The organism is Nostoc sp. (genome assembly GCF_036916575.1).
GTDB lineage: Bacteria > Cyanobacteriota > Cyanobacteriia > Cyanobacteriales > Nostocaceae > Nostoc.
Genome location: NZ_JBALGC010000036.1, coordinates 1 through 57,671, shown reverse-complemented (window position 1 = coordinate 57,671; position 57,671 = coordinate 1). Strand labels below are relative to the sequence as shown.

The following is a 57,671-nucleotide window of genomic DNA, read 5'->3' as shown; positions in this document are numbered from 1 at the left end:
CAAATCTCTTAACCTGCAATGCCAATGCATCGACTGACAATGCCAATGTATCAACTGGCAATGCCAATGTATCGACTGACAATGCCAATGCATCAACTGACAATGCTTTGCATGAGAATAAGGAAAGCCCTATCAAGCTAAATTTTTAGGACTTGTGTGTACACCGTAGCCGAATTGCAGAGGGACAGACTTGAACTTTAGTTCAAGGCAGAGAGAGGTTTATCGAACTCACGTTTGTTTAAGCCCCGAAGGAAATCAGTGATGCCTACAGCCAGCTACGCTAACGCGCCACAGTGATTTTGATTAAGATTTTGATAGACAGTATGCATTTCTCCTCGCTATGTTACGACTAACAGAAATAAAGCTCGCGCTTGATCATCCTGAAGATCAGATCAAGTCTGCCATCCTCAAAAAGCTGCAAATCACGGCTGAAGAATTGATCAGCTATTCCATCTTCAAGCGTAGCTACGATGCCCGTAAGAAAGGAGAGATCACCCTTGTTTATATTCTGGATGTAGAAACGACTCACCAGACTCATCTACTCAAGCGCCTGAAAAAAGATCCCCATGTGATGGTCACGCCAGACATGAGTTATCGCCCAGTGGCACAAGCTACCAGCAATTTGGCGATTCGCCCCATTATCATTGGTACAGGGCCTTGTGGCTTGTTTGCGGGTTTGATGCTCGCGCAAATGGGGTTTCGTCCAATTATTTTAGAACGTGGCAAACAAGTTCGCGATCGCACCGTTGATACCTTTAACTTTTGGAAGAAAAAATCAGACTTCAACCCAGAATCCAATGTTCAGTTTGGCGAAGGTGGAGCGGGTACATTTTCCGATGGTAAACTCTATAGTCAAGTCAAAGATCCTCAGCATTATGGGCGCAAGGTACTAACCGAACTTGTCAATGCAGGAGCCTCACCGGAAATTCTCTATATCAACAAACCGCATATCGGCACCTTCAAACTGGTGGGAATCGTCCAAAGTATGCGTGCTAAAATCGAATCCCTCGGCGGTGAAATTCGCTTTCAAAGTCGGGTGGAAGATATCAACATCGAAAATGGACAAGTGCGGGGAGTCACCCTCGCCAGTGGGGAATATATCGCCAGCGATTATGTGGTTCTGGCGGTGGGTCACAGCGCCCGCGATACTTTCCAAATGCTATTTGATCGCGGGGTTTACATTGAGCCTAAACCTTTTTCCATCGGCTTTCGCGTCGAACATCCCCAGTCTTTGATCGACCAATGTCGTTTCGGCGCTCAAGCGGGTCATAAAATTTTAGGTGCTGCTGATTATAAACTGGTTCACCACTGTGAAAATGGTCGTTCCGTTTATAGTTTCTGTATGTGTCCGGGGGGCTTGGTGGTTGCTGCCGCATCGGAACCGGGGCGAGTCGTCACCAATGGCATGAGCCAATACTCTCGCAATGAGCGCAATGCCAATAGTGCGATCGTTGTGGGCATCACCCCCACAGATTATCCGGGAAATGCCTTGGCGGGAATTGACTTGCAACGGCGGTTGGAAGAACAGGCTTTTGAATTGGGCGGTGGCACTTATGAAGCTCCAGGGCAGTTGGTGGGAGACTTTCTTAACCATCGCCCTTCTACAGCATTGGGCACAGTTAAACCGTCTTATACACCTGGAGTACATTTGGGAGATTTGAGTCAGAGTTTACCAAATTATGCGATCGCCGCCATCCGTGAAGCACTTCCTGCTTTTGACAAACAAATTAAAGGATTTGCGATGGACGATGCCGTGTTGACTGGGGTGGAAACCCGCACATCATCACCGATTCGGATTAAACGCAAAGAAGATTATCAGAGCGTGAATACAGTCGGTCTTTATCCGGGTGGTGAAGGAGCAGGATACGCAGGGGGAATTCTCTCGGCTGGTATCGATGGTATCAAGGTTGCAGAGGCGGTGGCTTTAAGTATTTTAAAAAATTGTGAGCGCAAAATCTGAAATAGTGAATGCGATACCTACGGTAAGCTGCCAAGAGTGCTCATGATGTTTTTTTCTGTTTTGTAAGTGAAACTTGACTTCTATATATTTATTGGTGTGAGAAATCAATATTATGCAGTTAGTGAGAAAAAATTTATTTTTGCCAAGCTGTACTAGCAGTCCTACTGCATAAACTTTTTGCAATTTCTATAGCAATCCTAAATCATTCGTGAGAGACAAAATTGCTGAAATGCCTATAAATACGTACTTTTAATTTCCGTATTTTCTCACGTTTCAATTCGGATTGCTATACTTTATCTATATTTTTCACGACTCATTTAGGATTGCTATATCACAACAATTAAAAACTTAATTTCAGTCGAACTGTATACAGCAAATACACATATATCAGCTTCTATAACTAATTACCTCCCTGAGTGTAGATATTCCTGATTTTGCACAGAAATGACTTCTATATTGGACAAGCGCTAATGCCTTTTTTAGTTACTACATTAAGTACATTTATAATAGCTTGATTTTACTCTTGATAAGTTTTAACAACTTGCGAATGTAATACAAATTATTTAGTCTTTGATGTTTTTATTCTTATTTGTATCCCCTGAACGTTTACAATTAATTTAATGGCAACTTAACTAGTGTGTCACACACTTACAGGTGTAATCTTACATATACAGCAGATTGCAAGTTTGTGAGGTACAAAAATACCCCAGCCGCGCTGTCGCGCATCCTCCCCGATGCTTTGGGAAGGTGTACTTAATTTACTTGCAAAGAACTGTAAACTCCCCACTTGTTGGGAAAATTAATTTAATGGCAACAGAATTACAGTAATGATGAACAAATTCAAGTATTTTTCCATCTTATTTTTATATATCCTTTTGATGGACGGAGCGACTATAAATATTTCTGCCCAGGCTGCTGGAAGTAAAGTTTTAGTAACGGCTCAAAACGAATCTCTCAACAAATCGGATATTGATAAAGTTATCGCTTTTTACGAATGGGCATTTTCAGCAAAATTCACTAGCGAACAGCGCAATGAATATCAGTCAATAAAATTAAATGAGTTTCGCCAAAATCCAGATGAAACTAGAAAAAGCATTGACAATATAATTTCCAATTATACCCAAGCTCGTGCTAATAATGAAGAGGAACAAAGCCGGATTCGGCAAGCATTTAACGGAGAATTTGTAGGGCAATTGCGAAATTTACCGAATGATGCGGAAGCTAAACTTTTGCTGTCTGTTTACGATAGCGCACACGCAGGCGAAACCGCTTCAAATAATGCTGATGATTCATCTGGCAGCGTTGGAGAGATTTCGTCTCTAGTTGGAAAATGGGTTTGGGCGCATACCGGAAACAGTGCTGTAAGTACGAATGGTACATATATCGGCTCGAACGGTTCGCGTTTCACTTATCAATTTCTGCCGAACGCAACGGTTGAATTTACAGGAATAATGAACGTAATGAACGGCAGTTGCAACCAGCAAATTTTCCAATCTCGAAAAGGAAAAGTCAGTCTGAGCGGCAGTACGATGACAATTAACTGGTCTCCAGCATCTTTCACTCGTGACTTTTCGTGCGACAGAGCAAATAACTACACGAAAACTTTGCCTGCGGAAAATGAAACTTATCAGGTGAAATTTAAAACCGATCTGGGTCAGAAACAGCTTTGTCTGATAAGTAAGGATGAAACCTGTTTCAGCCCGACAAAGTAGGGCAAATGACAAAGCAAGCTTTATTCATTTACTCAAGTAGCTAGATTGTCAATTTCTTTAAGGCGATCGCGATATCTACTGTAAGCTGCCAAGAGTCCGAAGTCCAAGTAGTTGAGAGCGATCGCTTTAAATATACTACAAACCGGAAATCGCAAAATCTGATCGATTATGTATCAATTTTAATATCAAGCCCCACCTAGATGCTTTCGAGGTAGGGCTTTTGTTTTTATGTCTGGAGTCGATATGCAATCATGTATCAAGCGCGAGTGGGGAATTTATCCGATTGTTAAAGCTGGTTCTTTACAGAAGTTAAATAGAGCTGACTCACTTTCTGATTCATCTTCAAATACAGCAGAGATGTACCATTCACAGGGCGAACCATTCGTATATTCAGCCCAAGCAATTGTTGCTGTTTGACCTGATGGAATCCCTGACTCACCCAAGCTAAATGAAGCCCACTCTTGATCATCGACGGATACCCATAACTCTGTAATTGTTAGTTCGGTTTTATTGGTAACGGTAAAGGTGAATAGGTCTGACATAAATAGCCTTTTAACAATAAATAAATTGCAGATTGTCAGTAATAGATCATACTGGCACTTTTTTAAAGTATTTATGATCTTAACTCTCAAAATCTATGCTCAGAGAAGAATTGAAGTTTTTTTAGCTCAAGTTAAATTTCTTAAAGAGGATTAAAAATCTTAGCGACTCATATGAGTCTATTGAGATAGCCAATGCTACACAAGAGCGAATTTAGGTTGCGGTTTTCACTAAACCTCGACAATACAGCACATCCCCAGTCTCACTAAATTTCGAGGCAATGTATTTTTTAGTGATCAGAAGTAGTTAAGAGCGCTCGCCTTAAACATACTACAAACCGGAAATCGCAAAATCTGGTCGATTCTGTCTTAGTACAGTTTTGCATAAAAGCGTAGCGTTTTAATGCATCTTGACGCATTAACATTGTATTGGGATGCATTGGCATTGCATCTTGACGCATTAAGATTGTATCGGGATGCATTGGCATTGCATCTTAACGCATTAAGATTGTATCGGGATGCATTGGTATTGTATTGGGATGCATTGGCATTGCAAGGTATTGCCTTTCATTAATTCGCTACGAATTAATCAAATGCTGTATTCAGTACAGTTCATATTTCATTAACTGACAGGGCAGCGTTCCGTTGTACACTGCAATCCGTTGAGATGATTTTAGTCCAATCGATTGAGACAGTTCCTTGTTGCCACTCAGCACAAATGCAGTCCAGCCTTTAAAGCGTTGTTTGAGGACATTACCCAAAAGTTTGTAAAATGCTCCCAAATCGCTATCTCGCCCCAGGCGTTCGCCATAGGGTGGGTTGCAGAATAAAACCCCACTGTCTGCGGGGGCGACAACATCAGCAAGCTCCATTTGAGAAAACCATACATGGTTATCAACACCGCAGTTTTGAGCATTGTTAATCGCCTGTTTAATCACGTTTTCATCGCGATCGCTTCCCCAAATAGGCGCAGTCAGGGTATCCAGTTGGCTGTCCTTAGCTTCTTCGAGCAGCTTTTCTAAAAGGGACAGATCAAAATCGAGCCAAGTTTCAAATCCAAAGCGACCTGCTTTAGCAGCGCTTGCGCGAACGCCAAACAGCCCTGGTGCTATGTTCAGTGCCTTTAAACTAGCTTCCAGGGGTAAGGTGCCAGACCCACACAGAGGATCGTAGAACATCTGGTCTGGCTGCCAACCCGAAAGTTGAATCAGGGCAGCAGCCAGAGATTCCTTGAGAGGGGCTGATCCAACCGCAGGGCGGTAACCTCGGCGATGCAGACTATTTCCAGAACTGTCGAGTTTGACGGTACAAAAGTCGCGTTCAATATGAACATTGATCCGCACATCTGGTGCTTGCAGCTCTACATTTGAACGCTCACCCAGATTTGACTGCTGCTGGTCAATGATCGCATTTTTGACCTGGAGGGCCGTAAAGTGGGTATGGTTGAGGCGATCGTTTTTGCCTGTGGTATTCACCGCCAGCGTCATGTCTGGCGTCAAATAGTTTAGCCAATCGATGCTCTGGATGCCGCGATAGAGATCCTTGGCATCAAGGCATGTAAACTCATGGATCTTCACCAAGATTCGGAACGGCAGCCTTGCCCAGAGGTTGACGCGATAGAGCAGGGTGCGATCGCCCTCAAAGGCTACACCGCAAAACCCTGGCTCCACGGAATGGGCACCCAATTGCTCTAACTCCTGAGCCGCAAGGGTTTCTAATCCGCGAGCAACCGTTGCAAAATACTGATTCATCCTCTAATCCAAAGCATTATCTTCACTGCTGACCCATTGACGCACTTTATTAACTCATATCTTGTGACCAAATAATTACTAATTCGTAATTCGTAATTAACAAGATACAGAGCAACCACCAAAATCTCCGATTTGGTGGTCAACAAGATAGTGGAGGTTACAAAGTAAGCACTGATTACAATTAAATTACGTTAGCGAGTCCGCGTCCCTTGCGCGTCTCGTAAAGAGCATCATTATCAATTACGAATTACTTTGACATTTTCTCTCGTTAAGTCTGCGACTATAACGTTAGTAAGGTACAATCAATTAACTAACTCCGCTTGACAAGCCCCAGACAAACAAAATCAAGGCTGAGTAAGGACACTGCAAATATTTGTTGAAAAAGATTATATTTTTTCAATTTAAGTACTATCTAAAATCAATTAACCCTGCTAGTATCAAGCTGAAATAGTGTTTATGCACTTTGCAATGCAACCCATTAATTAAAATAGTCAGAGGAATAAACTATGACTCTAGTATCTGATATTGTTCTGCTACAAGACTTAACAGCGTCAGATGAGCAACAATTGGTCGAGCTAAAAGCCGTACTTCCGGCGACGGTAAATCGGTTAACAAACCCGATTTTAGCAAGTATCTTTGGTAATGACCTAAAATTTGGTATTGCCTCTTTCAAGGATAAGCCAATTCCGCCTCTTGGGGGTTACGCTGACTATATATATCAAGCAGAAGTCCCTTTAACAAATAATGTAACAACAGTTAAAGACAAAATCTTTGGCTTTGAAGCTTTTGGTGGCAATGATCGGCGCGAATCACAATTAGACGCACTCTTGTACGCAGCTTTAGATAGCGGTGGCAGTCTCGGTTACAGAGTCGGTTCATTTCGCATTGTTTTCCTAGCCACCGATGGTGTTTACCACGTTGCCGGCGATCGTGCAGCAGTTAGTCCAAGTGATACTATTGCCAATAATGGAGATGGTGTAATTGATCCTTATGAAGATTATCCAAAGATTAGACAAGTAAAAACTGCGCTAGAAGCAAATAACATTATTCCCATTTTTCTAACTACGAGTGATGTTGTAGCCGATTACCAGGGACTAGTTACCAAGCTTGGTCGAGGTAGTGTACTGACTCTTGGTTCTAAAAATGAGAATGTTGGTGATGCCATAAAAGAGGCAATTGCTCGATCCAGAAATGTGATCAGTACTGATGTTGCTACCACAAATGGAGACGATACCTTTAATAAAGGGGATTTTTCGCCTGGCAATCAGGTTATTTTTGCTGGGGGCGGTGATGACAATATTTCACTTTCTGGTGTTGCTGGTAACCATTATATCGATGGAGGGGCCGGTTCTGACATCCTTTTGGGTGGATCTGGTGCAGACAAAATAGATGGAGGTAGTGATGACGACAACCTCCTGGGGGGCAATGGTGATGATACTCTGTTTGGCAGTAGTGGAAAAGATATTCTGATCGGTGACAACGGCAACGATTACCTACAGGGAGATAGTGGGGACGACATCTTAGCAGGAGGCGCAGGTTCAGATAAGTTTGCATTTGCAACTGGATCAAAATTTGATATTAGGGAACTCGGAGTTGATACTATTAATGACTTCACTCCTGATCAAGACAAGATCCAACTATCGAAAAATACCTTTACCGCTCTCAGTAACTCAGTCTTCCCAACTGCATTAGATTCTGCAGACTTTGCCACAGTGACGAGCGATAGTTTAGCAGCAGTTAGTAGTGCGAAAATTGTTTACAATAGCGTTAATGGTAGTCTCTTTTATAACCCCAATGGTTCAGCGGATGGTTTTGCTGATATTAATTCGGGGGGTAAATTTGCACAATTGAGTGCTACCTCTTTTCCGGCTCTAACTACTGCTAGTTTTGAGGTAGTTTTGTGATTGATTTAGTTTAATTTTCAACTTCACACAAGAGACTTCCAAAGAATAAACTACTCAGTCCTTGGTAATAATAATTGGAAAGTGTGGGGACTCAGTGCTGCACCACACGCCCCACACACCCCTGCTATAAGCCAATACGCTTCGGTTAAGGCTATGCAGTGCTACCGAGATTAATCTATAATTTTCTAAAATCAATCATTGTCTGACGATAAGCATCTGGCAATCCTGTATCAAAACACTTGCCTTTAACAACATATCCTGTCATTCCCTCTTCTTGACGCAATCTTTCCAGACAGGATGTTAACTGAAATTCACCTCGTTCCCGGAAATTTTGGTTGATGTGTTCTGCGAGAAAGTCAAAAATTTTCGGCGTTAGTAAATATAAGCCAAATATACATAAAAACTCATTTTCTGACATTCCCTCTACACGCAAGTGCTGTTGTGCATAATCAATAGTAGGCTTTTCATAGAGTTGTGTAACTGATAAAATCGAGTTTAAATCTTGCCAAACTCCTGTTACACACCCAGCTTTATGAATAATCTCTGCTGGCATTATAGTTAAACCAACAACGCTTTGATTAACTTGTTTGTCAACATCTAAAATTTGACTAGCACAAGATTTTTCAATGTCAGATGCATAAATGTGGTCGCCCAACATGAGCATAAATGGCTCATTTTGTACCCAATTTTTGGCACAAAATACTGCATGACCGTAGCCTAATTGCTCCTCTTGCAATAAAATGGTAATTTTGCTACCTAATTCTTCAAGATATCGGCTATATTCTTGATTTAGCGGTGAAAGTTTATCTAAAAGTTCTTTTTTGGGTGGATTTTTCAATAAATTTTCAAATATTTCTTGATCATCCGGCTGCACCACGATCGCCACTTCTGCAATTCCAGCACTAATTGCCTCTTCAATAATTGCAATAATGACAGGTTTTGCCCTACCATCTTGATCAATAATCGGGAAAAGTTCTTTTTTCACAACTTTAGTAGCTGGAAACAAACGAGTACCAAAACCAGCTATTGGAATCACAGCTTTTCTAACCTGATTTTTTAGCATAACCAGTTCATCACCCCAACTTCTCAAACAACTTTGCCAACACCACATTAGAAAACAAAAACCCTTGAGGATCACTCAAACGCAACCTTCCCCCTCCAACTTCTACCCAACCTTTATCAGAATAGGATCGCAAACACCTGCAAATCTCCTCTACCTTTTCTTCCCCAAACGCTTTTGCCAACGCCACCAAACTTACACCCTCTGCCAAACGCAACCCTAACATTAACGTTTCTAACAATACTTCTTCTGGGGGAGTCAGATTACAATCAATCACACCGCCAGCTTGTACCCACTGGTAATACTCCCTAGTTTTACGTGGACGAGTGAAGCGTTTCCCCTCAACATAACTCGCCGCACCCATGCCAAAGCCATAGTAAGGGCGGTTTTGCCAATAAACCCGATTATGCCGACACTGATGACCCGGTTGGGCATAATTGGAAATTTCATAATGCTCATAACCTGCATCAGTCAAAACTTGCTGCCCCATTTGGTACATTTTGACTGTGGCTTCATCCGTCGGCAAAGGAGTATCACCAGATTTGTAGTAACGACCAAAGGCTGTACCTGGTTCAATGGTAAGATCATAGATGGAAATGTGAGTGGGTACAAGCTTGATCGCTTTTGTTAGAGAATCCTGCCATTGATCTAAAGACTGATGCGGCAACCCGGAAATTAAGTCTAAGCTAAATTCGGGAATCTCAACTTGGTGGATTAGTTCCACAGCGGCAAAAATATCTTCGACCGAATGCGATCGCCCCGCCCTTTGCAATAGTTCTTCTTGAAAGGCTTGTACACCTAAACTTACCCGGTTTACGCCGACATTGCGATAGCCTGCTATATGGGCTAAATCAAAGGTAGCTGGGTCAATTTCCATAGAAATCTCTGCCCCAGACGCAATACCAAAATGCTTCTCTAGCTCTTTAAGTATACGTTGTAGCTGCTCCGTTGATAGCAGCGAAGGAGTACCACCACCAAAGAAAATTGTCTTCAGGGGTTGACCAAATGCTGGTGTAATGGCAATTTCTTGACATAGCACCTCAACATATTGGGAGATAGTACCAGATGTTTCGCCCCGCAAGCGATCGCCTACAACAGACACCGGGAAATCACAATAAAAACACCGCCGTCTGCAAAAGGGAATATGCACATAAGCAGAACTCGCGATTCCAGAAATACTAAATTTTTGACTCATTTTGAGAAAAGTTTTAAGTTAATCAAACTACGAATTAGAGACAATGAAAATGAGTAGTTTATTTACAAGTTTTTGTCGTTTTACAACGAAACAATGAAAAATATTAAGATAAAAGCCTTTCGTTATAATAATTGCAGATATTGCCCTACTAAACCCTTAGTGTAAGTCAATATTGATTAGTTTATCTTACCGATGAAATAAAAAATACTTAATATCGGTTACCACAGTTGTAGGAAAACAAGACAACCATGCTTGACGCCATTATCGTTTTCTCATTTATCCTAGCAGCGTCGGGAATAGGGTTCTACAGCATTGAACTACTACCCAATGGCACGCTAGATCAGGTAACAAATCTTGAAGCTTTACGCTTAGTTGTTGCCGTGTTTGCCGCTATTATTGGTGGTGCGATCGGGCTGAGTTTCCAGACGACATATCGTCGTCTAGAATCACAAGTCAAAGAAATGCCTCTGGAAGTGATCTTAACTCGTGCCATTGGTTTAGTAATTGGGCTATTACTAGCTAACCTCATGCTAGCACCGTTATTTTTGCTACCTATCCCGGCGGATTTTGGATTTATTAAGCCACTGGTGGCAGTTGTCGGTAGTATCATCCTCTCCGTCACTGGCATGAATTTGGCAGATACTCACGGGCGAGGTTTATTGCGGTTCATTAATCCCAACACCGTTGAATCGATGGTTGTGGAAGGAACGCTAAAACCTGCCAATACCAAAGTTTTAGACACCAGTTGCATTATCGATGGTCGCATTGAAGCACTATTAGAAACAGGGTTTTTAGAAGGGCAAATTATCGTGCCGCAGTTTGTCTTGCAAGAACTCCAACAAGTAGCCGATGCTAGCAAAGATCAAAAGCGGGTGCGGGGAAGGCGAGGACTAGAAATTCTCAACCGCATTAAGGAAGAATATCCCGATCGCATCCTGATTAATGCAGTTGACTACGAAGATATTCCCACAGTTGATGCCAAGTTAGTACGCTTCGCCCAAGAAATCAGCGGTACACTGCTAACCAACGACTACAACTTGTCTAAAGTTGCAAGTGTTCAGAAAGTACCTGTTTTAAATGTGAATGATTTGGTGAACGCCGTTCGTCCCACTTATTTACCTGGTGACAACCTTGATTTGAAAATTCTCAAGGAAGGCAAAGAACCTAGTCAAGGCATTGGCTACCTAGATGACGGCACAATGGTAGTCGTAGAAGAAGGTAGTAGTTATGTGGGTGGTGAACTGCGAGTGGTAGTCACCAGTGCTTTGCAAACGACAGCAGGAAGAATGATTTTTGCCAAACTCCAAGCTTCAGCATTAGCGTGAAACAATGGGATGTTTAATTCGAGTCACACTTACTAATCGGTGCAGTCAACCTGCACCGATTATTTATTGATTAGACTCACCAAACTCACTTACCTGCAAATACTGTAACTGTTCAATTGATAACCCTGTAACTCTACCGATCTGTTCTAATGGCATACCAGTATTAAATAGATTTCTTGCTACCTCAAGTAAAGCTTCAGCTTTGCCTTCAGCTTTACCTTCAGCTTTGCCTTCTTGTAAAATGTCTTGATAGATCACTGACTCACGCATAATATCTGACCTCAAAACTCGTCTGATAACCTCTTTATCTAATACTAAACCAGCTAAAATCGCTGTGGAAGCAGCAATATTACTTTGAGTTCTTGATTTTGTAATATCGCTAATTTCCCGTGCCACTTCGTTAAGTATGACTTCTGGATCAACTGTACTGCTCAACACCGCCAAAGGTAAAAGTCCAGGGGTTTTCAGAAATACTTCAGTTGGTTGTTCCCAAAGTCTGATAACTGAAAATTCATGGCGTGTCCCGGTAATTGTAAATGTATTTTGTTGTACTAAATCTGAATTTGTCTGCTTGAGGTAAATTACAACTTGATGCATTGCTTTGCGTGGAAAGCGGCGATACACTCGTAACCGATAGTCAATCATCCGAAAAGGAATTTCCGCATCGACTTGGGTTTGAAATTCTAAATGTAAGATGTTTTGCTCCGACTGTAGCAGAATTAGGGCATCAGCGCGAATCGGTTCCAGAGATAATTCTTTTGGACTTAGTTCGGTTAAAGTAATAGGTTCGCCTAATAACCAGGTGGCGAAATCACTAGAAAAATTTTCAGCTAAGAATTTACAGATATTGTCAAACATTTGAAAATTTTACTAAATAGCTTGTTTATTTGCTATTTATCTGAAATTCTTTAATCCAAACATCTAGATATTCTAATTTTCATAAATCTCTAACGGCAAATTATCTGGATCTTTAAAAAAAGTAAATTTTTTACCTGTAATTTCGTCAATTCTGATATTTTCTGTTTCTACACCTTGTGAGTTTAAGTAAAAAACAGTTTCCTCGATATCATCAACTTGAAAAGCAAGATGTCTTAAACCACAAGCTTCTGGACTACTAAATCGTTGCGGAGGATTTGGGAAAGAGAATAGTTCTATTTGACCATTTTCTCCAACTCGTAAATCTAATTTATAAGAATTTCTCTCAGCACGGAATGTCTCTTGAATAATTGAAAAACCTAAAGTTTTGACATAAAAACTTTTGGAGCGATCGTAGTCAGAACAAATAATAGCTACATGATGAATGCCAGTGGTTTTCATGTGTACTTCTCAAGCTACCAATCATTTACCTACCTTTAGCACTTTTAATAGAATTTTACTAGTACACTGTAGCGGAAGTTTACCCACCTTTAAAGCAAAAAGCAAAGTTTAACTTGAAAAATGATATTATTAGGACTTACGCACAAGTAACGGAAAACGAACCACAGAGAAGCCAGTGCGCCCTTGCGGTTCCCCGACTTGTTCGCGCAGCGTCTCCCCTTGGGAGAAGCAACTGGCGCGACGCAGAGGTCACGGAGGAATGAGAGTTTGAGAGGGTTTTTGCGTAAGTCCTAATTATTATAATATGCATAGTGTATCGGTTATTTGTAGTTAGTTATTTCTTTTTGTATATTACCCATGCAGAAACCGCTATAATTCCTAAATAAATGTTAATCAGGAATTTGCTTATAAAATTGGGCGCAAGTAAGAAACTAAAATAAGCAATGGCATGAAGCAATATACGACCATAATTTTTGCAAAGAGCTAGAGTTACTTCCATGAAATTAGATCGTATCACCAGCAATCCTAATTGCATGAATGGACAGCCCTCTATTCGTAATCTTCGCCTTATTGTTCGTCAGGTGATTGAGTTATTAGCTACCTACCCTAATCGAGAAGAACTACGGCAGGAGTTTCCCGAATTAAAAGATGAAGATATTCAGCAAGCCTTAATTTTTGTATCGTCCAAGTAGGACGATCGCATCATTGAACTACCTAACCGCTATGAAACTGTTGCTTGATCGGGGATTACCACTCTCTGCGGCAGCAAGGAGCAGCCGTTACGGTTGAGCCAAGCCGTATTTGTATCCGTCCTTTATCATTGTTGTCTGATGTCTAACCTTTCGCATATTTAACTAAAATTCATATTTAATCAGCAAAAAGGCATATTGCTTTCTCAAAAATTCATATTCAATCAGCAAAAAGACATATTGCTTTCTCAAAATGCTTGATTGTTTACTCAAAATGCCTAATTGCTTTCTCATTTCGGTAGATTTAGCAAGTAAAAAGAGATATTGCTTTCTCAAACTCCAGTTTGCTTTCTCATTTCGGTAGATTCAGCAAGCAAAAAGAGATATTGCTTTCTCATTTCGGTAGATTTAGCAAGTAAAAAGACACATTGCTTTCTCAAACCCCAGTTTGCTTTCTCATTTCGGTAGATTTAGCAAGCAAAAAGAGATATTGCTTTCTCAAACCCTCTTATACTAATTCACAATTCGCAATTCACAATGACGCTCTCTACGAGGGAGCATCCCAAATGTGTAAAAACATATTTTGTCATTGCGAGCGTAATGAAATGGAGCGAAGTAATCGCAAAGTCTAGATGTTGCGATTGCTACCCTGCGGGAACGCCAAGGGCGAACATTCCGCTACCCTTCTCCTAACAGAGACGCTGCGCGAACGGGAACGCCAAGGGCGAACGCTTCATTCGCAATGACAATCTATTATCTTGGTAAATTTGCAAAATTGGGATGCTCCCCTCTACGAGACGCTGCGCTAACGCAATTAAAAAACTTAGATGTAGCAAAGCTTTCAGGGTTTACATCTGTATCAGATTTTTCGTGAAATAGTATTACCTCCTGCCTCATCCAACGATAAATATTTACGCCGACCTACTTACCGTTAAGCAAACGCTTAAACTCCGCATTGACGACTTGGTAACACTCGCAGGTGATATTTTCTAGACCTAAGCGGTCAAGGATAGTTATTTGCCCGCGACTATAGTTAATTAGCCCTGCCTTCTGAAGAATAGAGGCATTGAGGCTAACAGTGGAGCGATTCACACCTAGCATTATGCTGAGAAATTCTTGAGTCAGTGAAAAAGTGTCTGTCTCTACTCGATCAGCAGTCATCAGCAGCCAACGGCACATTCGCTGTTCTATTGAGTGCAGGCGGTTACACGCAGTTGATTGAGCAATTTGATTAAACAGCGTTTGCGTGTATCGTTGTAGTAGATTGTACAACTGACTATTTGGGGTGACATGAGTTTTAAATGCATCTACTCTCATCCTTAAGGCAGAGCCAGCAACTTGTATAAAACACTCGCCCGGAATCATATCGGCTCCCAGGAATACTGGAAGACCCACCATTCCTTCATTGCCCACCGTAGCCACTTCGATTGCCGAACCGTCCATCATCACTGTGAGCAAAGAGGCTACGCCATAGTTAAGAAAATAGACGTATTCAATTGGTTGGTTAGGTAAATAAAGTTCTTGCCTGAACTCTAGATAGACAACGTCCATATAAGGAGCAAGACGAGAGTATTCCTCAGGGAGTAGGACAGCTAAAAGTTGGTTTTCCACAAGTGCTGTCTTCGTCTCTGAAAGAGAAGAGAAGGCTTTACGCTGCGCTAACGCAATTCAATAACTTAGATGCAGCAAGGCTTTGAGGGTTTACATTTGTTTCATTATTTTAGTGAATTGGTATAAGAGATTTTACTACGCAAAATCGTCCCTCTCCGACGGGCGAGAGGGAGAGGTTTGTCGAACTCATGTTAAATTAGGAATATGCAATTACTTTGTTGCTCAATTGAGGAATAAAATATTTTTTCTCGCTTTGCGCCTTGACGCGAAACTTTTATGCCGTTAATCAGCAAGGCTGAATTTTTACTATTCCTGCAAAACGGTCTTTGATACAATCCTAGTTTTCTTCAGGTCTGCTTGAGAAAGTTCTTCCCCAGCTTGCAAGCGAGTGGCAGAAGTTTGCAATACTGTCGCCGCCCCTTTATCTCCTATTTGTAAAGCGGTTTTGGCTGCTGTTTGCAGCATCGTGGCTGCACCAGTGCGATCGCCTTGTTGCAATTTCGCCTCAGCTAACTGGGTTTGACGATACTTTGCTAATGCTAAAATAGACTGTTGTACCTGAGGATTGGATGCCGGTTGATATGCCCGCACTATATCTGCATATACAGGCACGAGGGGCGAAAGTAAGCCTTGTTCGTTAACCAACGGGTCATCGTAACGGATTTGCAGATGAGCGATCGCTTGTTTACCTTCTGGCAATTGTCCCAGATAAATGTTCGCCAAAACTACTCGTTCTACATCCTGCATTAAATCTCCCAAACGCACAGCAAAGCTACCATCAGCTTCGGCTTCCACTGGTAACTCGATTGTGTCTGGGGCAACTTGAGCAATGGGTTTCAATTCTGCTAGTCGAACATTGGGCACTAGAGATAACAGCAAGTAGGCATTAGTTAGCCCAATCGACTGAATCCGCCCAAACAAGCGGCTAAATTGATCCACAGCTTGTTCAGGACGTTCAATATGAGCTAGAGTCCCACCACCGACATCGGCAATTTTTTCCAACAAATCCTGATTCCAGTTATTGCCAAATCCAAAAGTGTTGATAGTTAGGTTCAGCTTGGCAGCCTTTTTTGCGAGTTGAAGACAGCGCTTATTGTCATCTCGCCCAATATCCCACTTCCAAATCCGCAAACCGCTTTCACCATGCCCATCTGTAAGCAGAAACGCCTGGGAAACAGCGCCTCTTGTGCCCTTCATCAGTTCTGTAATTCCCAGTTCCAAACCGTCAGCGATTACAGTACCGCCGCTAGCACTGAGTTTGCTTTTTATTTGAGATTTGATGCTTTCGGGGTCTTGGATGACTTGGTTGGGGAGAATGACTTCCGCAGAACCAGAAAAAGCCACAACTGAGATGCGATCGCCTACTTTCAACCGATCTATTAATCTTTCCACCGCCTGGATCACCGTTTTAATTGGTTGTCCATGCATGGAACCACTTCTATCCAAAATCAAGCAGAGGTTAAGGGGCAGATTTTGGTCAAACTCACCAGCAAGCGCAAAAATCGTCATTGCCAGTTGACGTTGGCTACTGGTTTGAGCCACATCAACATTATTGTCATTTAATGCCGATAGCAATTTAACTTTCATTCCACAGGGGTATCTTGCAAAACTGTTTTGGAGACCATCCTGGTTTTCTTGCGATCGCTTTCAGATAAATCTTGTCCAGATTGTAGCTGGGTGGCAGAAGTTTGCAACACCGTCGCTGCACCAGTATCTCCCATTTGCAGGGCAGTTTTAGCAGCCGTTTGTAGCATCGTCGCTGCACCAGTGCGATCGCCCTGCTGTAATTTTGTCTCGGCTAGCTGGGTTTGGCGATACTTAGCTAATGCCAAAATAGACTGTTGCACCTGCGGATTCGGGTCTGCTTGGTAATTTTTGACTACATGGGCATAAACTGGAATATTGGGTGTAAATAAACCTACCTGGTTGGCGGCTGGGTCATCGTAGCGGACTTGCACATTAGCGATCGCTTGTTCACCTGTTGGCAATTGTCCCAAATAAATATTAGCTAAAATCACCCGTTCCGCATCTTTCATTAAATCTCCCAATCGCACAGCGAAACGTCCATCAGCTTCTTGTTGCAATGGTAATTCAATTGTGTCTGGGGAAACTTGGGCAACAGGTTTGAGTTCCGCTAGCCGGACATTGGGCATCAGGGAGAATAGTAGATAAGCATTAGTCAATCCCACTGTTTGAACGCGGCTGAACAGGCGATTAAACTCATCCACTGCCTGTTCGGGTTTTTGAATATAAGATAAAGTACCTAAGCCAGCATCAGCAATTTTTTCTAAAACATCTTGGTTCCAATTATCACCAAATCCCAAAGTGTTCAAAGTCAAATTATAACTAGCAGCCAATTGGGCGAATTTCAAACAGCGGTTGTTATCACCGTGTTCATTTTCCCCATCAGTTAATAGGAAGGCTTGGGAAACAGTATCTTTTTTTCCCTTTGCCAACTCCTCAATCCCCAAGCGCAGTCCTTCATCAATCGCAGTCCCACCATCGGCAGATAAGCGGTTAATTTGCTGTTTGATTTTTTCTGGATTTTCGACACTTTGACTGGGTACTAAGACTTTGGCACGGTGATCAAAAACTACAACACTGAGATGATCGCCACTCTTGAGTCTATCTACCAGACGATTCGCTGCTTTTTTGACCGTTTCTAGCGATTGCCCGTTCATAGAACCACTATGATCGAGAATTAAGCATAAATTCAGTGGCACATTGCGGTCTTGAGTCTGTGCGATCGCCGAAATCGAAATTCCCAACTGACGTTGACTATTCAGTTGATTCGCGTCCAAATTACCATCATTCAAGGCAGGCTGCAAACTAACCTTCATAACTCAAAGTTCCTATTCCGGATATACTTATTAATAAACAACTTCAAAGCACTACTTTAGCTCTACGGAAAACCTATCCAACATAAATACATTAATATAATCAGAATATCTTAGAAGCCAAGCATTAGCAGATGCGAAGCCGCCTTAAGCATTAGGGAGAAATCCGCACCTTGAGGACAGCTAGCATCGCGCTAGGATGTATTACAGTTAACGGCATAGTTTCAGGCGATCAGTTGCTATGGACATTTCCCCAATCAAGGCTGTTCAAGCCCCATATTACGGCGATAACTTCTACCGGACACCGCCGCCAGATTTACCTTCCCTCTTATTGAAGGAGCGAATTGTCTATCTTGGGATGCCACTGGTGCCTGCTGTCACCGAATTGATCGTGGCCGAGTTGCTGTTTTTGCAGTCCGACGACCCCGAAAAGCCGATTAAAATCTATATCAACTCCACAGGCACTTCTGGTTACAGTGGCGATCCCATTGGCTTTGAAACCGAAGCCTTCGCCATCTATGACACAATAAAATATATCAAGCCTCCTATCCACACCATCTGCGTTGGTTCCGCGATGGGTATGGCAGCGATGCTACTCAGTGCTGGTACAAAAGGTTGCCGCGCTAGTTTGCCTCACTCCTCGATTATCCTGCATCAGCCCAAGAGCTACGCCCAAGGTCAAGCAACGGATATTCAAATTCGCGCCAGGGAAGTTTTGGTAAATAAAGGGGCGTTAGTTGATATCTTGCATCGCACCACTGGACAGCCTCCAGAAAAAATTACTAAAGATATGGATCGGCTGTTATATCTGACACCCTACCAAGCGAAGGAATACGGGCTAATTGACCGAGTTTTTGAGAAAGAAGAACTCGCAAATCCCCCACTCCCTGCCAGTGTCCTTTAATTTGTCTTTTATCATTCGTCTTTTGTCCTTTGTTAATAACCAAAAATTATTAATGACCAATGACCAATGACTAATGACCAATGACCAATGACTAATTAAAAACGGAGTAAATTATGCCTATAGGCGTTCCTAAAGTTCCTTACCGGATGCCCGGTGGACAATATACAGATTGGATTAGCATCTATGATCGCCTTTACCGGGAACGGATTATTTTCTTGGGGCGAGATATTGATGATGAAATTGCCAATCAAATTATCGCTGTAATGCTGTATCTGGATTCAGATGATCCAGGTAAAGATATTTATTTATACATCAATTCCCCTGGTGGGATGGTTACCTCTGGCATGGCTATTTTTGACACCATGCAACATATCAAATCCGATGTGGTGACTATTTGTGTGGGTTTAGCTGCTTCAATGGGGTCTTTCCTGCTGGCATCTGGCACCAAAGGGAAACGCATAGCATTGCCTCACTCACGGATTATGATTCACCAGCCTTCTGGTGGCACCCGTGGACAAGCCACTGATATCGAAATTGAAGCTAGAGAGATTCTGCGAATTCGTCACCAGCTCAATGGGATTTATGCCGATAAAACAGGTCAGACCATAGAAAAGATTGAAAAAGATATGGATCGTGACTTTTTCATGTCTGCCGAAGAGGCAAAAGAATACGGTTTAATTGACCGTGTAATTGAAGAACGAACCTTAGTAGTAGGTTAGTAGGGAGTAGGGAATGGAGATGAGGGAGAAATAACTCCTAACCGGAGCTTCGGAGTCTCCGGCTTTGCTCCCCACTCCCTTCCCTAAACAAACTGTCAACATTGAACTTTAAAATAATAAATTAGCCCTTATTATTAATAGTCAGGCTTGAAGCAGATAGCTGATAGCGCCAAGCTGGATATTCGATAGCTCATAGCTCAAGATGGATCTTGGAGATTGCTACCGTTTATTGGGTTTAAGGTCGGGAGCCTCTTTTGCTGACATCAAAGCGTCTTATCGACGACTGGTGCAGCAATATCATCCCGATATCAACCCAGATGACAACAAAGCTAAAGATAAGTTTATTGCCTTGACAGAGGCTTATAAACTCCTGCTGACGGTAGTACTGCCAGAGGAAACACCTGTACATTCAAGTCAGATATCAACTGGGCATAATGATACCAAAGCAACAGATTGGCAGAAAACACCAGTAACAACGGTGACAACCCAACAAACACCGAAACCAAAGCCGCCTAATCTGTTGGAAATAGAAGAGCGGCTGAAGTGGAAGACTTATGAGCAATTGCAGCGATTTTTGCAAGAAAGACGATTTCCTCAAGCAATCGCCTTGGCGGAAGCTTTAGCAATTCGTTTGTCAACAGATGCAGAAGTCCGTCAATGGCTAGCGATTGTCTATCAAATTTGGGGACGGGCGCTAATTTCCGAAAACCAGTTGCTCAAAGCCAGAATTTATCTCAAAAAAGCTTTGAAGACAGATCCTCATAATAAAAGTCTTTGGTATCAAGTGCAGCAAGATTTCCAGCGCTTAGAACAAATTTTTTAAAGGTTACAAAATTTAAAATCTGCTTAAACATCGTTTCCAGGTCTAAGAAGGAAATGCTATTCGTTGCAGCTCTGCCACTGAGACAAAAGGCAGGAGCTACCCTGAAGGCATTCCTAGTCGGAGACTGGAAACGAGGTACGAATTACGTAGCTTGCTTCTCGCCTTCTCTACGAGACGCTACGCGAATAGCGAGTATTACGAATTACGAATTACCTGGTCATTGCCGCCATTCGTGCAACACTGCTCCTAAGGTAGCAATTCCCTCAACTATCTTTTGTGTTGGTTGAAAGCTAAAAGCTAATCTGATGGCATCATCCCCCTCTCCATTGGCGTAGCAGCGAGTCCCTGGCAGAAAACTGACGCCGTGTTCACTAGCAGCGGTTAGAAGTGCTTTGGCGCTGATGTCTGGCGGCAATTTACACCAAACGAAAAAGCCACCGTCTGGTCGTAAGGCAACTATATCACTGGGAAACTCGTGAGCGATCGCCTCTAACAATAAATTACACTTATGCTTATAGCAGGCGATTAGCTGCTGAACATGATTATCTAGTTTGCCTGTGGCACAGTAGCGAGCGACCACATGGCTGACGAATGGTCCCACAGGCCCTTCACTTTTGAACATTGCCAGCCGTTCAATAATCGCTGGATTGCCACAAGCCCAGCCCAGGCGGATACCAGGCGCAATAATTTTTGAGAAAGTACTCACATATAATACCCACCCCTCTTGGTCGAGGGTTGCCAGGGAGGGGACAGTTTCTCCTTGGAAGCGCAAATCGCTGTAAGCATCGTCTTCCACCACTAGGACGCCATACTCAGCCGCTAATGCTACCAGTTTTTGGCGGCGAAATAACGGCATAGTAGCGCCTGTAGGATTGTGAAAGGTCGGGATGGTGTAAATAAACCGGGGTCGAATGCCCTGTTTCTTCAAGTCGCTCAATGTTACTTCTAACGCATCTACATCCATTCCCAACTCATCCACAGGAATAGTAATCAGGCGTGCGCCAGCGTGGACAAATCTAGTAACTACTCCCAGGAAAGTTGGCCCTTCCACAATTACCACATCACCAGGTTCGACAAACACATCTGGTAGCAAGCCCAGAATCTGACCAGAACCGTAACCAATGATTACGCGATCGCGATCGGCAGAAATTCCTTGAGCCTGCAAGCGGAGGATAATTTGCTCATACAGTTGAGCTGAAGGTGGGCCGTAATTGAGGGCGATCGGAGCCTCTTGTGCGAGCACAGCTGCACTTGCAGCAGCCAAGTCAGCGTGGGGAAATAGAATTGGGTCAGCTAGACCGTAGGCAAAGCTAACAGTGATAATTTTGGTTAATTCTGTGCCGTAAGTTGGTGGTGCGAGATTTCTAGCTCTTTCGGCGAACAAATCAGCAATTTGGTAAGCAGAAGTAGTAGGAGCCATAAAGTGTGAGTTGTCTTCTAATTTTATGAGTAGATCAGCATTTTAGGGAAGAAATACTGATACTCAGATTTATTCTCAATCCGAACAATGCTATCATGATTTCCTAAGTGAAGTTTGGTTAACTTATCATCAATAGTTTAATGATTAAAAATTTAAATCCATTTTTGAATCAAGCGTTTATAAATCTCTGGTATTTTCAAAATTTTGATTTATCCAAAATTAAATATTTTTATATCTTTTGATTTCAAACTATAAGTATTTTTTGAGAATACTTCAGTATAAAAATCATCTTGAATAATTAAAATATTAATAATTACAAAAATTTGCTCAACCCAACTATCTAAAATAAATCCAGCTTTTCAGATTGTCTTTCGCTCTACGTCTGAAACTACAGGCGCTTCGAGAAAAAATATTTATATAACAAATCCATTCATTTGAAAATCACTCTAAGTTGAATTGGTGCATAGGTGTAGCCCGTCGTAGACATTGCTTTTAGGAAAAGTTCAATCACATCATATTTGCGAAACCGCCTCACCACACAAATAAACGTCACGAATTTGCGGGTTATTCAATAATTCGCCAGATGACCCAGCTAGCAAAATTCGACCATTTTGAAGTACATAACCATAATCAGCAATTTGCAGTGCTAAATGGGCATTCTGTTCAACTATAAAAACAGTCACAGCCTGCTGATTAATCGTCTCAATTAATTATAAAAGACGCTCGACATCCAAAGCTGAAAGACCCATCGTTGGCTCATCCATGCAGATTAAGCGAGGTTCAAGTAGTACATTATGTATATAGCGATCCCTGCAAACTTGACACAAGTGACTATTAATCAACCCCTCCGGGAATTAAAATCCCAAATTTATACAGAGCAATCTGGTAGATCAAAAAATATATATTTAACAGGTATGGCAAAAGTAAAATTCAAAAACTCTTATTTTTTAGTCTTTTGAGATTTTTTTAATGGTTTGTTGTAATGTACTAGCTTTATCCTGGGGTTTAGAAGATGTTTTAAAAGTGTCGTCTAGCACATCAACTTGTAACATTTACCCCCCAACCCCCCTTGTAAAGGGCAGGGTGGTTTCATACGAAAAAAGAAAAATACATAAGTCTTGATTTCTCGTTTTGTGTCTAAGCTTTTTCCCTCTCTCCAAACCTCTCCCCCACACGGGGAGAGGCTTTGAAACCCAGTTTTAGTTTTTCTCTGCTTGTATGAAACCACCCTGGCTTGTAAAGGGGGGCTTAATAGGCTATCTGCCCCCCCTTTATAAGGGCAGGGCTGTTTCATTCCCTAAAGAGCCTTACAAATCAAGTGTTCTAGCGATTAAAAATTGATTATTTTGTTACCAACGTGCTGACAAAATAATCAATATTACTGTTGTTTAAGTGCTTAAAAATTCATCTCTTCGTCACCCTCACTGACAATTTTTCTCGCGAACCATGTTGACAAATCTTGTTTAAGATGGAATGAAACAGCCCTGCTTTATAAGGGGGGGTATTAGATACTTTTGGTAACAAATATAGTTTTTCAAACATCCTCTTATCTCTACTTTATCCATTTTTTTCGCAACGCGATTGCTTAACGTGAAACCTTTGTGGGACGGCAGTTTTACTTTTTTAACTTCATCGATAACCTATAATGTGGAAAAAGTATTTGCCAAAAAGCCAGGGTTTTGCTGGATAAAGAAAACCGAGTTCTTAATTTTGGATAAAGTCGAGCTTATAAGCTGGAAATCTACCTAAAGTCATTTAAAATACTTTCAATTTATCTATTTTCCGTAGTATCCCTGAGTAAGAACATCTCACACCTAGCTATAAAAATCAAGAGACCCACTTGGATAACTGTGAATCCTACGAGTTAAAATAATGCGAATTCGACCCAATACCTTGAGCTTCACGCTTCTTTTGGGGGCACTCTCTGCCCTACCGCCCTTATCAATTGACATGGGGCTACCAGCTTTTCCCACAATCAGCGCAGCATTGAGGGCATCTTCTGGATCTGTTGGACTAATCCTAAGCTTATTTATGCTTGGGTTTGCTGTTGCCCAGCTGATTTTCGGCCCGCTTTCGGATCGCTATGGACGCAGACCAATCTTGCTTATCGGCTGCGGACTTTTTACCCTAGCAGGTGCAAGCTGTGCTGCTGCGCCATCCATCAATACTTTGATTGCTTGGCGTTTAGTTCAAGGTGCCGGCGCTGGTGCAGGTATGGTGATGACACTGGCGATTGTCCGCGATCTATTTGATGGTTCGGCAGCACGCGCCCAACTCTCCTATGTCAATCTTGTGATGGGCGTAGCACCGATGATTGCACCCACAATCGGTAGTTGGGTGCTGGCAATCGCTGGTTGGCGGACTATCTATGGGACGCTGGCTGTAGGAGGGTTCTTACTCTTGCTATTTGTTGCCCTTGGACTAAGTGAGTCGCTAGCTAGCCATGATCTAGATGCGATTAAACCACGTCGGCTGATAAAAAATTATGGGCGCATTCTCAACAATCGAATTTGTCTTGGCTACGCCCTCGTCAATGCACTAAGCTTTGGGTGCATGTTTACCTATGTTGCGGGATCGCCACTGGTGCTGCTTAATGTATTTAAAGTCCCAACTACAACCTACGGCTGGCTTTTTGCATCGACCGCTTTTGGCATCATGGTAGGCTCATTTCTGAATGGGCATCTGAGTATGCGTGGCGTATCTCCGTCAAGGTTGCTCACCTTTGGGCTGGTGAGTGCCGTTGGCTCATCTGTTGCCCTTGCGATCCTGTCAGTGAGTGGTGCTGCACAAGTTACTACGCTAATGCCTCTTCTAGTACTTAACACCTTCTGCCTGGGGATAATCTCTCCCAATGCAATCCAGGGTGCCATTCAGCCTTTGCCAGAGATAGCTGGAGTTGCAGCCGCCACGGTGGGATTTATGCAAATGTTATGTGGGGCGTTGGCGAGTGGGCTAGTTGCTTTCTTCTATGATGGGCGCACAGCGATCGCCATGTCTAGTTTAATGGCAGTGTTTGCGATCGCCTCCTTCGTCGCTTATCTTGGACTCGCACGCCCTGCCGAGCGTCGCTTTACTCGGACTCAAGTACTACACGAAACGAGAAATTAGGTATTTGGCTAATGACTAATGACTAGAGGGAATTTGATTAACTTTAAATGTTGGCAGTTAGTTCTGAGCTTAGGCTGTTTACTACTGCTCATTGCCTGTAACAATTCTTATCCAACTATAAATCCAGGTGCTCAACCTCTCAAGGTGGCGACAGACCCTACCTTTATCCCCTTTGAAATCCAAACGGCTAGCAGTCACTTGGAAGGTTTTGATATTGATTTGATGAATGCGATCGCTAAAGTAGCAGGTTTTGCAGTCCAGTTTGAAAGTCTACCCTTTGATGGCATGATCTCAACTTTGCAAGCTAAAAGAGTTGATGCAGCAATTAGCGGGATTACGATTACCGCTGAACGCTTGAAAACCATTGCTTTTTCCAGACCTTATTTTAAAGCCGGACTAGCGATCGCTGTCCGCGAAGACAACCAAAATATTAAAGACTTCAATAGTCTCAAAGGTAAAAAAATCGCTGTACAAATTGGTTCCACTGGGGCAGATTTTGCCAAAACCATCCCCAATGCCAAAATTAGTACTTTTAATTCTGGGCCAGAATTTTTTCAAGATTTGCTCAATAGCAATGTTGATGCTGTGGTTAGCGATGCTTTCGCAACTTTGTATGCGATTAAAAATGGCAAACTCAAAGGCATCAGAATTGTTGCCGATCTGCTCACTCAAGAATACTATGGGATTGCTACACCTAAAGACTCCCTCCATCTAGATGCAATTAACAAAGGTATAGCCACTTTGTTATCCAATGGCACTTACAAGCAAATTTATCAAAAATGGTTTAATGCTGAACCTCCGCAATTGCCAGACTTTTGGCATAGGGCATAGGGCATAGGGCATTAAACTTATCTGTAAATTAGGTTTTAACCCTTGAGTTATAAGGCTTTAAGATTAATTCGCGGATATGTCTATTGGGAATTGGTAATTGTTCTTTCTTTTTATTACCCATGCCCCATGCTCCATGTCCCATTTATAAGGAATTGCCTGCCAATATATTAAATATTGATCTAATATACGTCACAATTAATACTGCCACCAAAATTCATTGATAAACTACAATCTCTTGTATGTCTACTGTAGTCAAGGACAGCCAATTGTGGCACCTTGGATCTTAGTGGCTAGAAGCACCTTGGAACGGGAATTAAGGAACTTCCACTATGCTGATTTGCCCTCAGTGTAAATTTGAAAACCCCAATAGCAACAAATTCTGTCAAAACTGTGGCATGTCCCTGACCCACAAGGTCTGTCCTGAATGCAGTACCGATGATGTACCTGTGAATGCGCTACGTTGTCATAACTGTGGCACGGAATGTGGAACAGTGTTTTGGGCAATTATTGCTAAAGAAACGACTGGGGAAGCTTTGGGAGTAGAGAAAGATGAGGTAGATAAGGGAGATGTGGGAGTAGAGGTAGATGAGGGAGCAATATCTTCCTCATCTCCTCTATCCTCTAGTTCTCAAATTGCATTAGGCTCCTATTTAGACTTCCAAGAGCGCTATCAATTGTTAGATCCGCTACCTGCCCAAATTGAAACTGCCACCATTACTGATGTAGGTGTCAGAGTTATAGACTGCCAGCCGTATCAAATATCACCAATTCAGGCAATACTAGCAAGTCAGCAATTAGATTTAGCAACGCCATCAGTGGAAGCAAGTGGAATTCCTGGCGTTGCTAAACTTTATATTGCCTTACAATCCCAAGGTCAACGGGAGATACCGCCGATTCACGATGCATGGCAGCAGGGGGATATGCAGGTAGTAATAATCGAAGACCGCTCGGATTGGCAGTATTTACTCGACCTGTGGCAAGAAGAAACAACGAGTTCGTTAAAAATTTTACACTGGTGTTATCAAATGACCCAACTTTGGGCAGTATTGGAACCAGTAAATTGTCGTCAAAGCCTTTTAGATTTGTCAAATTTGCGATTGGATGAAGACCAAACGCTGGCGCTACAAAGGTTGTATGTGGAATCATCAAGTTCTCAGCCTGCTACCGAGTCCCCAGAAGATGCCCAAGCCCAAACATTTGTTTTTCCAGAGGAGCCGTTAACTATCCAAGCTTTGGGGCGAGTTTGGCAAGCGCTATTTAGGCAGTCTCAACGTACTCAATTTGGCTCTGTAGTCCAGATGTTGGGGGATTTAGAGGTAGGTAAGATTCAAACGATCGCACAATTGCGATCGCGTTTGGAAGAAATCTCTGTTGAACTGGAAACACTAGGAACCGTAACTTTGCCCCCAATAAAGGAGAAAAATACTACTGTGCCCACTATCCCGCAATCAGATCAGCCAGAAGATATCATTAGCAAAACTGATGATATGGCAACTGTTGTGCTGGCGATGCAGTTAAGTAGCTTAGAAGATGCAGGATGCACAGATGTGGGGCATCAACGTCATCATAACGAAGACTACTTTGGCATTGAAACCAAAATTCACAAGCTGGAGTTGTCCAAAAGTCGAGTCCTACAAGGGTATGGTTTGTATATTCTTTGTGATGGTATGGGTGGACACGCTGGCGGCGAGATAGCCAGTCAGTTAGCAGTCAACACCCTACGGCAATACTTTCAAGAACATTGGATTGCCAACCAACTGCCAACAGAAGATAGCATTCGTGAGGCAGTGTATTTAGCTAATGAGGCGATTTACAAGCTCAATCAACAAGATGCCCGTTCTGGAGTTGGGCGCATGGGTACAACTTTAGTAATGCTGTTAATTCAAGATACTCAAGCAGCAGTTGCTCATGTGGGAGATAGCCGTCTCTATCGCCTGACGCGCAAGCGGGGACTAGAACAAGTCACAGTAGATCACGAAGTTGGGCAACGGGAAATTACCCGAGGAGTAGAAGCAAGCATAGCTTACGCCCGCCCGGATGCTTACCAACTCACGCAAGCTTTGGGGCCTCGTGATCAAAACTCGATTAATCCCGATGTCGGCTTTTTCGAGATCAATGAAGATACTCTTCTGCTGTTGGCATCGGACGGTCTATCAGATAATGATTTACTAGAAACCCATTGGCAGACTCACTTAGAACCCTTACTTAGTTCTAGCATTAACTTAGAACGGGGTGTTACAGACTTAATTGATTTGGCGAACCAACACAATGGTCACGACAACATTACTGGTATACTTATTCGGGCAAAAGTACGCCCAAATCTGGAAAGTTAATCATAAATTGGGACTGGGGCATAGGGCATGGGGCATGGGTAAAAGACTTCTAAATAAAAAAATAATCAATCGCTGAGGGTAGCAGAGGAAGTAAATATCTGAATAGTCGTCTTGGATGGAGGAATTGGTAATTTAATTTTTGGAGTTCCCTAATAGGAAGAAAGAACAATCACTAATTCCTAATAAACATATCCGCGAATTAACCTCAAAGCCTTATTAATCAGGGGTTAAAACCTAATTTACTGATAAGTTTAATGCCCAATGCCCAATGCCCAATGCCCAATCCCTGATCCATTTAGCTTATAGGTTGTATTGTGGTTAGTCTGACCCTGTTAGAACCGCAACAGAAAACGCCCCTCCAGCAGTGGTGCTTTGAAAACTCTTCCATAATTCGGATTGGTCGAGCGGCAGATAATCACGTTGTTTTAACTGATAGTTTGGTTTCCCGACATCATCTAGAACTTAGACAAGTCGGTTCCGCTAGCAATGGCGATGCTTGGCAGCTGATTAGTCAGGGTACAAATGGGACTTTCCTTAACGGTGTCCTTGTGATTCAAAGTCCCTTACCAGATAATTCCCTTTTGCAACTGGCACAGGGAGGCCCAATACTGCAATTCCAAATTCAGGAGGTAACAGCACTAGAAACTGGTTTGCGATCGCCAGATATGCAAGGCACAGAAGAAAATGCCGCTGCAACAATCTACTCAGCCCAAGGTGGAGCAAATTCATCTTCCACTTGCACGCACGAAGGCAACTCTTTGAACAATTTGTTTTGCATCCACTGTGGTCAACCTCTCTCAGTACAACAGAGGATTCGCCATTATCAGGTGTTGCGAACTCTCGGACAAGGAGGTATGGGTACTACTTATCTCGCTAGGGATGCGACTGGTCAGATTGCGGGTATCCCACAACTACTGGTGTTGAAGCAAATGAATGCTGATATGGCGAAAATTGCCAAAGCTCAAGAATTATTTGAGCGGGAGGCGTACACTCTCAAATCCCTTAACCATCCTGGAATTCCCAAGTATTACGATTTCTTTGTAGAAGACGGAAAAAAATACTTGGCAATGGAACTAATCCACGGACAAGATTTAGAGAAACGTGTCTATACCACTGGACCAGTCACACCAAGCCAGGCGATCGCTTGGATGATCCAAACCTGCGATATCTTAGACTATCTTCATAGCCAAGAGCCTCCCCTAATTCACCGCGATATTAAACCCGCCAACTTAATGGTGCGAAGTTCAGTAAATCGCATAGTGGTGCTAGATTTTGGCGCAGTTAAGGAAATTGGCACAGCGCCCGGTACTCGAATTGGTGCAGAAGGTTACTGCGCTCCTGAGCAAGAACGAGGACAACCTTTGACTCAATCTGATTTGTATGCAATTGGGCCAACGCTGATTTTTCTGCTCACAGGGGAAAACCCGTTCAAGTATTACCACCAAAGGGGGCGAAACTTTAGGTTTGATGTGGCAAAGGTTCCTACCATTAGTTCCCAATTAAGAGGTGTGATTGATCGCGTTACAGAACCATTGCCACGCGATCGCTACAAAACTGCAAAGGAATTAGCTGCGGCTTTAGCTGCTTGCAAAGTTTAAGGAGTAATCAGTGGTGGAGTAGTGAGTTTCAAAAAACCCTATTCCCTACTCCTTACTCCTCATCCCAAGTTTCTACAGCTAGCAATTCACTAACTGGGTCTTGCATACTAAAGCCAAAGTCGAGCAGTTCCTGTTTCCAGTGCTGCCATTCATTGCCATAGAGCAAAGCGATTTTCCAGATGCTATCGCTTGGCTTGATAATATTCGATTCTATGAGTGATTGCACGTTGCGCTGCAATTTCACCATTGGGTGAATCACTTGCTGAGTCATAACCTCGATTGAATTCAAATTTGGTTGGTAAATGCTTAATTAAAACTGCTTCCCATTCTGCTATTGTTGCCGACCCGTAGAGTGGTGTAATTTGGTAAAGCTAGTCTTAACTTTTTAACTATACCATAACAAACTCTATTAAGTTACTGGCAAATTCGCTTTTGTACGGTAATTACCACCACAAAACTCTAATTCCACCAAGTAGTCCTTAAACTTTTTGCAGAAGCCAAGCAAAACTTCAGGGAGAAGGGTTAAGGGATGAAGGGGTAAGGGATGCTTATGTTTCCCCTTTTCCCTTTAACCTTTCCCCGTCTTCTTTTTCCTCTTAACCTTTACCCTTTCTACACAAGAGTGCAACACTACCTTTTGTAAGATATCTATTGTGGACGCCGAGCAAAATAATTAGTCCTTTGGAAAGTTGCACTCTTGTGTGTGACTGAGAACGACTGGAAAAATTCTATTTGTTTTAATCACGAAAAATATGTGTGGTTGTTGAAGAACCCGTAGGAGACGGGCTAGTTTGAAAGTTTTTGACTGACAGGAAAATTTGCAATTGAGTAGAAATATCTACTGTTTCTGTTTATTTAAACGTTATTTAGAATATCGCAAACATCTGGGATTAGGCAAATTAATTGCAAATCTTTATATAACTTTAATGTTTTGCCTAGAAAATAAGACCTGGAGGGTTGGCTCTGTTTAGGTGCAGCAGCGGGTTTTGCTTTGAAGCAGGCGATCGCATGGCAAAATTCTCAGTGCAACCTTGGCTTACCATAAAACTCCCTTATATTCAGAGTCCGCTTTTGAATTTTGTGTAAAAAATTTCCAGTCAAGATGTTAGTTTCTGTTGGGCAGATGGGTAACCTTATAACGGGAGGTTTGCTGATATCTAAGTATTTACCACAGCAAGTATGTGAGACATGGCTGGTTCGGGGGAAGAATACGTAATTTCCCGCCAAAAGCAGATTGAGCGGCGACAAAAGATTGTGACGATAGTGTCGATAGTGTCGTTTGTTGGTTCTACGGTATTTGCAGCAATTCCAGCCATACAACAGGCTACCCAACCTAAGCCAGCAACTGCGTCTCATTCAGCTGAGTCAGAATTACAGCAACAGGCGCGGGGCTACGAGCTGGTTTTACAACGGGAACCAGAAAACCAACTTGCTTTAGAGAAACTGTCTATAGTGCGGTTGCAATTGAAGGATGTTAAAGGTGCAATGCAACCTTTGGAGAAGCTGGTGAAGTTGCACCCTGAAAGGCAAGATTACAAAGTTGTTTTAGAGCAGATTAAGAAACAAGAAGGAAAGAGTAATCAGTAGACCGAATATGAAAAAGCAATAGAGTTTGAACCTAATGTCAAGGCTAATTATTGGCACTTAGGATTATTACTATTGCTTCAAGATCAGGAAGTAGAAGCACATACAGCTTGGTTTCTTGGATTTGCAGAGGGTAAACCTGAAGAAATTGATATATGGATAGCAGAACTCGTGGAAGTTTTACAAGCAGAAGCAGAGAGGAGAGAAATTATAGGAGATAAGGCATTAGCATTGACAATTCATGAAAATATCAACACTATTACTTCCCAATATAATGAATAGAGTAAGAGCGATCATTAGACAAATAGCCCAAAAAAAACTTAATTGGTATGTCTAATTAGACGATCTAGCCAAAATTATCTTTACTAAATTAAATTGTTAACATTCATAGGAGCGAAGTTAGTAAAAATGACATTTATTTCATATGCCCAAAATTTTGAAGATGTTTTACTCAAGAGAGTATTTAAAGATAAAATAAAAGGTTTTTATATTGATGTAGGAGCCTTACATCCAACTGTTGATTCAGTAACTAAAGCTTTTTATGATATTGGATGGTCAGGAATAAATATAGAACCAATAAAAGAATGCTATAACTTATTTGAGCAAGAGCGTTCGAGAGATATTAATTTGAATATTGCTCTAAGTAATTCAGAAGGAAACTTAGAATTTTTTCAAGTAATAGGACAACCTGGAAACTCTACTTTAAATAAAGAAATAGCTGAAAATATTGCCCAAGAGAAAGGTTTAAAAATTTCTCGATATACAGTTTCTGTCAAGACTTTAGCAGAAGTCTGTAAAGAATATGTCGCTCAAAAAATTGATTTTCTTAAAATTGATGTTGAAGGAGTAGAAGAGGAAGTTATTTTAAGTGGTAATTGGGAAATATTTAGACCAACAATATTAGTAATAGAAACTACTTTACCAGGCACGAACGTTCGCTGTGAAAATAATATTCCTGTTTTTTTAATGGCAAAAGGTTATCAACAAGTTTTCTTTGATGGAATTAATGATTATTATATATCTGAAGAGTCAGGCGATTTAACCAAATATTTCTCTTTTCCTATTAATATTTTAGATAATTATATAAATTACAAGTTGATCGAAAAACAGATATCAGAGCGGATAATACAAGTAAGTAGTCAAGATAATATAGATACACAAAGTGGAAGATTAATTACGCCTAATCCTGGAAAAATAACAACAATATATGAATCTTTAAATCAACAAGATTATTTATCAATTAAAAATAACGCCGGGAAAATAGAAATAGCTTTAGATATTGCTGTACTAGGTTTAGGAACTATATTTGAAACTGCCAAAACAGGAGTTTTTAGAGTAACAGAGTATTTGTTAAAAGGACTAATAAAATCTTCTCAGTGTCATATTTATTTATGTACGAGTATTCCTGATTTATTTGATGCTTGTCAAATTTATATAAATCAAAATTTTGAATATAAAAATCTTCTTTTATTTCACTTGTCAGAACTAAAATATCAAAATATAGATATTTATCACTCTACTTATTATCCTTTGCCCAACAATATTTACTTTACTACAAGAATTGTCACAATTTGTGATATTATTCCTATTCTTTTTCCAGAGTATTTTAATCATAATTCAGAGCATATGATTAAAAATACTATAGATCAAATAAATAAGAATGATTTTGTGTGTTGTATTTCCGAATCAACAAAACAAGATATTTGTAAATATCAACAAAATCTTAATGAAAAGCAAGTATTTGTTACACATTTAGCTGCTGATAAAGAAACATTTTATCCTTGCGATAATCAGGAATTAATTATCAAAACGAAACAAAAATATAAAATACCGGAGCAGCCTTATATCTTAACTTTATCAACCCTACAGCCAAGAAAAAATATAGCTCATGTTATCCGTTCTTTTTTGAAATTAATTAAAAACCAGCATATTGATGATCTTAATCTAGTATTGATAGGTACAAAAGGATGGCAATATGAAGAAATTTTTGCGGAAATAGATAAAGCTCCAGAATTAGAAAACAGAATTATTATTACTGGTTATCTTCGTGATGAAGATTTAGCTCCTCTGTATTCAGGTGCATTAACATTCATGTATGTATCTTTATATGAAGGTTTTGGCTTACCACCATTAGAAGCTATGCAATGTGGAACTCCAGTAATAACGTCTAACACTTCTTCTTTGCCTGAAGTGGTTGAACATGCCGGAATTATGCTTGAGCCTCATGATGAAATAGGGCTTTGTAATGCCATATTCAAGTTGTATTCTGAACCGGAATATCGAGAAAATTTAGCAAAAAAATCTGTTCGACAGGCTCAAAAGTTTAGTTGGGATAAATATGTTCAAGAAACTATCAAAATTTATGAGTTAGCTAAAGAAAAAGCAAAAACTTTACCCCATCGTAGTATTTTAATTGATGGTGTCTTTTTCCAACTTTATAAAACAGGAATTGCTAGAGTTTGGCGAAGTCTGCTAGAACAATGGTCAAATAGTGATTTTGCTAATCATATCCTAGTCTTAGATAGAGCCAATACTGCGCCCAAAATAAATGGTATTCGTTATCTCACAATTCCCGCCTACGACTATAACAATACAGAAGCTGATAAACAGATGCTTCAACAAATCTGTGATGATGAAGAAGCAGAATTATTTATATCTTCCTACTACACCACTCCTATTGATACCCCTTCTGTATTTATGGCTTATGACATGATTCCTGAAGTATTAGGAGGAAATTTAAATGAACCTATGTGGTGTGAAAAACACAATGGTATCAAACACGCCTCCGCTTTTATTACAATTTCTGAAAATACAGCTAAAGACTTAAGTAAATGTTTCCCTGAAATACCGTTAGAATCAATTAGGGTGGCTCACTGTGGAGTGGATTCGATTTTCTCTCCTGCTTCTAAAGGCGAAATTAATGCTTTTAAATATAAATATGGCATTAATAAACCATATTTATTATTAGTTGGTACGGGTACTGGTTACAAAAACGGTATTTTATTCTTTCAAGGCTTCTCACAACTAACTAACAGTTACGGATTTGATATTATTTGTACTGGTATTGGCGGAATGTTAGCGCCAGAGTTAAGAACATATACATTAGGTAGTACTATACATCTTCTCCAACTTAGTGATGAAGAATTAGCCTTAGCTTATTCTGGTGCTGTGGCGTTAGTTTATCCCTCTAAGTATGAAGGTTTTGGAATGCCTGTATTAGAAGCAATGGCTTGTGGTTGTCCGGTTATCACTTGTCCTAATGCCTCCATTCCAGAAGTGGCAGGAGAGGCAGCAATATATGTGGATGATAGTAATGTAGATGAACTTGCAAATGCACTTTGTGAAGTGCAAAAGCCTGGTATTCGTAACTCATTAATTACTACTGGTTTAGCACAAGCGAAAAAGTTCTCATGGTCAAACATGGCGCAAACCGTAAGTTCTGCCTTGATTGATGCTACTCTCTTGTCTTTAAATCTTAATGATATTAATTTAATTATTTTCCCAGATTGGTTGCAACCAGAAGAGTTAATCGGTTTAGAATTACAACGAGTGATGAGGATGGTATCAACTCATCTTAATACTGAAAAAACTACCCTACTTATCGTTATTGGTAATAGTACTGCTGAAGATGCAGAACTGTTTTTATCTAGTGTGGTTATGAATCTTTTAGTGGAAGAAGATTTAGATGTTACTGAAGGGTTAGAAATTTCTTTAGTTGGAAATTTGGCTGATATTCAATGGAAAGCTTTGCTACCTCGCGTCTATGCGAGAATTGTTTTAGAATACGAAGATAAAAACGTGCTGATCCAAGCAAAAGCAGAAACTCTGACATCTTACGAAATAGAAAGCTTTAGCCAAGCAGAAGCTAAACAGTTTTTTTTTGCTTGAGCAATAAATTGTTCAGTGAGGGAAGATGGCAAGAAGCGATCGCACAATATCAGAAACTCCTACAAATCCAATTAGGTGATGCTGATATTTATTGTCACTTAAGCTATTGCTATAGACAGTTAAACCTACTAAATGAATATTTTAGTATTCTCCAGCAAGGAATTAAACTTTTTCCCACAGATGGAAGATTACATTTTTCATTAATTATCGAGTTGCGGCGGAATGGACGTATTCAAGAAGCAATCTCAAGTGCAGATAATGCTGTTAAATGCTTACCTGATGATTATACTTTTCAAATACTCAAATATTTAACAGTTCCATCAATATATGAAAATCAAGAGGAAATTAACTTTTATCGCCAGCGCTTCACTCAAGGACTGCAAAATTTAATTCAGCATACGTCTCTTAAAACTACAGAAGAGCAACATAGTGCTTTAGCAGGCATAGGTCGCCTCACAAACTTTTATCTATCATATCAAGCACAAAATGATATAGATTTGCAACGCCAATATGGAAACTTAGTGCATGAGATTATGGCAGCTAACTATCCACAATGGGTTGTTCCTTTATCTATGCCTAAGCTTCAGCCTAATAACAAAATTCGGATTGGTTACGTTTCCCATTACCTGCATTCTTATAGTGGAACACTTTGGTTAACTGGGTGGTTACGTTACTGCGATCGCTCAAGCTTTGAAATCTATTGTTATTACATAGGAAATGAGCCAGATCCAATTACCGAACAGTTTCAACAGTACAGTGATGTTTTCCACCATATTCCTGATAATTTATCAGCGGTCTGTGAACAGATAATTGCTGATAAACTGCACATTTTAGTTTTTCCTGAAATTGGTATGAATCCCCAAACTATGCAAATGGCAGGTCTGCGGCTTGCGCCTGTGCAATGTACCGCTTGGGGACATCCAGTAACAACTGGCTTACCTACAATTGATTACTTTTTATCCAGCGAGTTAATGGAACCTGAAAATGCCCAAGAGCATTATTCAGAAAAATTAATTCGCTTGCCTAATATTGGCGTTTCTTATCCTAAACCATATATTCCGCCAGTCATCAAAACCCGTTTAGATTTTCAGCTACCAGATGATGCAGTCATTTATTTATGCTGCCAAGCTCCTTTCAAGTATCTACCGCAATATGATTTTATTTTTGCAGAAATTGCTCATCGCGTTCCGCAAGCTAAATTTGTGTTTTTGCGTGGTACTTTACTTCAGCCACGTCTCAAGCTTGCTTTTGCTGCTATCGGTTTGAACAGCGAGGATTATTGTGTATTTCTCAGTATTCCAGAGCGACTGGACTATCTAATGATTAACTTACTTTCAGACGTTTATTTAGATACATTCACCTGGTCTGGTGGTAATACTACCTTAGAAGCGATCACTTGTAATCTCCCCATTGTTACCTGTCCCGGAGAATTTATGCGCGGTCGTCACTCTGACAGTTTTTTGAAAATGCTAGGAGTGACAGACACCATAGCTAAAAACGAAGCAGAATATATCAAGATTGCTGTTAAATTAGGACTAGACCCAGCTTGGCGACGCAGCATTGCAGAGCGAATGAGCCAAAATCATGACCGTCTCTTTGACGATAAAGCCTGTGTTGCAGGTTTAGAAGCCTTTTATAAACAAGTTGTGCAAACAAGTTCGTGAGATTGCCATGACTGCAATTACGATTAACTTTAACAATATTGTCAAATTAAGTGACGACCAATTTTATCAATTGTGTCGAGATAATCGCGATATCAAATTTGAGCGCAACGCTAACGGAGAATTGATAGTAATGCCACCTACGGGAGGAGAAACTGGAAAACGTAACGCCAAACTTACTGCAAGATTTGTCTTATGGAACGAACAAACACAATTGGGTGAAGTCTTCGACTCCTCCACTTGCTTTAAACTTCCCAATGGTCCCGATCGCTCTCCAGATGTTTCCTGGATACAACTTACCAGATGGAACGCCCTTTCAGCAGAACAACGCGAAAAGTTTCCACCTATTGCTCCCGATTTTGTTTTAGAGCTAATGTCCCCATCTGATAGCTTGAGCGAAATACAAGCCAAAATGCAAGAATATATGAACGCGGGAGTAAAGCTAGGTTGGCTTATCGACCGAAAAACCCGCTGTGTGGAAATTTATCGGCAAGGACAACCAAAAGAAGTATTAGAGTCTCCTACAAGTTTATCTGGAGAGGATATATTACCAGGTTTTATTTTAGACTTGCAAATAATATGGAATTAATTCTAAATTAAATCAAATAAATTCTAAAGGTGCTTTTCAAGAAATACCTTAGCCCACTGCATATTCTGTAAACTTCCTCATGAAAGGAGACTGAAACCCTAGCACAATATCCTCTTTATAAACTCCCATAGTAACCAAATTTGCTGCAATATCATCTTCTGTACCATTCCACTGAAGCCAAATTTTTCCACCCTTAATATCAATATGGATAATGCAACTATGTACCCAATCTTGTCCCTCCCAGCCTACATGAACTACTTGGTAATGGTCACGTTGTATATCAAAAATATTCTCAACGTCTATATTACCGTCAGCTGGTTTTTTCTTACTATACTCCTGTAATATCTGCTGTACAATCTGGCGATACTGGGTTAGTTTCTCCATTTGACAATCACCTCTTGCTATATATCATAAATAATCATTAAACTTATTTTTTCTCAATATAATTCTGCCACATCTGCTGGTAAGCCTTCTCCATCTCACGAGTAAACTGCTTGCCATTCCACAGTGGCGCTGTTTGCTTTGATTGTCGTAGCTTCCAAGCAATTTGTTGTCTTAAAACCGCATCTTTACCTAAACGCACACCCCACTCTAAATACTCTTCATCAGTCCAGGCGATACCTTCTGTAATACCAGCATTCATCATCATGGTGTAGCTATTACGCGCTGCAAATTGCTGTCCAACTCTGGTTACTAAGGGAATACCCATCCAAAGTGTTTCTAGTGTCGTTGTAGCACCATTGTAAGGATAAGTATCTAATACAACATCAGCAATAGCTAAATTTGCTCTGTGGACAGACTCAGAAATATCTAAAGGCAAAAATCGTAAGCGTGAACACTCTACCCCCTCTTCTTCTGCTAGCTGCATAAAAAATTTCTGCACAGCTTCTGAGTCTGCTAACCCTTTAATTAAGAAATAGCTATTGGAAACTTCTTTGATAATTTTCATTTGCAGTCGCGCTGTATTAGGGTGACGCTTATATCCTCTCTGAGCGCTAAGATACACCACAGCATCACTAGGAATATCTAGAGAATCCCGCCGTAAAGTAGGTACACCTACTTCAAAACCATCTACTGCTATATAGGTTTGGGGCAATCTCCAAATTTTTTCTGAATAATACTCTTGAGCAGATTCTGGCAAAACATAAGGATCAGCAATAAAGTAATCAACTACTGGTATTCCCGAAGCATCCCAACCCAACCACGTTACTTGTACAGGTGCTGGTTTAAGTACCATGATTTCACAAGCAATATCTAGGGTGATACTATCAAGATCAATTAAAATATCAATTTCATCTTGGTAAATTTTTTCAGCAATGTCTTCACTATGGATTCCGCCTTTATAGGCTTGTGTGAATTGAGAAATATACCATTGTTGTAATGGATCGTTTACCTGTCTATAATTAATAAAATAGCCATAAATTTCAAATTTTTCCCTGTTATGATGCTGAATCATCCATCGCGCTAGCCAACCGACTGAATGCTTAGATAAACAATGAGATAGGTATCCAATCTTCTTAGGTTTATTTCTATTTTCTACAGAGCGTTGTTTATATTGCTGGATTTTTTCACTAGCGTATTCTTGTATATTAAGCTGAGCAAGTTGTGCTACTTGGTTTTGAACTTGTCTGTATTTACTAGGATTGTCTTGTATGTAAAGTGCAAAAGAGTAAGTATTAAATAGACGAAGAACTTTAGCTGATTCAATATTTTTAGGTTGTTCTGCAATCAAAGATATTAGTAGAAGTTCCTGCTGTTGGAAAACTTCGCAAGCTTCTTCCCAATAAGCAGGAGCTTCCATTAATCCTCGCTGTATTAAATGTTTTGCAAAGACTTTATCAACTAATGTATTTGATAACGAATAGCATAACTTAGCTGTCTTTATTCCTTGAGAATAATCACAAGCTTTGAGATAAAAAGCAGCCAAATGGCGTATTATTTCTAGATTTTCAGGTTCAAGACGTAAACATAGCTCAATTAATAATGCTGCTATTTGCGGTTGCAGCATTGAGTGAGCAATTTTAACTGTAGCTGGAAGCAAAATATTAATTAAAGATTGAGGCTCACAAACATGAACTAGACAAGCTTCTATAAACTTTGGAAGTGCAGGATGTAAAGGAGCGTAATTGAGAATGCTCTCCAATACTTGCAACAATAACTGAATATCTACAATTGGTTGTGTCCGAATTAACTTAATTACCCCTAAATCAGTTAATTCATCACCAATGAACGTTTCTAGCTTGATAGCTAGCTCTATTAAATACAACAGATTTTTTACATCTGTAGGAGTAATTTCTCGCATGTGCTGACGAATTGCCCAAGCAACTTTATAGTCTGCTAGCGTCTCTCTACGTTCAGCTTCGGTTTGTAGAACCTGCATTAGTTCCCCTGTCCATTGCTCAAGTTCTTGAGCTTCTCCTTCACCCATACCCAGTAGCCAAGTCATCTGTGCTTCTGCCTCTTGCCCTTGCAACAGCAGCATTAATCCTAAGTTCCAGTAATGGGACTTAACTTCTGGTTCTATTTCAATAGCTTGCTCATAGCAGCTAGCAGCCTGATTATAGTTGCTTTTGATAAAATATTGCTGGGCTTGTTGCTCTAACAAAGTCAGAGCAGTATGAAGTTGTACAGAAGTCATAGTCAAGGATTTTTAGGAGAATAGCGTTGCATTTGATCTTGCACCTCATCTGGAACTTTAATGCCTAATGAATAAATAAAGTCCATTCAAATGAAATGGACTGAAACTTTTTTCAAGTCAGCTTTAGCTGACTTAAACTATTAACCAGGAAATTAATTTCCTGGTTAATGGTGGGGCTAGTGCAAGGTTTGAAATTACTGAAATTGAGAGCTAAATCAAAATGGGTAGCCTAAACTACCCACTTCCATCAAGTGTTCAACTAGAAGAGATACAGCTAACCGTTTTACTTACTTTTCAGCTCTTGAAAACCACTAGGACAAGCAGGTTGCAATGGGGTACCTGTACCTGCGGGTGCTACGTTTGAGCCAGCGCCAACACTCGTCGTCTCACATAAAATAGCTAAAGTGGTTGCGTCACTACTACCATTTTGTAGTGTAGATAAAACCACATTACCTGCATACGATTTTAGAGCTGGTTTCAGAGAATATCCATTATTGGCAACCTGAGAACTACCAGTACTAATTTCGTACTTGTAGTTTTCAGTTTGAGTTTTAATACCAATAGCCAACTGATCTATGGTAGATCCGAACGAATTATTCTCTAAGAAATACGCTTGTTGAGCGCGGTTCAAAGAACCAGTATACTGTTTAGATTCTGATTGCTTACCCTTGTTAGCTTGGTTCAAGAAAGAAGGTAGAGCGATCGCAGACAAAATACCGATGATAATAATTACTACTAGTAATTCAATGAGTGTAAAACCCTCATCTCCCTTCTTCTTGTCGAGGATGTGTTGGAGAAACTTGGCTTTTAGTTCGCTTTTCATACGTGTTTTCCAGGGGGTAGGAAGTGATTCTGTGTTCTAGATGTAACTTACCCAGCTGCGATCGCTTTCCTATCACCTTGAGAAAAAAAGTTTGGTGAGATGCGGTTACACAATCCAAAATCCTTCCATCCAAAAGCCCCTGATTGTACACCAGGGGCTTGATTCTCAATTTCGTTTATGAGAGTGCCTTATTCAAATTCAGGTGGCCACAGTTCTGATACTGCCAGTTCCCAACCTGGTAGCAAGTCCGGTAATGTTAGTGTGTCTCCATTTTGCAACATCACTGGAGCTTGGTTTAGTCGGTAAACCGTTACTGTCAATTTGTCAGGGTTAATCAATATGCCGACTGTAGATCCAAGCTGCAAAAATAACTGAATCTTCTCTTCAAGTGGTTTAATTCTGTCGCTTTTAGATTTAATCTCAACCATCAGGTCTGGAACCAACTCCACAAAATCGCGCTTGGTCTTTTTCAATCGTTCAGCGCGAACAAACGACACATCAGGGGCACGCAGATTTCTTTTTTCTAAGTCGTCCTCTTCTATTTTAGGTAATATGAAGCCTGCGCTAGAGCCAGTCACTCGCCCTAGCTTTCGCGACATTACCCAGATATTTAAGAAGGTACTCAACCGAGTGCCAATTTCTTCTGACTCGTAATCTGATGGCCCTATAACTATGATTTTCCCTTCTACCAACTCCATCTGCCATTCTGGATGCTCGGTTTGTAGCTGCTCTAAGTCTGTAATAGTAAAAGACATAATACGACAGCAAATACTCTTATAGCTATCATAAATACTCCTCGGACATCAAGCGGCAACCTATGATCGCTGTCTCTGTATTCTTGATTTTTCACTTGCGACGACAGGGCATACCTCATTCCTTCCAGCGTGGCGTAGCCAATCACAGTTTGTTATGTTATACTAAACGTAGTCGTTATGAGTTCGTATATGGTCATGACTAACCCTACAGTAGAAAACTTGGTAATTATCGGTTCTGGCCCAGCAGGGTACACAGCCGCCATTTATGCCGGACGTGCTAACCTAAAACCTGTTGTATTTGAAGGTTTCCAAGCCGGGGGTTTACCTGGTGGGCAATTAATGACAACGACGGAAGTCGAAAACTTTCCTGGGTTTCCCCAAGGGATTACCGGGCCAGAACTGATGGATCAGATGAAAGCTCAGGCAGAGCGCTGGGGAGCTGAACTATATACTGAAGATGTTATCTCAGTTGACTTGAATCAGCGTCCCTTTACAGTGCGATCGCAAGAAAGGGAAATAAAAACTAATAGCATCGTCATTGCTACTGGTGCAACAGCAAAGCGTTTGGGTTTACCCAACGAACATGAATTTTGGAGTCGGGGTATCTCCGCTTGTGCAATTTGCGATGGTGCGACACCAATTTTCCACGGCGCAGAATTGGCTGTGATTGGTGCTGGCGACTCGGCGGCGGAAGAGTCAATTTACCTCACCAAGTACGGCTCTAAAGTGAATATGTTGGTACGCACTGATAAAATGCGGGCTTCTAAAGCCATGCAAGACCGCGTTTTGAGCAACCCGAAAATCCAAGTGCATTGGAACACAGAAGCTGTGGATATCTTCGGTAACGGTCACATGGAAGGAGTGAAAGTCCGCAATACCAAAACTGGTGAAGAGAGCAAACTGCACGCTAAAGGTTTATTTTACGCCGTTGGTCACAGTCCCAATACCTCTCTATTTAAAGGTCAGTTAGAACTGGATGAAATCGGTTACGTTGTCACCAAGCCCGGTACTGTGGAAACCAGTGTAGAGGGCGTTTTTGCTGCTGGAGACGTGCAAGATCATGAGTTTCGGCAAGCAATTACGGCTGCGGGTACTGGCTGTATGGCGGCGATGTTAGCAGAACGTTGGTTGTCATTCACTGGCTTAATTCAAGAATTCCATCAACAGCCAGAAACAACAGATAATGAATTAGAACATCAGCCAGCCAAAAAGACTGAAGCCGAGGAAGAAGCAGGATTTAATTTGAATGCGACGCGCCATCAAGGAGGTTACGCTTTACGGAAATTATTCCATGAAAGCGATCGCTTACTCCTAGTTAAATATGTCTCTCCTGGTTGTGGCCCTTGTCATACTCTGAAGCCAATTTTAAATAAAGTGGTGGATGAATTTGACAGCAAAATTCACTTTGTAGAAATTGACATCGACAAAGACCGAGATATTGCTGAAAATGCTAGTGTGACAGGAACGCCAACGGTTCAATTGTTCAAAAACAAGGAACTGGTGAAGGAAGTTAAAGGCGTGAAGCAAAAGAGCGAGTACCGCCAGTTGATTGAAAGTAATCTGTAATTTTAGTTAGGAGTTAAAAGTTAGGAGTTAGGAGTTAGGAGTTAGGAGTTTGGAGTTTGGACTTAAGCTAAACCACATCTAGTTTGCATATCTAAAATTTTTATAACTCTTGTGGGGTGGGCCAAAAAGCCCGCCCTAATTATGCAATTTAAATGTGGAACAGCTTATTGCTCTCCCTATCTCCTCCACTTAGCAATATTGCCCACCCTAATTTCTCTCGTCGGATCTGGGCTGGAAATAATTTCATATGTAAGGTAAGGTTGAGGGTTAAGTTTGAAGTTGACAAAATTACTCTTATAACTCATAACTCTTAACTTGCTTTATGGCCATTACAAAACGGCAGCTACCGACATTTTTACAGTTTGCCAAAAGTCCGAATCTTTCCCAAAAACTCATGCTCATCGGGTTAGCCATTACCCTATTTTTCATCTTCTTAGCATTCTTCGCTCCCGTATTCCAAGCTTGGGGATGGCTGCAAAACCCTAAAGATTTTCTCTCTAACCCAATTCACGAGCCACCCTCCGCTAAATATTGGTTTGGTACTAGTCGCCTGGGTTATGATGTGTTCTCCCGGACATTGTTCGGCGCTCAAGCTGCTTTGCAGGTGGTGATTTTGGCAACAGCGTTGAGTATGATTATCGGTGTGCCTTTGGGCATGTTGAGTGGTTATCTCAGCGGGAAATTGGATAAAGTGTTGCTGTTTATTATGGATAGCATCTACACTCTACCGGGGCTACTGCTGTCTGTGACGCTGGCATTTGTGGTGGGGCGGGGGATATTAAATGCAGCGATCGCTATTAGCATTGCTTACATCCCCCAATATTACCGCGTTGTTCGCAACCACACCGTTAGCGTGAAAACTGAAGTGTTCATCGAAGCTGCTCAAGCAATGGGCGCTTCCACTTGGGTTGTGCTTTCTCGTTATCTGTTTTTCAACGTCATTCAAAGCGTACCCGTCCTTTTCACACTCAACGCCGCTGATGCGATTTTGGTGTTGGGCGGTTTGGGTTTTTTGGGGCTAGGACTTCCCGAAGAAGTGCCAGAATGGGGACATGATTTAAAACAAGCTCTAGAAGCTCTACCTACTGGCATTTGGTGGACTACGCTTTTCCCTGGTTTAACGATGACATGCATGGTGGTAGGGTTATCACTACTTGGTGAGGGGTTAAATGAATTTGTCAATCCCCGATTACGGAGAGAAAATAGAATCCGAAAGTAGTCATTGGTCAGAGACGCGATTAATCCCGTCTGTACAATGGTCATTAGTTTTAGACAAATGACAAATGACAAATGACAAATAAACAATAGAGAGATTTGTATGAAAGATAATCTAACGTTAATTGCTGCCGCTACTGGTGGATTTATCCTTTCCGTTGCTCTTGCTGGTATCTTAAGAGGTGCGCCAATTACAGCTTGGCAGGAGCAATCGAGTGTTCGTACTATGACTGTTGCTAATTTACGACTCGCACCCAATAGCACAGAAAATTTAGAATATTTTCGTGCCAAATCCTAAAACCCTAAGCACACATTTGCCTAAAACCTTGATAAATTCTTGATTTTGAACTCGATAATAGGGAGTAGCGAATAGATAATAACTGTTCACCAATTACCAACGCCCAATGCCCTGTTTGGCCAATGACAAATGACAAATGACAAAATTCAAGTAATTGGCATTGATGTGGGGGGAACAGCAATTAAGCTAGGGCGGTTTACAGCCGATGGTACTTGTTTGCAATCCTTGACTGTGGCGGCTCCCCAACCGACAACACCAGAGGCCGTGCTGGCGGTGATGGTAAATGCGATCGCCCAAATTGATCCAGATAATCAAGCTGTTGCTATTGGTGTTGGGACTCCTGGGCCGTCCGATGCAAGGGGACGCATTGCCAAAATTGCGATTAACTTGCCTGGATGGCTCGATGTGCCTTTAGCAGATTGGTTAGAAACCAAAACTGGCAAACCTACTGCGATCGCTAACGATGCTAATTGCGCTCTTTTGGGAGAAGCTTGGTTGGGAGCCGGTCGCTACTTTCAAAATCTGATTCTGCTAACTTTAGGTACTGGGGTTGGTGGCGCAATTATCCTCGATGGCAAACTATTTATTGGACATCAAGGAGCCGCCGGGGAATTGGGTTTAATTTCATTAAATCCTGATGGCCCAATTTGTAATAGCGGCAATCGAGGCTCTTTGGAACAATATGCCTGTGCTACTGCAATTCGCCGCCGCACTCTCAAGGAACCCGCCGAATTGGGTGTTCTTGCCCAACAAGGAGATGCCACAGCATTGACTTTTTGGCAAGAATATGGTAGTAATTTGGGAATTGGTTTGACGAGTTTGATTTATGTACTCACACCGCAAGCGATCGTCATTGGTGGTGGTATAAGTGGCAGCTTTGAGTTTTTCTTCCCAGCAGTGAAGGCAGAAATTGAGAAGCGGGTGCAGCCTTTATCACGAGCGGGTTTACAAATATTGCCAGCAGAGTTAGGCAATTTTGCTGGGATAGTAGGTGCAGCAAAGTTGGCATGGCAACTCTATTCAGGATTTTAGATTATGGCTCAAACAATCCCAGCTAGAGACATCAGTCTTTACGAATTATTAGTAGAAGAAAAATTTGCTTTGGAGCTTGCTACAGACACCAACTTTTTTGCAGAATAGACAGAGAACTTAGGATTGCGGATTAAATAACACTTGAACAAGCGCTATGTGATGTCAGAAGATGCAGTAAAGATGTTTTTCTGACAAAAATCATAAAAAATGAGTATATTATTCATAACCAAAGCCAATCCAATGGCTAAAGGCTTTAAGAATCAGCAAAGAGTCAAGCAAACTTTTACCGTAGTGCTAATAAGAGCTAGCCATCGCTACGTACTCGTGGCATTGATACTCAGCTTGATAATTATTGCTTACATTAACATCTTAAAATCTAACCAATTCTCAGTCACCGAGTCTCCTATTAACAGTAGAGTGCTGAAGATTTGGTCGGATAAAGGTTATACTTTAGAAGAGGATGAAGCCCTCCAGCAGATTATTAGCAACTGGAAAGAACAAAGCGGCAATAAAATTAAGCTTACTTTCTATACTAATGATGAGTTGCCACAAAAGACTCAAAGGGCACTTCAAGCTGGTAATCCGCCTGATATCGTCATAAATAGCAGTGCTGAGAGGGAGCTGTATCCGCGTCTTGCCTGGGAAGGCAAACTGGCAGATGTCTCTGATTTAATTGAGCCAGTCAAAAGTCTTTATTCTGAAGGTGTGCTGGAAGCCGTTCGTTTATATAATAACGTCGATAAAAAGCTGGGTTACTATGCAGTCCCAATTGATCAATTAACAATTCATGTCTTCTACTGGCGAGACCTGCTAAAGCAAGTAGGTCGAACTCAAAGCGATATCCCCAAAGAGTGGGATGCCTTTTGGGAGTTTTGGAAACAAGTGCAGAATGATCTGCGGGCACAGCAAAAACAGAATATTTACGGCTTAGGCTTTCCTTTCTCTATTGGATCTACAGATACCTATTACTTGTTTGAGCAGATTTTAGAGGCATATGATGTCCAAATTTTAGACTCCAAGGGTCAACTTCTCCTCAATGATCCGAAGGTGCGTCAAGGTATTGTTGAGAGCTTAGAGTGGTATGCGAAATTTTTCCAGCAGGGCTACGTACCACCAGACGCAGTGAACTGGTTAAATCCAGACAATAATCGCAGCTTGCTCAATCGTGGCGTGGTTATGACGCCTAACTCCTCGCTCTCGATTCCTACTGCTGTCCGCCAAGATATTGACACCTATCGTAACAAGCTTGGTATCCTAGAATTTCCGAACAAACCCAATGATAAACCGATGCGCTACTTAGTCTCGGTTAATGAAATAGTTTTGTTTGCGGAGTCTAAAAACCAGAAGGTAGCCAAAGACTTTCTCGCGTATTTAATTAAACCTGAGACAATAGGAAACTATCTCAAAGCTACCGGAGGACGGTATTTACCAGTAATGAAGCCTGTTTGGAAAGACGCCTTTTGGACAAATCCAGCAGATCCGCATCTTTCCACTGCAACTCAAACACTAACTAAAGGTCTAACTCGTCCATTTTATATTGTCCAAAACCCTGCTTACAGCCTAGTTTTAGAAGAGAATGTTTGGGGTAAGGCTCTCAATCGAATAGTTGTCAATAGCATATCTCCAGAGGAAGCAGCAGACACAGCAATTGAGCGAATAAAACAAATTTTTGACGAATGGCAGTGAGCTATATGCAATTTTAAAATCATCACCTTACTGCTAAAGTTACAATTTTCTTTTTTAGATAACTCTACAAAAAAGATGATTCAATAGCTAGGCTAATTCAGCAAAAATTTCCAAAAACAATTTTTTAATATTGAGAAAATAGTAAATCTGTTTTTTAACTTTCCTGTTACCTTGTTCTGCTTTGCAGGAATTTCAAGACAAAGAATATCCTGTTGCTTTCTTAACGTATTTCACAACTTTTTCATAAGATTCCGGATTACTCACAGGGTTGATGATGATAGGGATAGTGCCATCTGGCAACCAAAAAGTTACCCTGCCGTTCGGTTCATGACAAAAAGAACTGATGCAGTTGAGATTAATTACATATTCGTTTTTTTCGTAAATAATTTTCACCCAGTGGGCATGAGCTAATTCTAATCCTGTCACACATTCTAAATAATCGAGAATTTTTTGATAATCTTCCAAGTTACTTTGCGGGTTAATTACTATTGGAATGGCACTATCTGGTAACCAAAAAGTAACCCTGCCATTCAGTTCATAACAAAAAGCATGGACATGCTCAAAATTCACTACATATTCTTTCCTCTCGTAAAGGATTTTCACCCAGTACGTCACTACATCTCCTCAAGTCCGAAATTTACGAATGATGCACCCTGTATGTCCAAATCTACTCAAGCCTTAAGTTAATGTCGCTATGCACGAATTCAAAATCTAAAAAATTAATTTTGAATTTTAAATTTTGAATTTTGAATTATGAACTGTTATGACACCTCCAATGGTGTTGGTTTACCAGATGTTGAAAGAGAAAGAGCGATCGCTGCTTGAATGAACCCTTTAAATAAGGGATGAGGGGTACTGGGGCGCGATTGAAATTCTGGATGAAATTGGCAAGCAAGAAAGAATGGGTGCTTGGGTAATTCCACAATTTCAACTAAGCGTCCATCGGGAGAAGTACCACTGATCACATACCCAGACTTTAATAACAGATCGCGGTAAGCATTGTTGAACTCATATCGATGTCGATGTCGTTCATAAATTACATCTTCTTGATAGAGCTTGAAAGCCAGAGTATCAGGAAGAACACGACAAGGATATAGTCCCAAGCGCATTGTACCCCCTAAATCAACTACTTCCTGCTGTCCTGGCAATAAATTAATTACCGGATCAGTTGTATAAGCGTCAAATTCAGCACTATTAGCATCTGTTAATCCCACTACGTGCCTGGCCCATTCAATCACAGAACATTGCATTCCCAGGCATAAACCCAAAAAGGGAATTCGGCGATCGCGCGCGTATTTAATCGCAGCAATTTTACCATCCACTCCCCGAATACCGAAACCTCCTGGCACAACTACCCCATCGACACCTTCAAGATGAGTTTCGGCTGGTTCAGTTTCCAAATCTTCTGAGTTCACCCAACGCAGGCGCAGTTTGCCAGAAGTGGAGATTGCAGCATGGTTTAGTGCTTCCACTACAGATAGGTAGGCATCACTTAACTGCACATATTTACCGACAATAGCAATTTCTAGCTCGTGCTTGGGACTATGTAACCGTTTTACCAAGGTTTGCCACTGCGTCAAATCTGGTTGACGTTGCTCCATTTGCAGCAAGTTCAGCACTTGTTCTGCCATTCCTTCCCATTCCAGATTCAGCGGAACTTCATAGATACTTTTGGCATCTTGGGAAGTGATGACGCATTCTTCGGGGACATCGCAAGATCCCGATAATTTTTGCTTTAATCCCTTGGGTAAGGGGCGATCGCTCCGACAAACTAAAATATCTGGTTGGATGCCAATGGATCTCAGTTCCTTAACTGAATGCTGTGTTGGCTTAGTTTTCATTTCACCCGCAGAGGCAATCCACGGTACCAACGTTACGTGCATGTACAACACATTCTGCCGTCCCACCTCTTTGCGGAACTGGCGAATTGCTTCCAAAAACGGCAGTGATTCAATATCCCCCACGGTACCACCGATTTCTGTAATCACTACAGAGGGGTTTGTACTTTTAGCAACTCGTAGAATTCGCTCTTTTATTTCATTGGTAATATGAGGAATAACCTGTACTGTACCGCCATTGTAGTCTCCGCGCCGCTCTTTATTGATCACTGCCTGATAAATTGAGCCAGTAGTAACACAGTTCAATCGCGACATCGAAGTATCGGTAAAGCGTTCGTAATGCCCCAAGTCCAAATCTGTCTCTGCACCATCCTGGGTAACGAATACTTCCCCATGCTGAAAGGGACTCATTGTGCCAGGATCGATATTGATATAAGGGTCGAGTTTGAGAATCGACACGGAATATTCGCGCGACTTGAGCAAACGCCCTAGACTTGCTGCTACAATGCCTTTACCAATACTGGAAACTACACCTCCAGTTACAAAGATAAACTTAGTCATAGTCGTTTGAATTTCTAACAACTTTTAAAAATACATCCCGTCATTGTGCCACAGTTGTTGTGGTGTAATTTTCTGTGATTTTGCTTGTGAAAAACTTTCTAGGATTAGTAATATTAGGCTATATTCTCACCTCCTCAATAGCATTGGCAGAGCCATCTCTTATAGTCATTTTTCCCCAGACAAACTACCAGACGAGTTCCCAAAAAATTTTTTTTCTGGGCACTGCACCACCAGATGGTCAGGTTTTGATCAATAGTAAGCCAATTACCCGCAGCAAAGCTGGTCATTTTTCCCCTAGTTTCCCTTTGCAATTGGGAGAGAATCTTTTTACTGTGCGTCACCACAATCAAGAACTCCAGATTAAAGTGACAAGGCTTACCACTGACCCTGAACTACCACAAGGTTTAGGCTTTGCTAAAGATTCCCTGACTCCGGGAGCTGACATTGCCAGATTACCAGGAGAACTAATTTGTTTTAGCGCGTTAGCGAAACTTCCTCAAGGGGTCGCACCCCCTAACGCCAATGTCTCTGTCAAGTTGGCTAATCAAACTATTGCCCTTTCACCCCAACCTCAACAGGCACAACTACCAAATAATCTGGCAATTCTGACAGGGCAAAATCAGCCTTATGCCCAGTCTAGCGTAGGTAATTATAAAGGTTGCACCACAGTGGCAACAGCCGCCGATCTAGGACAACCTCAGTTTCAACTAACGCTCAATGGCAAGACGATAACTCAACCAGGATCTGGTAAGATTCAAATCCTCTCAAGAGCAGAGTTGCCAGTTGCTGAGGTAACAGCAGACGCAGGCGTCGCTCGTACTGGCCCGAACACCGATTATTCTCGACTCACACCACTGCCGAAAGGCACACACGCAACAGTTACAGGTAAAGAAGGTGAATGGTTGCGCCTAGACTATGGCGCTTGGATTAATAGTCAGGAAACCCGCATTTTACCTGGTGCAATTGAGCCACAGACAATAATTCGCAGTGTCGGATACCGTCAACTCCCTGGTGCGACAGAGATAGTTTTCCCCTTACAAGTTCCCGTACCTGTGAGCGTGCAACAAACTGAGCAGGCTTTCACTCTCACTCTCTACAATACTACTGCCCAAACGGACATTATTCGCCTGGATGATGACCCCCTAATTTCTCGCCTAGATTGGCAACAGAAGGCTCCAGAACAAGTAGAATACACCTTTAACCTCAAAAAAGCTCAACAGTGGGGATATAAGCTGAGATACGACGGTACAACCCTGGTTTTAGCTTTGCGTCATCCGCCTAAAATCGGGAACACAAGACGAAAGCCTTTAGCTAATCTCAAGATTGTACTAGATCCAGGGCATGGCGGTAAAGAATCTGGTGCCAGTGGCCCAACTGGATATTTAGAAAAAGATGTCAATTTGGTGGTATCCAAGTTGCTGCGCGACGAGTTGGTCAAAGAAGGAGCAACGGTAGTGATGACGCGGGAGGATGATAAAGAGGTTTCCCTAGTAGAACGTCAGGCAATTATCAGTCAAGAAGAACCATCCATCGCTATTTCTATACATCACAACTCCTTACCCGATGATGGCGATGCCGAAAAAACCAAGGGATTTGCGGCCTTTTGGTATCAACCCCAAGCCCACAATCTCGCAATGTTTTTACACAACTATGTAGTCAAAAAAATCGGTAGACCTTCTTATGGTGTATTTTGGGATAACCTGGCGCTGACACGTCCAACAGCTGCACCATCGGTGTTGTTGGAATTGGGTTTTATGAGCAATCCTGATGAATTTGAGCAGATAGTGAACCCAGAGGTACAGAAAAAAACGGCTGATGCGATCGCTCAGGGGATTACTGAGTGGTTTATGAGTGTTAAATAAATTTGCAGGTACAACTAGTTCCTCATTGTATTTGATGGAGTGCGATCGCCTCCGGCGGGGCGTAGCCCATCGCTATTTTTTAGCTAGTTCCTGCTCAATATTGCGATCAGTCTTTGTTCAAGCTTTTTGACTTTTATAGTGTATTGCTAAACATAGCACCAAGTGCTATATAATAAGCAAAGGCAATGACCATAGCATGATAATCTATAAAACCCGATAGTTTAACCGTTGGGCACGCAAAGAGGGTTTAAACGACCTTAGTCTCTATGCGGCTGTAAACGAAATGACGGCAGGACTTTACAAAGCCGATCTAGGAGGCGGAAGGAGTAAGAATTTTAGATTTTAGACTTCGGCTTACCTCGACTTCTCTACGAGACGTTGCGCGTAGCTTGCTTCCCCGTAGGGGTACGCTCGGTACAAGTCGCTCAGTCGAACGATTTTTGATTTTAGATTGAAATTTAATCCAATCATACGCTCTCTACGAGACGCTGCGCGAACGCGGACTCATTGGCACAGCCTCTCGTAGAGAAGAGAGCTGCGCTATCGTCAATTCCATTATCCAAAATTGAATTGCCCAATGACCCTTCTTCACTCCCTACAAAATGTACAGGTGAAAATTACTAAGGACAAAACAAGGTGTCACGCGTATCTCGTCCTGTAATGGGATTAGTTCCTTTGGCAAGTTTGCACAATTTTTTTTGCTCATCGGAACGCAGCAGCGCATCGGTAAAATCTGCCCCGTCAATAATTGCACCATCAAATCTGGCGTTAGCAGCAAAAGCACCCTGCAACAGTGCATTTGTCAAATTTGCTCTAACTAAACGAGCCGAGTCTAAAGTGGCATTTCTCAAATCAGATCCCTCTAAATTCGCAGACTCCAAATTTGCTGCAAAGAAACTGACACCGCGCAAATTAGCGTGGCTGAAGTTGCTCTGGCGGAGATTAGCTTTGGTAAAGCTGGAGTCTGTTAAATCACGTCCTGAGAAATCAGCTTCGACCAAAATTTCTTTATTATATTCGAGTGCCAAAGCTGTTGGAGCAAAACCGACGGTTGCGGTGATGCCAACTATTCCCCACAGGAATAAGCTGAGTATGCTTGCCCAAATGTGATGGTCTGTTTTACGCTTCAACCCCAATTTTGTTCGGGATGAGTCGAGTGTAGAACCCGCTGTGCGATCGCTTAACCTAGAATTCATAGAATTCATGATATTTTTAGTCAATGGCTAACCTTCCTCCATCTCATTATCCAGATATTGGTCATTTAGGAGAAGACCTAGTAGTCCAATGGTTGCAATCTACAGGTTGGATAATTCTCCATCGTCGCTTCTCTAGCCGCTGGGGAGAAATCGATATCATCGCCCAATATGATGGAAAAGCAGGGGAAGCAGAGGAAGAGGGGGAGAACTTCTCACGGGCTAAACGCCCCGCTACCGCTAACAGGACTCAGGACTCAATGCTAGCATTTGTTGAAGTCAAAACCCGCAGTTGGGGCAGTTGGGATGCAGGGGGAAGAAGCGCAATCACCCTACAAAAGCAAGCAAAAATCTGGCGTACAGCTGGAATATTCTTAGCCCAGTGCCCTGAGAAGGCAGATTATTCTTGCCGATTTGATGTTGCTATTGTCTACTGTCAAAAGATATCAAAAAATCTGACTGGGGTTACAGCAACCCACGAAGCTCTAGCTACTTCATCAGCAGCCGGATACAAGTTTAAGCTGCAAGAATACATTCTGGCAGCTTTCGACTCTTCAATTGATAATGGTTAATTGGTAATGGATAAAAGATCTTGATTACCAATAATTTTGTAGCCGCGTTACAACCAAGATCGGATCACGCCAAAGTTTCTGGACAATAGCCTAAGCCCCGGACAAACTGTTGCCGGAACGCTTCGATTTCGTCTCTCTCTGGACTACCATGAGAGACGATCGCTACCTGATAGCGACGCATCACGTCTACAGGGCACTGTCCCGCTTCCAAACTCCAAAGTGCCATTTGCACCCTCATTGGTGGTTCGTAGCTAATTCCTAATTCATTTAGAAAAGCCCGAAAGTCGCCATCTTCTTGAGGCGAAACTTGACCTTTGAGTTTGATCCTAACCACCCAGCCATCAATTTGATGAATTACGGTGACGAACGAAACTGGTGTCTGGGGTCTAGCGTGCAGGTGTTGAACGACCCTCAGGGTTAGACTGGCATTTGCCAGATAGTACAAGTATTCCATGTTTGTTGGTGCTTGGGATCAAAGCCAATCCTACATATCTATATTCGTCAATCAGTGCCTGTTCCCGGTAGGGTAAAAGCCCCCGTTTTTGATGGGGAGGTTTACCCAATTTTTATGTTAATTTTTCCGTGTTACTTAATAGTATCAATCTTATAGCCTAGCGACAAAACTGAGCGAAGATGCCTTAAAGTTCCTTTATAAGGGAAAGCTCAAACCAGCTTTTTCAAGTGAGTATAAATACTAAATAAACCAAAAACTAGTACAAGCCAATTTGAAAGACACCTCTAGCCCACAAGAAAAAGATTTGGAATTAGATTGCTCGGTAGCTGGCTATGACTACAAACTACCTCCAGAACTTATTGCCCAAAATCCAGCAGTTCCTAGAGATAGTTCGCGGTTACTGGTAGTTGATTCTCCCACTACAGGCACCGAAACAGCACTCCTGCACCACATTTTCCATGATTTGCCTGCACTACTTGGCTCTGGTGATTTGTTGGTTATGAACAATACAAAAGTTATTCCAGCACGGCTTTATGGTCATAAATCCACTGGTGCTAAAATCCAGGTGTTGCTGTTGGAAGAACGGCAGTATAACTGTTGGTTAGCTTTAGTTAAGCCAGGAAAAAGCTTCAAACAGGGAACAAAGATTATTTTTGAAGCAAGGCAATTGGGAATTAAAGATCAGCGATTAGGGATTGGGGATTGGGAAGATTCCTACACACTAAAGAGTCCCCAACTGACGGCTACGGTTCTAGAAACAGACGCAACAACCGGAGGGCGTTTGTTGCAATTTGATCTGCCAGACGGAAAGTCTTTGATGCAACTGTTAGAAGTATTTGGTGAAGTACCGCTACCACCGTACATCACTGCCTCAGAAGCTGCTGATGAGCAGTATCAGACAGTTTATGCTAAACAACCAGGAGCGATCGCAGCTCCTACAGCCGGACTGCATTTTACCCCAGAATTATTACAGAAGTTGCGCGATCGCAAAATCAATCAAGCTTTTGTAACACTGCACGTTGGTGTAGGCACATTTCGCCCCGTGGAAGTGGAGGACGTGACCACCCATCACATGCATGAAGAATGGATTGAAGTTCCCACGACCACAGTAGAGCAAATCCGCGCCACTAAAGCGGCTGGCGGTCGGATTATTGCTGTGGGAACAACGGCAGTACGGGCTTTAGAAGGGGCGGCTCAATCTGGGAATTTACAACCATTTTGCGGTAAAACAGACTTGTTTATTTATCCCGGCTACGAATGGCGAGTGGTTGATGGTTTAATTACCAATTTTCACCTACCACGTTCCAGTTTGCTGATGTTGGTAAGTGCGCTAATTGGCAGACAACGGTTATTGAATATATACAACGAAGCGATCGCTTTTGGATATCGCTTTTATTCATTCGGCGATGCAATGCTAATTTTGCCGTCCCAAAAATGACGGCTGAAACCCTGATCATGAGCGTCAACTGACCTTGGTTGATATTGAAGGTGCGCCAAAGCCGCACTGGGACCGATTGTACCTGTTGCGTAAGTCCTGTTTATTTCTGAACGCGGTGAAGTAATGTCTACTGATCCGGTGCGAAAGCCAATCGGGCGGCTGGCGGCACAGGCGGGACTTGATATCAAAGTCCACTGTCACGGTTACTATCTGGTCAATCAGGGTTATAACACCCAGGAAGTCTTGGATTTCCTGGGACATAGCAATCTCAAACCAGCTATGCTCTACGCCAATTAATACCTGCTCATAAAATTAATTCCAGGGTAAATAGGTAGAAACAATTTAGAAAGCTTCTTGAAAACTTTAAAGAAATTCTCTAAAACTATAACTAATTCATAATTTTTTTATAAATATTATTTCTATCTAAATTTATTAAAAATATTGCATATTGAAAAGCTTGATAATTTTAGTAATAAAGGCTATATACCTGATTAAATTACAGATATTTACTTACTAAGCTTCAATCAGAAAAATGAACCAAATAAATACGGAATCAAGAGCAAAAAAATTGTAATTTTGGCTGCTATCTTTAAAAGTGTGGATTGTCAAGTCTGTGCATGTACATTCTTTTGGATTAATCTCATTAATAGTTAGAGCGAAAAAAATCATATTTTTTCTGGCTCAATATATCAATAAGTAAAGTCTCGTATTTCTTTATTTGGGAGAACAACCATGTTTATTAATAAAAATGAAACCCTGCCAATTGAAAAGCAAAAAGAATTGTTTGAATTCTTATCAGATGAATGCTGTGAACAAATAACAGGAGGAAAAAGTTGGTGGAAGAAAGCTACAAAAGCAATTGAACATGCCACAATAAAAACTTTGAATAACGCAGGCAACGGAGTGACTCAGGTCGGAGGCATGACAGCGCTTGGACTCTACACAGCAGGTGAGCTAGCTTTAGAAGCAACTGGAATGGTGGGAGAGAACCAAATAGACGGAAATTAGACTAACAAAACTTAAACAACTTATCTACCTCATTTCTCAACTTTAGCCGAGAAATGCAGTTAATCAAGCTCTGCCTCCTTCAAATAACTAAAGGCAGAGCTTTTTGCTTGCTACACTCAAGTGGAACTGGAAATTTTATAACTTCTTAAACTTGTCTTCTTCTACTTAACTATGACTAATGCCGATATACAGCAGATTGCAACTTAGTGAGGTACAGATTATTGTAAGGGCACAACATTGTTGTGCCCCTACCTGTGTACCTCATTTACCTAAAAAACGCTGTATCTTTCTTCCCAAATTCTCATTCCTTCCCCAAGGTAGAAAAAGCAATTCTTAATAACTCCTAGCTCCTAACTCCTATCTCCGAGCTCCGATCTTCTGCTGCGAACCAAAAGACCCTATTTTAATTAAAAACACACATGCTAGCCTATCTGTATGTTTTTTTATTCAGCTTTGTCTTAACACTGCTTTTTTCATGAGTGCAACACTTTACGAGCAAATTCAGCAATTTTACGATGCTTCCTCTGGTCTGTGGGAACAGATTTGGGGCGAACACATGCACCACGGCTATTACGGTGCGGACGGTACTCAGAAAAAAGACCGCCGTCAGGCTCAAATTGATTTAATTGAAGAACTGCTCAATTGGGCAGGGGTACAAACAGCAGAAAATATCCTAGATGTGGGTTGTGGCATTGGCGGCAGTTCTTTATACCTCGCACAAAAGTTTAAGGCTAAGGCTACAGGAATTACACTGAGTCCTGTGCAAGCCGCCAGAGCAACGGAACGCGCTTTGGAGGCGAATTTAAGTCTGAGAACACAGTTCCAAGTCGCAAATGCTCAAGCAATGCCCTTTGCTGACGATTCTTTTGACTTGGTTTGGTCGCTGGAAAGCGGTGAACATATGCCAGATAAAAAAAAGTTTCTCCAGGAGTGCTACCGAGTGTTGAAGCCTAGTGGCAAGTTAATTATGGTGACTTGGTGTCATCGACCAATTGATGAGTCACCACTAACGGCAGATGAACAAAAACACTTGCAAGATATTTATCGGGTGTATTGTTTGCCTTATGTGATTTCTTTGCCAGAGTATGAAGCGATCGCACATCAACTACCATTACATAATATCCGTACCGCTGATTGGTCAACCGCTGTTGCTCCCTTTTGGAATGTGGTGATTGATTCCGCATTCACTCCCCAAGCGCTTTGGGGCTTACTAAATGCTGGTTGGACTACCATTCAAGGGGCATTATCACTGGGATTAATGCGTCGCGGTTATCAGCGTGGGTTAATTCGATTTGGCTTATTGTGCGGCCATAAGTAGGGTAGCACAACCTTAATGGTGGTAATTTTAACGGGTCGCAAAAGTCCCCATTTTCA

General features: G+C 41.6%; 51 protein-coding genes and 1 pseudogene (1 of these 52 running past the window's edge). 30 read left to right on the top strand and 22 right to left on the bottom strand.

Annotation, left to right across the window (positions count from 1 at the left end; translation table 11 throughout):
* On the bottom strand, window positions 1-103 hold the 5' portion of the coding sequence (locus V7L29_RS09175; RefSeq protein WP_334735235.1) for a hypothetical protein. Its footprint begins 44 nt before the window's first position; only the first 103 of its 147 coding nucleotides appear in the window; its start codon is at window positions 101-103; the stop codon falls past the left edge of the window.
* A gap of 237 nt (window positions 104-340) precedes the next feature.
* On the opposite strand from V7L29_RS09175, the gene V7L29_RS09170 reads away from it, so the two are divergent.
* Window positions 341-1,960 (top strand): NAD(P)/FAD-dependent oxidoreductase, encoded by a 1,620-nt coding sequence (locus V7L29_RS09170; RefSeq protein WP_334735234.1) that lies wholly within the window; start codon window positions 341-343, stop codon window positions 1,958-1,960.
* A gap of 827 nt (window positions 1,961-2,787) precedes the next feature.
* Window positions 2,788-3,672 carry a hypothetical protein gene (locus V7L29_RS09165; protein ID WP_334735233.1) on the top strand — a complete coding sequence of 295 codons (885 nt, stop codon included), beginning with the start codon at window positions 2,788-2,790 and terminating at the stop codon, window positions 3,670-3,672.
* Between the two features lie 32 nt (window positions 3,673-3,704).
* On the opposite strand, the gene V7L29_RS09160 is transcribed toward V7L29_RS09165, so the two are convergent.
* Together V7L29_RS09160 and V7L29_RS09155 are read right to left on the bottom strand one after the other, a co-directional pair.
* Window positions 3,705-3,827, bottom strand: a complete 123-nt coding sequence (locus V7L29_RS09160; protein WP_334735232.1) for a hypothetical protein — start codon at window positions 3,825-3,827, stop codon at window positions 3,705-3,707.
* 120 nt (window positions 3,828-3,947) lie between these two features.
* The gene (locus V7L29_RS09155; protein ID WP_334721587.1) at window positions 3,948-4,214 is read right to left on the bottom strand and encodes a hypothetical protein; all 267 of its coding nucleotides are present in this window, start codon (window positions 4,212-4,214) and stop codon (window positions 3,948-3,950) included.
* A gap of 400 nt (window positions 4,215-4,614) precedes the next feature.
* Here V7L29_RS09155 and V7L29_RS09150 point away from each other — a divergent pair, with 400 nt between their 5' ends.
* Complete coding sequence (locus V7L29_RS09150) at window positions 4,615-4,785, top strand: hypothetical protein (protein WP_334735231.1); 171 nt, start codon at window positions 4,615-4,617, stop codon at window positions 4,783-4,785.
* A gap of 28 nt (window positions 4,786-4,813) precedes the next feature.
* On the opposite strand, the gene V7L29_RS09145 is transcribed toward V7L29_RS09150, so the two are convergent.
* A complete protein-coding gene (locus V7L29_RS09145; RefSeq protein ID WP_334735230.1) occupies window positions 4,814-5,962 on the bottom strand; it encodes a THUMP domain-containing class I SAM-dependent RNA methyltransferase in 1,149 nt (382 codons plus the stop codon).
* Window positions 5,963-6,468: 506 nt separating this feature from the next.
* On the opposite strand from V7L29_RS09145, the gene V7L29_RS09140 reads away from it, so the two are divergent.
* Window positions 6,469-7,866: a hypothetical protein gene (locus V7L29_RS09140; RefSeq protein ID WP_334735229.1), complete on the top strand. Its 1,398-nt coding sequence runs from the start codon at window positions 6,469-6,471 to the stop codon at window positions 7,864-7,866.
* 175 nt (window positions 7,867-8,041) lie between these two features.
* On the opposite strand, the gene V7L29_RS09135 is transcribed toward V7L29_RS09140, so the two are convergent.
* The gene (locus V7L29_RS09135) at window positions 8,042-8,929 is read right to left on the bottom strand and encodes a sugar phosphate nucleotidyltransferase (RefSeq protein ID WP_334692693.1); all 888 of its coding nucleotides are present in this window, start codon (window positions 8,927-8,929) and stop codon (window positions 8,042-8,044) included.
* A 10-nt stretch (window positions 8,930-8,939) separates the two neighbouring features.
* Window positions 8,940-10,121, bottom strand: coding sequence for a radical SAM family heme chaperone HemW (hemW, locus tag V7L29_RS09130; protein ID WP_334692694.1), 1,182 nt, complete (start codon window positions 10,119-10,121; stop codon window positions 8,940-8,942).
* A gap of 248 nt (window positions 10,122-10,369) precedes the next feature.
* On the opposite strand from hemW, the gene V7L29_RS09125 reads away from it, so the two are divergent.
* A complete protein-coding gene (locus tag V7L29_RS09125; RefSeq protein WP_334735228.1) occupies window positions 10,370-11,446 on the top strand; it encodes a PIN/TRAM domain-containing protein in 1,077 nt (358 codons plus the stop codon).
* A gap of 63 nt (window positions 11,447-11,509) precedes the next feature.
* On the opposite strand, the gene V7L29_RS09120 is transcribed toward V7L29_RS09125, so the two are convergent.
* Both V7L29_RS09120 and gloA2 read right to left on the bottom strand, forming a co-directional pair.
* Window positions 11,510-12,304, bottom strand: coding sequence for an Rpn family recombination-promoting nuclease/putative transposase (locus V7L29_RS09120; RefSeq protein WP_334735227.1), 795 nt, complete (start codon window positions 12,302-12,304; stop codon window positions 11,510-11,512).
* 72 nt (window positions 12,305-12,376) lie between these two features.
* Window positions 12,377-12,763, bottom strand: a complete 387-nt coding sequence (gene gloA2, locus V7L29_RS09115; protein ID WP_334692697.1) for an SMU1112c/YaeR family gloxylase I-like metalloprotein — start codon at window positions 12,761-12,763, stop codon at window positions 12,377-12,379.
* 497 nt (window positions 12,764-13,260) lie between these two features.
* Between gloA2 and V7L29_RS09110 the strand changes: the two genes are divergently transcribed.
* Window positions 13,261-13,455 carry a DUF433 domain-containing protein gene (locus V7L29_RS09110; protein ID WP_334692698.1) on the top strand — a complete coding sequence of 65 codons (195 nt, stop codon included), beginning with the start codon at window positions 13,261-13,263 and terminating at the stop codon, window positions 13,453-13,455.
* A gap of 918 nt (window positions 13,456-14,373) precedes the next feature.
* Here V7L29_RS09110 and V7L29_RS09105 read toward each other — a convergent pair.
* The 3 genes from V7L29_RS09105 to V7L29_RS09095 form a co-directional block, all read right to left on the bottom strand.
* Window positions 14,374-15,063: a Crp/Fnr family transcriptional regulator gene (locus tag V7L29_RS09105; RefSeq protein ID WP_334735226.1), complete on the bottom strand. Its 690-nt coding sequence runs from the start codon at window positions 15,061-15,063 to the stop codon at window positions 14,374-14,376.
* Between the two features lie 306 nt (window positions 15,064-15,369).
* On the bottom strand, window positions 15,370-16,650 hold the full coding sequence (locus V7L29_RS09100; RefSeq protein WP_334692700.1) for a vWA domain-containing protein: 1,281 nt from the start codon (window positions 16,648-16,650) through the stop codon (window positions 15,370-15,372).
* Entirely contained in the window at window positions 16,647-17,903 is a 1,257-nt protein-coding gene (locus V7L29_RS09095; RefSeq protein ID WP_334692701.1) for a vWA domain-containing protein, read from the bottom strand. Before V7L29_RS09095 ends, V7L29_RS09100 begins: the two co-directional genes overlap by 4 nt.
* 238 nt (window positions 17,904-18,141) lie before the next feature.
* On the opposite strand from V7L29_RS09095, the gene V7L29_RS09090 reads away from it, so the two are divergent.
* The 3 genes from V7L29_RS09090 (at window position 18,142) to V7L29_RS09080 (ending at window position 20,346) form a co-directional block, all read left to right on the top strand.
* Window positions 18,142-18,804, top strand: a complete 663-nt coding sequence (locus V7L29_RS09090; protein WP_334692702.1) for an ATP-dependent Clp protease proteolytic subunit — start codon at window positions 18,142-18,144, stop codon at window positions 18,802-18,804.
* 113 nt (window positions 18,805-18,917) lie between these two features.
* Window positions 18,918-19,523: an ATP-dependent Clp protease proteolytic subunit gene (locus V7L29_RS09085; protein ID WP_334692703.1), complete on the top strand. Its 606-nt coding sequence runs from the start codon at window positions 18,918-18,920 to the stop codon at window positions 19,521-19,523.
* Between the two features lie 202 nt (window positions 19,524-19,725).
* Window positions 19,726-20,346: a J domain-containing protein gene (locus tag V7L29_RS09080; RefSeq protein WP_334692704.1), complete on the top strand. Its 621-nt coding sequence runs from the start codon at window positions 19,726-19,728 to the stop codon at window positions 20,344-20,346.
* Between the two features lie 217 nt (window positions 20,347-20,563).
* Here the strand turns inward: V7L29_RS09080 and V7L29_RS09075 are convergent, their stop codons facing one another.
* Window positions 20,564-21,766, bottom strand: coding sequence for an aminotransferase-like domain-containing protein (locus V7L29_RS09075; protein WP_334692705.1), 1,203 nt, complete (start codon window positions 21,764-21,766; stop codon window positions 20,564-20,566).
* Between the two features lie 512 nt (window positions 21,767-22,278).
* On the bottom strand, window positions 22,279-22,449 hold the full coding sequence (locus tag V7L29_RS09070) for a hypothetical protein (RefSeq protein ID WP_334692706.1): 171 nt from the start codon (window positions 22,447-22,449) through the stop codon (window positions 22,279-22,281).
* 1,189 nt (window positions 22,450-23,638) lie between these two features.
* Between V7L29_RS09070 and V7L29_RS09065 the strand changes: the two genes are divergently transcribed.
* From V7L29_RS09065 to V7L29_RS09050, 4 genes are all read left to right on the top strand, one after another.
* On the top strand, window positions 23,639-24,874 hold the full coding sequence (locus V7L29_RS09065; protein WP_334735225.1) for a multidrug effflux MFS transporter: 1,236 nt from the start codon (window positions 23,639-23,641) through the stop codon (window positions 24,872-24,874).
* An 18-nt stretch (window positions 24,875-24,892) separates the two neighbouring features.
* Window positions 24,893-25,705 (top strand): basic amino acid ABC transporter substrate-binding protein, encoded by an 813-nt coding sequence (locus tag V7L29_RS09060; RefSeq protein WP_334692708.1) that lies wholly within the window; start codon window positions 24,893-24,895, stop codon window positions 25,703-25,705.
* A gap of 329 nt (window positions 25,706-26,034) precedes the next feature.
* Complete coding sequence (locus tag V7L29_RS09055; protein ID WP_334735224.1) at window positions 26,035-28,038, top strand: serine/threonine phosphatase; 2,004 nt, start codon at window positions 26,035-26,037, stop codon at window positions 28,036-28,038.
* Between the two features lie 314 nt (window positions 28,039-28,352).
* Window positions 28,353-29,636 carry a protein kinase domain-containing protein gene (locus V7L29_RS09050; protein ID WP_334735223.1) on the top strand — a complete coding sequence of 428 codons (1,284 nt, stop codon included), beginning with the start codon at window positions 28,353-28,355 and terminating at the stop codon, window positions 29,634-29,636.
* 52 nt (window positions 29,637-29,688) lie between these two features.
* Here the strand turns inward: V7L29_RS09050 and V7L29_RS09045 are convergent, their stop codons facing one another.
* Window positions 29,689-29,907 carry a DUF4327 family protein gene (locus V7L29_RS09045; protein WP_012407469.1) on the bottom strand — a complete coding sequence of 73 codons (219 nt, stop codon included), beginning with the start codon at window positions 29,905-29,907 and terminating at the stop codon, window positions 29,689-29,691.
* Between the two features lie 917 nt (window positions 29,908-30,824).
* Between V7L29_RS09045 and V7L29_RS09040 the strand changes: the two genes are divergently transcribed.
* The 5 genes from V7L29_RS09040 to V7L29_RS09020 all read left to right on the top strand — a co-directional run bounded on the left by V7L29_RS09040 (window position 30,825) and on the right by V7L29_RS09020 (window position 37,358).
* Complete coding sequence (locus V7L29_RS09040; protein WP_334735222.1) at window positions 30,825-31,223, top strand: tetratricopeptide repeat protein; 399 nt, start codon at window positions 30,825-30,827, stop codon at window positions 31,221-31,223.
* 72 nt (window positions 31,224-31,295) lie between these two features.
* On the top strand, window positions 31,296-31,502 hold the full coding sequence (locus V7L29_RS09035; RefSeq protein ID WP_334735221.1) for a hypothetical protein: 207 nt from the start codon (window positions 31,296-31,298) through the stop codon (window positions 31,500-31,502).
* 126 nt (window positions 31,503-31,628) lie between these two features.
* Window positions 31,629-35,108, top strand: coding sequence for an FkbM family methyltransferase (locus V7L29_RS09030; RefSeq protein ID WP_334735220.1), 3,480 nt, complete (start codon window positions 31,629-31,631; stop codon window positions 35,106-35,108).
* Complete coding sequence (locus tag V7L29_RS09025) at window positions 35,105-36,772, top strand: O-linked N-acetylglucosamine transferase, SPINDLY family protein (protein WP_334735219.1); 1,668 nt, start codon at window positions 35,105-35,107, stop codon at window positions 36,770-36,772. The genes V7L29_RS09030 and V7L29_RS09025 overlap by 4 nt, the downstream gene beginning before the upstream one ends.
* A 7-nt stretch (window positions 36,773-36,779) precedes the next feature.
* On the top strand, window positions 36,780-37,358 hold the full coding sequence (locus V7L29_RS09020) for a Uma2 family endonuclease (RefSeq protein ID WP_334735218.1): 579 nt from the start codon (window positions 36,780-36,782) through the stop codon (window positions 37,356-37,358).
* Window positions 37,359-37,406: 48 nt separating this feature from the next.
* Here V7L29_RS09020 and V7L29_RS09015 read toward each other — a convergent pair whose 3' ends face one another.
* The 4 genes from V7L29_RS09015 to V7L29_RS09000 form a co-directional block, all read right to left on the bottom strand.
* Window positions 37,407-37,742, bottom strand: a complete 336-nt coding sequence (locus tag V7L29_RS09015; RefSeq protein WP_334735217.1) for a XisI protein — start codon at window positions 37,740-37,742, stop codon at window positions 37,407-37,409.
* 43 nt (window positions 37,743-37,785) lie between these two features.
* On the bottom strand, window positions 37,786-39,996 hold the full coding sequence (locus V7L29_RS09010; protein ID WP_334735216.1) for an O-linked N-acetylglucosamine transferase, SPINDLY family protein: 2,211 nt from the start codon (window positions 39,994-39,996) through the stop codon (window positions 37,786-37,788).
* 283 nt (window positions 39,997-40,279) lie between these two features.
* Complete coding sequence (locus V7L29_RS09005; RefSeq protein ID WP_334735215.1) at window positions 40,280-40,819, bottom strand: type IV pilin-like G/H family protein; 540 nt, start codon at window positions 40,817-40,819, stop codon at window positions 40,280-40,282.
* A gap of 188 nt (window positions 40,820-41,007) precedes the next feature.
* The gene (locus tag V7L29_RS09000; protein ID WP_334735214.1) at window positions 41,008-41,574 is read right to left on the bottom strand and encodes a Uma2 family endonuclease; all 567 of its coding nucleotides are present in this window, start codon (window positions 41,572-41,574) and stop codon (window positions 41,008-41,010) included.
* A gap of 195 nt (window positions 41,575-41,769) precedes the next feature.
* Here V7L29_RS09000 and trxB point away from each other — a divergent pair, with 195 nt between their 5' ends.
* From trxB to V7L29_RS08975, 5 genes are all read left to right on the top strand, one after another.
* On the top strand, window positions 41,770-43,140 hold the full coding sequence (trxB, locus tag V7L29_RS08995) for a thioredoxin-disulfide reductase (RefSeq protein WP_334735213.1): 1,371 nt from the start codon (window positions 41,770-41,772) through the stop codon (window positions 43,138-43,140).
* A gap of 322 nt (window positions 43,141-43,462) precedes the next feature.
* Complete coding sequence (locus V7L29_RS08990; protein WP_334692719.1) at window positions 43,463-44,359, top strand: ABC transporter permease; 897 nt, start codon at window positions 43,463-43,465, stop codon at window positions 44,357-44,359.
* Window positions 44,360-44,458: 99 nt separating this feature from the next.
* Entirely contained in the window at window positions 44,459-44,653 is a 195-nt protein-coding gene (locus V7L29_RS08985; protein ID WP_334692720.1) for a hypothetical protein, read from the top strand.
* A gap of 129 nt (window positions 44,654-44,782) precedes the next feature.
* Complete coding sequence (locus V7L29_RS08980; RefSeq protein ID WP_334735212.1) at window positions 44,783-45,685, top strand: ROK family protein; 903 nt, start codon at window positions 44,783-44,785, stop codon at window positions 45,683-45,685.
* Between the two features lie 207 nt (window positions 45,686-45,892).
* Window positions 45,893-47,371, top strand: coding sequence for a sugar ABC transporter substrate-binding protein (locus V7L29_RS08975; protein ID WP_334735211.1), 1,479 nt, complete (start codon window positions 45,893-45,895; stop codon window positions 47,369-47,371).
* Between the two features lie 192 nt (window positions 47,372-47,563).
* Here the strand turns inward: V7L29_RS08975 and V7L29_RS08970 are convergent, their stop codons facing one another.
* Window positions 47,564-47,986, bottom strand: coding sequence for a hypothetical protein (locus V7L29_RS08970; protein WP_334735210.1), 423 nt, complete (start codon window positions 47,984-47,986; stop codon window positions 47,564-47,566).
* A gap of 146 nt (window positions 47,987-48,132) precedes the next feature.
* Entirely contained in the window at window positions 48,133-49,770 is a 1,638-nt protein-coding gene (locus V7L29_RS08965; protein ID WP_334735209.1) for a CTP synthase, read from the bottom strand.
* Window positions 49,771-49,856: 86 nt separating this feature from the next.
* On the opposite strand from V7L29_RS08965, the gene V7L29_RS08960 reads away from it, so the two are divergent.
* Together V7L29_RS08960 and V7L29_RS08955 are read left to right on the top strand one after the other, a co-directional pair.
* On the top strand, window positions 49,857-51,632 hold the full coding sequence (locus V7L29_RS08960; RefSeq protein WP_334735208.1) for an N-acetylmuramoyl-L-alanine amidase: 1,776 nt from the start codon (window positions 49,857-49,859) through the stop codon (window positions 51,630-51,632).
* 232 nt (window positions 51,633-51,864) lie between these two features.
* Window positions 51,865-51,978: pseudogene (locus V7L29_RS08955) on the top strand (hypothetical protein); the annotation flags it as partial.
* Window positions 51,979-52,252: 274 nt separating this feature from the next.
* Here V7L29_RS08955 and V7L29_RS08950 read toward each other — a convergent pair.
* Window positions 52,253-52,828 (bottom strand): pentapeptide repeat-containing protein, encoded by a 576-nt coding sequence (locus tag V7L29_RS08950; RefSeq protein ID WP_334735207.1) that lies wholly within the window; start codon window positions 52,826-52,828, stop codon window positions 52,253-52,255.
* 23 nt (window positions 52,829-52,851) lie between these two features.
* Between V7L29_RS08950 and V7L29_RS08945 the strand changes: the two genes are divergently transcribed.
* A complete protein-coding gene (locus V7L29_RS08945) occupies window positions 52,852-53,397 on the top strand; it encodes a YraN family protein (protein ID WP_334735206.1) in 546 nt (181 codons plus the stop codon).
* Window positions 53,398-53,461: 64 nt separating this feature from the next.
* On the opposite strand, the gene V7L29_RS08940 is transcribed toward V7L29_RS08945, so the two are convergent.
* Window positions 53,462-53,851, bottom strand: coding sequence for a hypothetical protein (locus V7L29_RS08940; RefSeq protein ID WP_012412259.1), 390 nt, complete (start codon window positions 53,849-53,851; stop codon window positions 53,462-53,464).
* A 271-nt stretch (window positions 53,852-54,122) separates the two neighbouring features.
* Here V7L29_RS08940 and queA point away from each other — a divergent pair, with 271 nt between their 5' ends.
* The 4 genes from queA to V7L29_RS08920 all read left to right on the top strand — a co-directional run bounded on the left by queA (window position 54,123) and on the right by V7L29_RS08920 (window position 57,615).
* Complete coding sequence (gene queA, locus V7L29_RS08935) at window positions 54,123-55,289, top strand: tRNA preQ1(34) S-adenosylmethionine ribosyltransferase-isomerase QueA (RefSeq protein WP_442944160.1); 1,167 nt, start codon at window positions 54,123-54,125, stop codon at window positions 55,287-55,289.
* Window positions 55,290-55,385: 96 nt separating this feature from the next.
* Complete coding sequence (locus V7L29_RS08930; protein ID WP_442944161.1) at window positions 55,386-55,586, top strand: hypothetical protein; 201 nt, start codon at window positions 55,386-55,388, stop codon at window positions 55,584-55,586.
* Window positions 55,587-56,021: 435 nt separating this feature from the next.
* The gene (locus tag V7L29_RS08925) at window positions 56,022-56,297 is read left to right on the top strand and encodes a hypothetical protein (RefSeq protein ID WP_334735205.1); all 276 of its coding nucleotides are present in this window, start codon (window positions 56,022-56,024) and stop codon (window positions 56,295-56,297) included.
* A gap of 475 nt (window positions 56,298-56,772) precedes the next feature.
* Complete coding sequence (locus V7L29_RS08920; RefSeq protein ID WP_334735204.1) at window positions 56,773-57,615, top strand: methyltransferase domain-containing protein; 843 nt, start codon at window positions 56,773-56,775, stop codon at window positions 57,613-57,615.
* The last annotated feature ends 56 nt before the right edge of the window (window positions 57,616-57,671 follow it).

Coding starts and splice junctions, on each gene's coding strand:
- V7L29_RS09040 (WP_334735222.1), top strand. CDS start 30,825: ATGGCTGGTTCGGGGGAAGAATACGTAATTTCCCGCCAAAAGCAGATT.
- V7L29_RS08965 (WP_334735209.1), bottom strand. CDS start 49,770: ATGACTAAGTTTATCTTTGTAACTGGAGGTGTAGTTTCCAGTATTGGT.
- V7L29_RS08940 (WP_012412259.1), bottom strand. CDS start 53,851: ATGGAATACTTGTACTATCTGGCAAATGCCAGTCTAACCCTGAGGGTC.
- gloA2 (WP_334692697.1), bottom strand. CDS start 12,763: ATGAAAACCACTGGCATTCATCATGTAGCTATTATTTGTTCTGACTAC.
- V7L29_RS09100 (WP_334692700.1), bottom strand. CDS start 16,650: ATGAAAGTTAAATTGCTATCGGCATTAAATGACAATAATGTTGATGTG.
- V7L29_RS09000 (WP_334735214.1), bottom strand. CDS start 41,574: ATGTCTTTTACTATTACAGACTTAGAGCAGCTACAAACCGAGCATCCA.
- V7L29_RS09135 (WP_334692693.1), bottom strand. CDS start 8,929: ATGCTAAAAAATCAGGTTAGAAAAGCTGTGATTCCAATAGCTGGTTTT.
- V7L29_RS09120 (WP_334735227.1), bottom strand. CDS start 12,304: ATGTTTGACAATATCTGTAAATTCTTAGCTGAAAATTTTTCTAGTGAT.
- V7L29_RS09170 (WP_334735234.1), top strand. CDS start 341: ATGTTACGACTAACAGAAATAAAGCTCGCGCTTGATCATCCTGAAGAT.
- V7L29_RS09165 (WP_334735233.1), top strand. CDS start 2,788: ATGATGAACAAATTCAAGTATTTTTCCATCTTATTTTTATATATCCTT.
- V7L29_RS09010 (WP_334735216.1), bottom strand. CDS start 39,996: ATGACTTCTGTACAACTTCATACTGCTCTGACTTTGTTAGAGCAACAA.
- V7L29_RS08920 (WP_334735204.1), top strand. CDS start 56,773: ATGAGTGCAACACTTTACGAGCAAATTCAGCAATTTTACGATGCTTCC.
- V7L29_RS09065 (WP_334735225.1), top strand. CDS start 23,639: ATGCGAATTCGACCCAATACCTTGAGCTTCACGCTTCTTTTGGGGGCA.
- V7L29_RS09020 (WP_334735218.1), top strand. CDS start 36,780: ATGACTGCAATTACGATTAACTTTAACAATATTGTCAAATTAAGTGAC.
- V7L29_RS09080 (WP_334692704.1), top strand. CDS start 19,726: ATGGATCTTGGAGATTGCTACCGTTTATTGGGTTTAAGGTCGGGAGCC.
- V7L29_RS09085 (WP_334692703.1), top strand. CDS start 18,918: ATGCCTATAGGCGTTCCTAAAGTTCCTTACCGGATGCCCGGTGGACAA.
- V7L29_RS08990 (WP_334692719.1), top strand. CDS start 43,463: ATGGCCATTACAAAACGGCAGCTACCGACATTTTTACAGTTTGCCAAA.
- V7L29_RS09015 (WP_334735217.1), bottom strand. CDS start 37,742: ATGGAGAAACTAACCCAGTATCGCCAGATTGTACAGCAGATATTACAG.
- V7L29_RS09030 (WP_334735220.1), top strand. CDS start 31,629: ATGACATTTATTTCATATGCCCAAAATTTTGAAGATGTTTTACTCAAG.
- V7L29_RS09145 (WP_334735230.1), bottom strand. CDS start 5,962: ATGAATCAGTATTTTGCAACGGTTGCTCGCGGATTAGAAACCCTTGCG.
- V7L29_RS09045 (WP_012407469.1), bottom strand. CDS start 29,907: ATGACTCAGCAAGTGATTCACCCAATGGTGAAATTGCAGCGCAACGTG.
- V7L29_RS09125 (WP_334735228.1), top strand. CDS start 10,370: ATGCTTGACGCCATTATCGTTTTCTCATTTATCCTAGCAGCGTCGGGA.
- trxB (WP_334735213.1), top strand. CDS start 41,770: ATGACTAACCCTACAGTAGAAAACTTGGTAATTATCGGTTCTGGCCCA.
- V7L29_RS08950 (WP_334735207.1), bottom strand. CDS start 52,828: ATGAATTCTAGGTTAAGCGATCGCACAGCGGGTTCTACACTCGACTCA.
- V7L29_RS08925 (WP_334735205.1), top strand. CDS start 56,022: ATGTTTATTAATAAAAATGAAACCCTGCCAATTGAAAAGCAAAAAGAA.
- V7L29_RS08985 (WP_334692720.1), top strand. CDS start 44,459: ATGAAAGATAATCTAACGTTAATTGCTGCCGCTACTGGTGGATTTATC.
- V7L29_RS09095 (WP_334692701.1), bottom strand. CDS start 17,903: ATGAAGGTTAGTTTGCAGCCTGCCTTGAATGATGGTAATTTGGACGCG.
- hemW (WP_334692694.1), bottom strand. CDS start 10,121: ATGAGTCAAAAATTTAGTATTTCTGGAATCGCGAGTTCTGCTTATGTG.
- V7L29_RS09005 (WP_334735215.1), bottom strand. CDS start 40,819: ATGAAAAGCGAACTAAAAGCCAAGTTTCTCCAACACATCCTCGACAAG.
- V7L29_RS08975 (WP_334735211.1), top strand. CDS start 45,893: ATGAGTATATTATTCATAACCAAAGCCAATCCAATGGCTAAAGGCTTT.
- V7L29_RS08980 (WP_334735212.1), top strand. CDS start 44,783: ATGACAAATGACAAAATTCAAGTAATTGGCATTGATGTGGGGGGAACA.
- V7L29_RS09075 (WP_334692705.1), bottom strand. CDS start 21,766: ATGGCTCCTACTACTTCTGCTTACCAAATTGCTGATTTGTTCGCCGAA.
- V7L29_RS09155 (WP_334721587.1), bottom strand. CDS start 4,214: ATGTCAGACCTATTCACCTTTACCGTTACCAATAAAACCGAACTAACA.
- V7L29_RS09140 (WP_334735229.1), top strand. CDS start 6,469: ATGACTCTAGTATCTGATATTGTTCTGCTACAAGACTTAACAGCGTCA.
- V7L29_RS09060 (WP_334692708.1), top strand. CDS start 24,893: ATGACTAGAGGGAATTTGATTAACTTTAAATGTTGGCAGTTAGTTCTG.
- V7L29_RS09055 (WP_334735224.1), top strand. CDS start 26,035: ATGCTGATTTGCCCTCAGTGTAAATTTGAAAACCCCAATAGCAACAAA.
- V7L29_RS09090 (WP_334692702.1), top strand. CDS start 18,142: ATGGACATTTCCCCAATCAAGGCTGTTCAAGCCCCATATTACGGCGAT.
- V7L29_RS09110 (WP_334692698.1), top strand. CDS start 13,261: ATGAAATTAGATCGTATCACCAGCAATCCTAATTGCATGAATGGACAG.
- V7L29_RS09150 (WP_334735231.1), top strand. CDS start 4,615: ATGCATCTTGACGCATTAACATTGTATTGGGATGCATTGGCATTGCAT.
- V7L29_RS08945 (WP_334735206.1), top strand. CDS start 52,852: ATGGCTAACCTTCCTCCATCTCATTATCCAGATATTGGTCATTTAGGA.